General features: G+C 66.9%; 44 protein-coding genes and 3 tRNA genes. 20 read left to right on the top strand and 27 right to left on the bottom strand.

The window, feature by feature from the left end; translation table 11 throughout:
- Positions 1–208: 208 nt before the first annotated feature.
- From LT948_RS31755 to thpR, 3 genes are all read right to left on the bottom strand, one after another.
- Positions 209–1231 (bottom strand): lipase secretion chaperone, encoded by a 1023-nt coding sequence (locus LT948_RS31755; protein ID WP_033984793.1) that lies wholly within the window; start codon positions 1229–1231, stop codon positions 209–211.
- A gap of 49 nt (positions 1232–1280) precedes the next feature.
- The gene (gene lipA / locus LT948_RS31750) at positions 1281–2216 is read right to left on the bottom strand and encodes a triacylglycerol lipase (protein ID WP_023436548.1); all 936 of its coding nucleotides are present in this window, start codon (positions 2214–2216) and stop codon (positions 1281–1283) included.
- A gap of 195 nt (positions 2217–2411) precedes the next feature.
- Entirely contained in the window at positions 2412–2960 is a 549-nt protein-coding gene (gene thpR, locus LT948_RS31745; protein WP_023111601.1) for an RNA 2',3'-cyclic phosphodiesterase, read from the bottom strand.
- 176 nt (positions 2961–3136) lie between these two features.
- On the opposite strand from thpR, the gene LT948_RS31740 reads away from it, so the two are divergent.
- Positions 3137–3454, top strand: coding sequence for a hypothetical protein (locus LT948_RS31740; RefSeq protein WP_003090952.1), 318 nt, complete (start codon positions 3137–3139; stop codon positions 3452–3454).
- 12 nt (positions 3455–3466) lie between these two features.
- Here LT948_RS31740 and greB read toward each other — a convergent pair whose 3' ends face one another.
- Genes greB through LT948_RS31725 form a run of 3 tightly spaced genes read right to left on the bottom strand, consistent with a single transcriptional unit; the run spans position 3467 to position 7209 of the window.
- Positions 3467–3973, bottom strand: a complete 507-nt coding sequence (greB, locus tag LT948_RS31735; RefSeq protein ID WP_003090951.1) for a transcription elongation factor GreB — start codon at positions 3971–3973, stop codon at positions 3467–3469.
- 51 nt (positions 3974–4024) lie between these two features.
- Complete coding sequence (locus LT948_RS31730) at positions 4025–6517, bottom strand: ABC transporter permease (RefSeq protein ID WP_079381427.1); 2493 nt, start codon at positions 6515–6517, stop codon at positions 4025–4027.
- An 8-nt stretch (positions 6518–6525) separates the two neighbouring features.
- Positions 6526–7209: an ABC transporter ATP-binding protein gene (locus LT948_RS31725; protein WP_003090949.1), complete on the bottom strand. Its 684-nt coding sequence runs from the start codon at positions 7207–7209 to the stop codon at positions 6526–6528.
- Positions 7210–7219: 10 nt separating this feature from the next.
- Here LT948_RS31725 and tesA point away from each other — a divergent pair, with 10 nt between their 5' ends.
- From tesA to LT948_RS31710, 3 genes are all read left to right on the top strand, one after another.
- Positions 7220–7825 (top strand): esterase TesA, encoded by a 606-nt coding sequence (tesA, locus tag LT948_RS31720; protein ID WP_073657468.1) that lies wholly within the window; start codon positions 7220–7222, stop codon positions 7823–7825.
- 55 nt (positions 7826–7880) lie between these two features.
- Positions 7881–8159 (top strand): hypothetical protein, encoded by a 279-nt coding sequence (locus tag LT948_RS31715; RefSeq protein WP_003090947.1) that lies wholly within the window; start codon positions 7881–7883, stop codon positions 8157–8159.
- Between the two features lie 77 nt (positions 8160–8236).
- Complete coding sequence (locus tag LT948_RS31710) at positions 8237–9208, top strand: L,D-transpeptidase family protein (RefSeq protein WP_021264967.1); 972 nt, start codon at positions 8237–8239, stop codon at positions 9206–9208.
- A 123-nt stretch (positions 9209–9331) separates the two neighbouring features.
- Here LT948_RS31710 and oprI read toward each other — a convergent pair whose 3' ends face one another.
- On the bottom strand, positions 9332–9583 hold the full coding sequence (gene oprI, locus LT948_RS31705) for an outer membrane lipoprotei OprI (protein WP_003090944.1): 252 nt from the start codon (positions 9581–9583) through the stop codon (positions 9332–9334).
- A 416-nt stretch (positions 9584–9999) separates the two neighbouring features.
- Positions 10000–10089 (bottom strand) — tRNA-Ser (locus LT948_RS31700).
- Positions 10090–10244: 155 nt separating this feature from the next.
- Here LT948_RS31700 and earP point away from each other — a divergent pair.
- Positions 10245–11375: an elongation factor P maturation arginine rhamnosyltransferase EarP gene (earP, locus tag LT948_RS31695; protein WP_073657467.1), complete on the top strand. Its 1131-nt coding sequence runs from the start codon at positions 10245–10247 to the stop codon at positions 11373–11375.
- A 42-nt stretch (positions 11376–11417) separates the two neighbouring features.
- Positions 11418–11984 carry an elongation factor P gene (gene efp / locus LT948_RS31690; protein WP_003090942.1) on the top strand — a complete coding sequence of 189 codons (567 nt, stop codon included), beginning with the start codon at positions 11418–11420 and terminating at the stop codon, positions 11982–11984.
- A gap of 87 nt (positions 11985–12071) precedes the next feature.
- On the opposite strand, the gene ohrR (LT948_RS31685) is transcribed toward efp, so the two are convergent.
- The 3 genes from ohrR (LT948_RS31685) to LT948_RS31675 all read right to left on the bottom strand — a co-directional run bounded on the left by ohrR (LT948_RS31685) (position 12072) and on the right by LT948_RS31675 (position 14142).
- Complete coding sequence (gene ohrR / locus LT948_RS31685) at positions 12072–12500, bottom strand: organic hydroperoxide resistance protein OhrR (RefSeq protein ID WP_003090941.1); 429 nt, start codon at positions 12498–12500, stop codon at positions 12072–12074.
- 144 nt (positions 12501–12644) lie between these two features.
- A complete protein-coding gene (ohrR, locus tag LT948_RS31680; RefSeq protein ID WP_023875142.1) occupies positions 12645–13100 on the bottom strand; it encodes a hydroperoxide stress response transcriptional regulator OhrR in 456 nt (151 codons plus the stop codon).
- Between the two features lie 85 nt (positions 13101–13185).
- Positions 13186–14142 carry a LysR family transcriptional regulator gene (locus tag LT948_RS31675; RefSeq protein ID WP_016254232.1) on the bottom strand — a complete coding sequence of 319 codons (957 nt, stop codon included), beginning with the start codon at positions 14140–14142 and terminating at the stop codon, positions 13186–13188.
- Positions 14143–14242: 100 nt separating this feature from the next.
- On the opposite strand from LT948_RS31675, the gene LT948_RS31670 reads away from it, so the two are divergent.
- Positions 14243–14992 carry a sulfite exporter TauE/SafE family protein gene (locus LT948_RS31670; RefSeq protein ID WP_003114755.1) on the top strand — a complete coding sequence of 250 codons (750 nt, stop codon included), beginning with the start codon at positions 14243–14245 and terminating at the stop codon, positions 14990–14992.
- Between the two features lies 1 nt (position 14993).
- On the opposite strand, the gene LT948_RS31665 is transcribed toward LT948_RS31670, so the two are convergent.
- Positions 14994–15848: a LysR substrate-binding domain-containing protein gene (locus tag LT948_RS31665; RefSeq protein ID WP_003114756.1), complete on the bottom strand. Its 855-nt coding sequence runs from the start codon at positions 15846–15848 to the stop codon at positions 14994–14996.
- Between the two features lie 96 nt (positions 15849–15944).
- On the opposite strand from LT948_RS31665, the gene LT948_RS31660 reads away from it, so the two are divergent.
- Together LT948_RS31660 and LT948_RS31655 are read left to right on the top strand one after the other, a co-directional pair.
- Positions 15945–16178, top strand: coding sequence for a DUF1127 domain-containing protein (locus LT948_RS31660; protein ID WP_073657466.1), 234 nt, complete (start codon positions 15945–15947; stop codon positions 16176–16178).
- 82 nt (positions 16179–16260) lie between these two features.
- Positions 16261–17469: a winged helix-turn-helix domain-containing protein gene (locus LT948_RS31655; protein ID WP_073657465.1), complete on the top strand. Its 1209-nt coding sequence runs from the start codon at positions 16261–16263 to the stop codon at positions 17467–17469.
- 40 nt (positions 17470–17509) lie between these two features.
- Here LT948_RS31655 and LT948_RS31650 read toward each other — a convergent pair whose 3' ends face one another.
- On the bottom strand, positions 17510–18856 hold the full coding sequence (locus tag LT948_RS31650) for a class II 3-deoxy-7-phosphoheptulonate synthase (protein ID WP_003117352.1): 1347 nt from the start codon (positions 18854–18856) through the stop codon (positions 17510–17512).
- Between the two features lie 175 nt (positions 18857–19031).
- Between LT948_RS31650 and LT948_RS31645 the strand changes: the two genes are divergently transcribed.
- On the top strand, positions 19032–19781 hold the full coding sequence (locus tag LT948_RS31645) for a spermidine synthase (RefSeq protein WP_003119872.1): 750 nt from the start codon (positions 19032–19034) through the stop codon (positions 19779–19781).
- 26 nt (positions 19782–19807) lie between these two features.
- On the opposite strand, the gene LT948_RS31640 is transcribed toward LT948_RS31645, so the two are convergent.
- Complete coding sequence (locus tag LT948_RS31640; protein WP_003090929.1) at positions 19808–20599, bottom strand: crotonase/enoyl-CoA hydratase family protein; 792 nt, start codon at positions 20597–20599, stop codon at positions 19808–19810.
- Between the two features lie 310 nt (positions 20600–20909).
- Between LT948_RS31640 and LT948_RS31635 the strand changes: the two genes are divergently transcribed.
- Positions 20910–22613, top strand: a complete 1704-nt coding sequence (locus tag LT948_RS31635; RefSeq protein WP_003119873.1) for a DEAD/DEAH box helicase — start codon at positions 20910–20912, stop codon at positions 22611–22613.
- 366 nt (positions 22614–22979) lie between these two features.
- Here LT948_RS31635 and LT948_RS31630 read toward each other — a convergent pair whose 3' ends face one another.
- From LT948_RS31630 to LT948_RS31605, 6 genes are all read right to left on the bottom strand, one after another.
- A complete protein-coding gene (locus tag LT948_RS31630) occupies positions 22980–23750 on the bottom strand; it encodes a DODA-type extradiol aromatic ring-opening family dioxygenase (RefSeq protein WP_003109673.1) in 771 nt (256 codons plus the stop codon).
- Between the two features lie 90 nt (positions 23751–23840).
- A complete protein-coding gene (locus tag LT948_RS31625) occupies positions 23841–24812 on the bottom strand; it encodes a LysR family transcriptional regulator (protein WP_073657464.1) in 972 nt (323 codons plus the stop codon).
- 36 nt (positions 24813–24848) lie between these two features.
- Complete coding sequence (locus LT948_RS31620; protein WP_073657463.1) at positions 24849–26288, bottom strand: efflux transporter outer membrane subunit; 1440 nt, start codon at positions 26286–26288, stop codon at positions 24849–24851.
- Entirely contained in the window at positions 26285–27349 is a 1065-nt protein-coding gene (locus LT948_RS31615) for an HlyD family secretion protein (RefSeq protein WP_021264961.1), read from the bottom strand. Before LT948_RS31615 ends, LT948_RS31620 begins: the two co-directional genes overlap by 4 nt.
- A gap of 11 nt (positions 27350–27360) precedes the next feature.
- On the bottom strand, positions 27361–28962 hold the full coding sequence (locus LT948_RS31610) for an MFS transporter (RefSeq protein WP_073657462.1): 1602 nt from the start codon (positions 28960–28962) through the stop codon (positions 27361–27363).
- A gap of 137 nt (positions 28963–29099) precedes the next feature.
- Positions 29100–30032 carry a LysR family transcriptional regulator gene (locus tag LT948_RS31605; protein ID WP_003090919.1) on the bottom strand — a complete coding sequence of 311 codons (933 nt, stop codon included), beginning with the start codon at positions 30030–30032 and terminating at the stop codon, positions 29100–29102.
- Positions 30033–30188: 156 nt separating this feature from the next.
- On the opposite strand from LT948_RS31605, the gene LT948_RS31600 reads away from it, so the two are divergent.
- Together LT948_RS31600 and LT948_RS31595 are read left to right on the top strand one after the other, a co-directional pair.
- Complete coding sequence (locus LT948_RS31600) at positions 30189–30635, top strand: universal stress protein (RefSeq protein WP_031285712.1); 447 nt, start codon at positions 30189–30191, stop codon at positions 30633–30635.
- A gap of 55 nt (positions 30636–30690) precedes the next feature.
- The gene (locus LT948_RS31595; protein ID WP_003109680.1) at positions 30691–31347 is read left to right on the top strand and encodes a thiopurine S-methyltransferase; all 657 of its coding nucleotides are present in this window, start codon (positions 30691–30693) and stop codon (positions 31345–31347) included.
- Positions 31348–31378: 31 nt separating this feature from the next.
- Here LT948_RS31595 and LT948_RS31590 read toward each other — a convergent pair whose 3' ends face one another.
- From LT948_RS31590 to LT948_RS31575, 4 genes are all read right to left on the bottom strand, one after another.
- A complete protein-coding gene (locus tag LT948_RS31590; RefSeq protein WP_073657461.1) occupies positions 31379–32506 on the bottom strand; it encodes a M14 family metallopeptidase in 1128 nt (375 codons plus the stop codon).
- A gap of 140 nt (positions 32507–32646) precedes the next feature.
- Positions 32647–33522, bottom strand: coding sequence for a protease HtpX (gene htpX / locus LT948_RS31585; protein ID WP_003090915.1), 876 nt, complete (start codon positions 33520–33522; stop codon positions 32647–32649).
- Between the two features lie 133 nt (positions 33523–33655).
- Positions 33656–34108 (bottom strand): hypothetical protein, encoded by a 453-nt coding sequence (locus LT948_RS31580; RefSeq protein WP_003115276.1) that lies wholly within the window; start codon positions 34106–34108, stop codon positions 33656–33658.
- Between the two features lie 50 nt (positions 34109–34158).
- A complete protein-coding gene (locus tag LT948_RS31575) occupies positions 34159–35370 on the bottom strand; it encodes a pyridoxal phosphate-dependent aminotransferase (RefSeq protein ID WP_003090913.1) in 1212 nt (403 codons plus the stop codon).
- Positions 35371–35554: 184 nt separating this feature from the next.
- On the opposite strand from LT948_RS31575, the gene msrB reads away from it, so the two are divergent.
- The 3 genes from msrB (at position 35555) to ospR (ending at position 37038) form a co-directional block, all read left to right on the top strand.
- Positions 35555–35953, top strand: a complete 399-nt coding sequence (gene msrB, locus LT948_RS31570) for a peptide-methionine (R)-S-oxide reductase MsrB (protein WP_003090911.1) — start codon at positions 35555–35557, stop codon at positions 35951–35953.
- 111 nt (positions 35954–36064) lie between these two features.
- The gene (locus tag LT948_RS31565) at positions 36065–36550 is read left to right on the top strand and encodes a glutathione peroxidase (RefSeq protein WP_003090910.1); all 486 of its coding nucleotides are present in this window, start codon (positions 36065–36067) and stop codon (positions 36548–36550) included.
- Positions 36547–37038 carry a hydroperoxide stress response transcriptional regulator OspR gene (gene ospR / locus LT948_RS31560; RefSeq protein WP_003090908.1) on the top strand — a complete coding sequence of 164 codons (492 nt, stop codon included), beginning with the start codon at positions 36547–36549 and terminating at the stop codon, positions 37036–37038. Before LT948_RS31565 ends, ospR begins: the two co-directional genes overlap by 4 nt.
- An 18-nt stretch (positions 37039–37056) precedes the next feature.
- Here the strand turns inward: ospR and sagS are convergent, their stop codons facing one another.
- The gene (sagS, locus tag LT948_RS31555; RefSeq protein WP_003130830.1) at positions 37057–39417 is read right to left on the bottom strand and encodes a two-component system sensor histidine kinase/response regulator SagS; all 2361 of its coding nucleotides are present in this window, start codon (positions 39415–39417) and stop codon (positions 37057–37059) included.
- Between the two features lie 82 nt (positions 39418–39499).
- Here sagS and LT948_RS31550 point away from each other — a divergent pair, with 82 nt between their 5' ends.
- Together LT948_RS31550 and LT948_RS31545 are read left to right on the top strand one after the other, a co-directional pair.
- On the top strand, positions 39500–40390 hold the full coding sequence (locus tag LT948_RS31550) for an ATP-binding protein (RefSeq protein WP_003090906.1): 891 nt from the start codon (positions 39500–39502) through the stop codon (positions 40388–40390).
- Positions 40387–40869 carry a GAF domain-containing protein gene (locus tag LT948_RS31545; protein WP_021264209.1) on the top strand — a complete coding sequence of 161 codons (483 nt, stop codon included), beginning with the start codon at positions 40387–40389 and terminating at the stop codon, positions 40867–40869. The genes LT948_RS31550 and LT948_RS31545 overlap by 4 nt, the downstream gene beginning before the upstream one ends.
- Before the next feature lie 9 nt (positions 40870–40878).
- Here LT948_RS31545 and LT948_RS31540 read toward each other — a convergent pair whose 3' ends face one another.
- Together LT948_RS31540 and LT948_RS31535 are read right to left on the bottom strand one after the other, a co-directional pair.
- Positions 40879–41541 carry a glutathione S-transferase family protein gene (locus tag LT948_RS31540; protein WP_003098798.1) on the bottom strand — a complete coding sequence of 221 codons (663 nt, stop codon included), beginning with the start codon at positions 41539–41541 and terminating at the stop codon, positions 40879–40881.
- Between the two features lie 61 nt (positions 41542–41602).
- On the bottom strand, positions 41603–42376 hold the full coding sequence (locus LT948_RS31535) for a hypothetical protein (protein WP_012613931.1): 774 nt from the start codon (positions 42374–42376) through the stop codon (positions 41603–41605).
- A gap of 316 nt (positions 42377–42692) precedes the next feature.
- On the opposite strand from LT948_RS31535, the gene LT948_RS31530 reads away from it, so the two are divergent.
- A tRNA-Glu gene (locus LT948_RS31530) sits at positions 42693–42768 on the top strand.
- A gap of 2 nt (positions 42769–42770) precedes the next feature.
- Positions 42771–42846: transfer RNA gene (locus LT948_RS31525), tRNA-Gly, on the top strand.
- The last annotated feature ends 129 nt before the right edge of the window (positions 42847–42975 follow it).

The raw sequence follows: 42975 nt of genomic DNA, 5'->3' as shown, positions 1-42975 counted from the left end.
ACAATTTTCTCGCTTTACCCTTCTGGTTTATCTCACTCTCTCTCAGGCTGGCGACGAAAAAGGGCGGACACCTTCGGGTGGCCGCCCTTTTTCGTTGCGGCGCGGAGCACAAGGTTTCCGCCTCGCCGGCCACGCCAGGGCTGCACCCCTGAGGGTAGCGTTATCCGCCGAAGCGCCCTTCGCCGCGTTCTTGGCGTTTCCGTGTCGGTCAGCGCTGCTCGGCCTGGCGCATCTGTTCCAGCGCGCCCAGGCGCAAGCGTTCCTGTTCGCTGAAGCGCTCCTCGGCCAGGCGTTCGACCGCCGCGCGGCGGTCGGCTTCGCTCAGCCCGGCATTGCCTTCGATCCGGCTCTTCTCGGCGAAATAGTCGTCCAGCCGGCCCTTCCAGGCCGAGCGTTGCCGATCGAGTTGCTCCAGGCGGGTGGTGGCTTCGGCGCCCACCAGTTGCTGACGCATCTGGCGGATGGCTTCCGGGCCGGCGCCAGCGGCCTGGAGGGCGGCGGTCTGCTGCTGCAGTTCGCTTTGTAGTTGCGGCAGCACGCTTTCCTGCTGGTCTTCCGGCAGGCTGGCACGCAGGCGGTCGATGGCGGCGGCCTTTTCCTCGGCGCTGAGCTTGCCGTCCTGGCGGATCGCCAGGCGCTCCAGGGTGAACTGGTTGTAGGTTTCCTCGTCGGCGAAGAACGCCACGTGCGCTTCGTTGCTGAAGATCCGCGCGCGCAGGGCTTTCACCGCGGCTTCCCGCTGGCGCAGGGCGTCGAGGTCGGCCAGGCGCGGCAGGTCGCGTTCGAGCAGCACCAGTTCCTTCTTGTAGTCGATGTATTGCTGCATCAGCGCCAACGCCTGGCCGCGCGCCGGCTCCTGGAGTTCGGCGGCGATATAGGCGCGCAGGCGGTCCAGGCTTTGCTGCAGGGGCTCTTCGCCGACGGCGCTGAGGAAGTAGTCGAACAGGTTGCGGATGTCGCGGGTGATCAGCAGGTTGCCGCTGGCGTCGACACTGAAACTGCCATCGACGCTGGTGCCCCTGAAGGAGGTTGGCAGCGGCGCGACCTTGGCCGGCATGACCTGGGGGGCCGGCACCGCTTCTCCCGCGGAGGCTGCTGGCGGGGCGCGGTCTGCGCCCGCCTGCGCGCTGGCCGGGGGCGCCATCTCGGGGGCGGGGGAAGGTTCCAGCCAGACGAACCAGGCCAGGCTGGCGGCGAACGCCAGTGGAATCAGCAGGAGGATTTTCTTCACGCGAGGGGGCTTCCGGGAAAGGGCCGGGGCCGAGGCCCCGGCCGGGGTCCTACAGGCTGGCGTTCTTCAGGCGGTTGGCGTGCTGGCGGTAGACGCTGACCGGGCTGGTCTCGAACAGGCTGGTGAGGCCGAAGACCTGGTTCACCTCGTCCAGGTGGTTCATCCGGTAGTTGTCGCGGATCACCATGCCCAGGTGCGAACTGCAGGTGCCGACCAGGCCGTCGTTGGCGGTGCCGTTCTTGAAGGTCAGCGACGAGGCGCCGAGGAAGGCGTCGCTCGGATCGAGGAAGTTGGTCAGCGGCGAGGAACCGCTCCAGGAGTAATAGCTCACGCCGTTGACCTTGTAGGTGCCTTCGCCGCAGGCCGAGGTGGGGATGCCCTGCGGGTACTTGGCGTTGAAGCGCGCGGCCCCCTCGCTGTTCAGCGACTCCAGCGAGCCCAGTGAATTCTGCGTACCGGTGCTGCCGCTGGAAAGGAAGCTGATCAGCGCGCCGAGGCTGTTGACCAGCCCGGAGAGGACTGCCTCGCCGGCCGAACCCGGTGGGATCTGGCGCAGGAAGTCGGCGGTGTCCGAACCCTTGTGCGGGGCGCCGACGCTGGTGGCGGAAGCGATCAGGTCGGGACGTACGGCGGCGACGTAGCGGATGGTCGGCCCGCCGTGGCTGTGGCCGATCAGGTTGACCTTGGGCTGGCCGCTGAGGGCGACGATTTCCTCCACCTGTTGCAGCAACTGCTCGCCGCGGACTTCCGAGGTGTCCAACTGGCTGACTTCGGTGACGTAGACCTGGGCACCGTCACGGCGCAAGGCGCTGGGAATGCCGAACCAGTAGTCGACCCCGAGGATATTGTCGAAGCCGAGCATGCCGTGGGCCAGCACGATGGGGTATTTGGTCTGGGTGTAGGTGCTGGCCTGGATCAGGGGGCTGGCAGCGAGAGAGGCGAGGCCGATGGCCAGGCCGAGGGGGAGCAGAGACTTCTTCTTCATGTTGTTCTCATCTCAGGTTGATGGGGCCGAGGGGCGCGTCCTGCCAGCCATCGCCCGAATCCTTCCGGGAGAACCGCTTCGCTGTCCCTTGCGCAGGAACCGTGCCAGCTTCGGCTTTTTTCCTCCAGGCCAGGAAATCCGCGGCTTCCTGGCGGCCGGTCATAACCTGCGTGGCAGAGCGGAAGAGGCGGGTTGTTACGGCGCGAAACGCTCGTTTGAATCTTCCCCGCACAACGCCCAGCGACCGAGTGTGCGGTAGCGCACGCCCGCGGCGTCGTTTTGCGAGCAAAACAGGCTGAAATGGTCGACCTGCCATACGAAGGTTGGGGGTGGCGGGACGTCCTCCAGCGGCGCGGCATCGCGAGCCAGGGTCAGATGGGCGCTGAATGGGCGGGTTTCCACGGGCAGCTCCAGTTCGGCAAGGCCGGAGCGCAGGGCGCGGCGCAGGCGCAGGAGGGCGCCGGGCGGTTGGCTGGGGGCCAGCAGCAGGATGCCGTTCCTCCAGCGCAGCAGGCGGTCGAGACACAGGTCGAAGGGCGCGGCCTCGATGGCCGCGGCCATGTCCAGCAGGGCCTCGAGCCGAGCGGACGGGACCTGCCCGAGGAAGGCCAGGGTCAGGTGCAGGTTCGCCGTCGCCACCTGGCGTCCGGGCAGTGGCCGGTCATCGCGCCACCGGCCGATCCGCTCGGCGAGGGGAGGTGGACAGGGCAGGGCGAAGAACAGGCGAAGAGAGCGATCGGGCATGGGCGCCTCCGCGTGTTTCTTGACAGTCTCCATGCGGCTTTTCTAGGATGCGCGTGCGCCGATTTAAACAGCAACTTGCGGGGCGCCCGGCAGCAGCCGAAATACCGCTAAAGCGCTGGCTCGGTGTTGCCTCTCACCGCTGTCCAGCGGGACCGAAGAGGCGGAGACATGACGTCATGACCTGTCCCAGCACGCAATTGCGCCTGGCACCCATCACTACCGGCCTGGTCCGGCGGAACCCGAGGATTCTCCTCAGCGGGCCGCACCAGCCGACCCTCGTCCGTTACCTCGAAGGCTGGCCGAAGCGCTGGAACGGTTCGCGTACCTTCCTTATCCAGTTCGCCCAGGACGGCAAGGACCTGGCGCGCTTCCCCAGCGACGCGTTCGACTTCGCCGTGGTCCAGGCCCCCGGGGCGGAAGACCTGGACCTGGTGGTCCGGCAACTGATCCGGGTCGCCCGCCAGGGCCTGATCACCCGCCGTATCCTGCGCTGAGCGCGTGGCCCCTCAGGGCGCCGGTGGATACTCGATCTCGACGACGAACCAGAGCTTTTCCCCGGCCGGGGTGCGCACCAGCACCTCGGCGTCCAGCTCCTTGCCGACCAGTGCGCGGGCGAGCGGCGAGTCGATGCTGATCTGGTTGTTGCGCAGGTCCAGTTCGTCGGGGCCGACGATGCGATAGCGGGCCTGCTCGCCGTCTTCGTCTTCCAGGGTCACCCAGGCGCCGAAGTACACCCGGTTCGGATCCGCCGGCCGCTCGCCGACCACTTTCAGGTTTTCCAGGCGCTTGCGCAGGAAGCGCACGCGACTGTCGATCTCGCGGAGCATCTTCTTGCCGTAGATGTATTCGGCGTTTTCCGAGCGATCGCCGAGGGCGGCGGCTTCGCTGACCGCCTGGGTCACCTGGGGACGGCGCACGTGCCAGAGTTCATGCAGCTCTGCACGTAACCGCGCGGCGCCCTCCGGAGTGATCAGCGGGGTGCCGGCGGTGCGCGGTGGACGATAGCGACTCATGGTTCGGGTGGTTCCACAAATGAACGGATGAAAGCCTGCCAGTGTATCCGATCAGCCCTCGCGCAGGACCCGCAGCGGGCTGCTGTTGAGGGCGCGACGGGTACCCAGCAGGCCAGCGCCGCCTACCAGCACGGCGCCTACCAGAGGCAGCGCGAGCAACCAGGGGTGCGCTTGCCACGGCAGGTCGAAGACCAGTCGGTAGAGCAGCAGGCTGACCGCCTCGCAGCCGAGCGCCGCGAGCAGGCCGCTGACTGCGCCGAGCAGGGCGAACTCGACCCGCCGGGTACGTTGCAGCAACTCGCGCTCGGCACCCAGCGCGCGCAGCAGGGCACCCTGGCGCACGCGCTCGTCGAGGGTCGCCTGGAGGCCGGCGAAGAGCACCACGAAGCCCGCCGCGAGAACGAACACCAGCACGTACTCCACGGCCAGGGTGACCTGGTCGAGGATGCTCCGCAGCTGGCTCAGCAGGGCGTCTACCGGCAGCAGGGTGACGGTGGGGAAGGCGCGGGCCAGTGCGATCAGGTCGCGTTCCTGGCTGGCCGGCAGGTAGAAGCTGGTCAGGTAGGTCACCGGCAGGTCGGTCAGGGTGCCGGGCTGGAAGACCATGAAGAAGTTCGGCTGGAAATTGTCCCACTTCACCTTGCGCAGGCTCTGGACCTGGACCTCGCGATTCTGCCCGGCGACGCTGAAGGTGAGCCGGTCGCCGACCTGGATACGCAGGTTGGCGGCCAGCTTCTCTTCCACCGACACGCCCGGCAGGGCCCCCGGCTGCGGCGCGCTCCACCAGCGTCCGGCGGTGAGCTGGTTGCCGGAGGGCAGTCGCTCTGACCAGGTCAGGCCGAGGTCGCGCTGCAGGGCACGCTCGCTGCGCACGTCTTCGTCGAGCGCCTGGACCGGCTTGCCGTTCACCGCTACCAGGCGCCCGGGAACCATGGGGAACAGCGGCTCGGCGCCGGGGGAGAGCTTTTGCACGCGACGTTCGAAGGCGTCCTTTTCCGTCGGCAGGATGTTCAGGGCGAAATGGTTGGGGGCGTCCGGCGGCAACTGGGCCTGCCAGGTATCCAGCAGTTCGCCGCGAAGCAGGGCGATCAGGGCCATGGCCAGCAGGATCAGGCCGAAGGCCAGGCTCTGTCCGGCGGCGGCCAGCGGGTGCCGCAACAACTGGCCGAGTCCCAGCCGCCATGGCAGGCTGGCACGCGCCAGTGCCCGGCGCAGGCCGTTCAGGCCGAGCAGCAGGAGGGCGCCGAGCACCAGCGTGGCGACCAGGCCGCCGCCGAGCAGGGCGAGGGTCAGCTTCAGGTCGAGACTCAACCGCCACATGATCAGGCCCAGGGCGAGCAGGGCGCAGGCGTAGGCCATCCAGGTGCGCATCGGCACCGGCAGCAGGTCGCTGCGCAGGACCCGCAACGGCGGTACCCGGCCCAGGGCTGCCAGCGGCGGCAGGGCGAAGCCGGCCAGCGCTACCAGGCCGGTGGCGATCCCGGCGAAGGCGGGGAACAGGCCGCCGGCTGGTACGTCCGGCGGCAGCAGCGTGGCGAGCAGGCGGAACAGGCCGAGCTGCGCCAACCAGCCGAGCAGGGCGCCGATGGCGCTGGCGAGCAGGCCCAGCAGCAACAGTTGCAGCGCGTAGAGGAGCAGGGTTTCGCTGCGCGACAGACCGAGGCAGCGCAGCAGCGCGCTGGCGTCGTAGCGCCGTGCAGCGAAACGGGCGGCGGACAGCGCCACGGCGACGCCGGCGAGCAGCACCGCGGCCAGGCTGGCCAGGTTCAGGTAGCGCTCGGCGCGGCCGAGGGCATCGCCCACCTGGCGGTTGCCGTCGCGGGCATCCTGCAGGCGCTGGTTGGCGGCGAGGCTGCCCTTGACCTGCTGGCGATAGGCCTGGAGGGCTTCCGGCGGGCCTTCCCACAGATCGCGGTAGCGCACCCGGCTGCCCGGCTGGACCACCCCGGTGGCATCGAGGTCGGCCAGGCTCATCATGGCGCGGGGCGTCAGGCTGTAGAAGTCGCCGGCGCGGTCCGGCTCGTAGGTAAGGATGCGCGCGATGCGCAGCGGCTTGCGGCCGATCTCGATGCTGTCGCCGACCTTCAGGTCGAGGCTGACCAGCAGGCGCGATTCGACCCATACCTCGCCCGCCTGCGGACGACCGCCGGCCTGCTCGGCGGCGAACGGCGCGGCAGCGCTCTTGAGCTGGCCGCGCAAGGGGTAGCGGTCGCCGACCGCCTTGATGCTGCTGAGCTGGATGCCCTGGTCGGTGGCGATCACGCTGGAAAACTCGACGCTGTCGGCGTGGCGCAGGCCCAGACGGGTGCCGCGTTCGATCTGTTCGGCGCTTGCCGGCTGGGTACCGTTGAGCACCAGGTCGGCGCCGAGGAACTCGGCGGCGCGGGCGAGCATGGCGCCGTTCAGGCGGGCGCTGAAATAGCCGATGGCGGTGCTCGAGGCGACCGCGATCAGCAGGGCGAAGAACAGCACGCGCAGCTCGCCGCTGCGCGACTCGCGGAACAATTGGCGACCGGCGAGGCTCAGTAGGCGGGAGAGGGGCACCGGCTTCATCAGGGTTCGACCCGGTCGATCAGGCGTCCGCTTTCCAGACGGATCAGGCGCCGGCAGCGATGCGCCAGACGCTCGTCGTGGGTAACCAGGACCAGGGTGGTACCGCGTTCGCGGTTGAGTTCGAAGAGCAGGTCGCTGATCCGCTCGCCGGTGGCGCTGTCGAGGTTGCCGGTGGGTTCGTCGGCGAACAGCACGTCCGGCTCCGCCGCGAAGGCGCGGGCAATGGCGACCCGCTGCTGCTCGCCGCCGGAGAGCTGGCGCGGATAGTGGCCCAGGCGTTGGCCGAGGCCGACTCGCTCGAGCAGTTCTCTGGCGCGCTGGCGAGCGTCGGCGCGGCCTTCCAGCTCCAGGGGCAGCATCACGTTCTCCAGCGCATCGAGGCTGTCGAGCAACTGGAACGACTGGAACACGAAGCCTACATGGGCCGCGCGGACGCGCGCCCGCTGGTCCTCGTCGAGGTCGCCGAGGGCGTGCCCGGCGAGACGGACCTCGCCGCCGCTGGGCTGGTCGAGCCCGGCGAGCAGGCCGAGCAGGGTCGACTTGCCGGAGCCGGAGCTGCCGACGATCGCCAGGCTGTCGCCGCGGGCGAGGTCGAGGGAGAGGTCGTGGAGGATGGTCAACTTGCCTTCCGCGCTACCGACAACCTTGCTAAGGTTCTGCGCGTTGAGAATGCTGGCGCTCATGGAGGTTCCGATGCGTGCATTGCTGTTGAGCGGCTGCCTGGCCCTGGTCCTGCTGACCCAGCAGGCCGCGGCGCAGACGCTGTTGGTCGTGGGCGATAGTATCAGCGCCGCTTTGGGACTGGATACCAGCCAGGGCTGGGTCGCCCTGCTGCAGAAGCGCCTCGCCGACGAAGGTTACGACTACCGGGTGGTGAACGCCTCGATCAGCGGCGACACCTCCGCGGGCGGCCTGGCGCGCCTGCCGGCGCTGCTTGCCGAGGAGAAGCCGGCGCTGGTGGTGATCGAGCTGGGAGGCAACGACGGGCTGCGCGGAATGGCGCCGGCGCAATTGCAACAGAATCTTGCCAGCATGGCGCAAAAGGCCCGGGCGGAAGGGGCGAGGGTGCTGCTGCTGGGTATCCAGTTGCCGCCGAACTACGGCCCGCGCTACATCGAGGCCTTTTCCAAGGTCTACGGCGCGGTCGCGGCGCAGGAAAAGACCGCCCTGGTGCCGTTTTTCCTCGAAGGGGTCGGCGGGGTCCAGGGGATGATGCAGGCGGATGGCATCCATCCGGCGCTCGCCGCCCAGCCGAGGCTCCTGGAAAATGTCTGGCCGACGCTGAAACCGCTGCTTTGAGACTTCCCCGGGAAACCGCTTTCGGCTAAGGTTGCGCACCCCTCAGGAGCCCCCCATGCCGCGTCCCGCCTGGACCCTCTACGCCTATCAACTGATCGAGCCCGACGATCAGCTGGACCTGTTCGCCTGTCGCGAGGTCCGGGTGCATGTGGTGGCGCGTCAGCTGGAGCTGGATACCCCGGCGGACCGCACGCTTTGCGGCAAGCTGCTGCCGGCCCAGCCGCGCTGGCAGCCGCTGGAACGGGCGCGTCTGCGCGACCGGCTGCTGTGTCCCGATTGCCGGAAACAACTGGAGGCGGAAAAGCGCGGGGAGCGCCTGTCCTGGTTGGTCTGAGCCCTCCCGGTGAAACCTGGCGGGGTGTTACACTGTCTTTCCTACTCCTTCATCGCACTCGCCAAGGATTCTCCGGAATGTTGTCGCGCGTACCCGTTGTCTCACTGTCTTTCGCCGCGCTGCTTTCGGCCGGCTCCGCATCGGCCCTGGAACTGCAGCTCCCGCCTCCGGGCGAGGACGTCGTCGGCCAGGTCCAGGTGATCAAGGCCAAGTACGAGGACACTTTCGCCGACCTCGGCGAGCAGTACAACCTGGGCTACAGCGAAATGGTCGCCGCCAACCCCGGCGTCGATCCCTGGTTGCCGGGCGTCGGCACCGAGGTGATCATCCCGACCCGCTTCGTGCTGCCGCCTGGCCCGCGCGAAGGCGTGGTGATCAACCTGGCCGAGTACCGCCTGTACTACTACCCGAAAGGGCAGAGCGTGGTGCACACCTATCCGCTGGGCATCGGCCGCGAGGGCTGGGGTTCGCCGATCGCGAACACCCGCATCACCGCCAAGACCAAGGACCCGGCCTGGTATCCGCCGGCCTCGATCCGCGCCGAGCACGCCGCCGATGGCGATCCGCTGCCGACCGTGGTGCCGCCGGGCCCGGACAATCCGCTGGGACCGTACAAGCTGACCCTGGGTGTGCCGGGCTACCTGATCCATGGTTCGAACAAGAAGTTCGGCATCGGCACCCGCACCAGCCATGGCTGCTTCCGCATGTACAACGCCGACGTGACCCACCTGTTCTCGATGATCAGCGTCGGCACCAGCGTGCGTATCATCAACGAGCCCTACAAGTTCGGCGTGAGCAACGGCAAGGTCTACCTGGAGGCGCATACGCCGCTGAACGACCATGGCGACCCGTCGGTGGTGGATAAGCACACCGCGGTGATCAATACCCTGCTCAAGCGCGACGACCTGGCCAAGCGTATCCAGTTGAACTGGGACGTGGTCCGCGAAGTGGTGGCCTCGGAGGATGGCGTGCCGGTGGAAATCGCCCAGGAATCGGCGCCGGCGATGACCGCGACGGTGGATAGCGATCCTACCCAGCTTACGCCCTGACGGAGAGCGTCGAGGCAGAGGCCCGCGTACCCGCAAGGGACGCGGGTTTTTTCATGCCCGGCGAAACGCAGGCATAAAAAAACCGGCCCCGAGGGACCGGTTTTCAACAGGTCGTGAGACCTATTACTTGCGGCTGGCTTTTTCCAGCATGCGCAGGGCACGCTCGTTAGCCTCGTCAGCGGTCTGCTGAGCTTTCTGAGCAGCGCCCAGAGCTTCGTCAGCCTTGCGATAGGCTTCGTCAGCGCGAGCCTGAGCACGAGCAGCTGCGTCTTCGGTAGCGGTCAGACGAGCTTCGGTTTCTTTGGAGTGGCTGCTGCAACCGGTGGCCAGAACAGCAGCCAGAGCCAGAGCAGAGAATTTCAGAACGTTGTTCATCGTGTTCCCCTTAAGGTGGACATTTCCATAACAGCAATCTCCCCAGCCGGGGAAATTAGCCGGCTACATACTACCCATTACTTGTAGTAAGTAAACTGACCAAGCGCAAGCCGAGCAACTTTTTTTTTAGTCCCCCCGACTTTAGCAGTAGTTGGAGTGTCGTTTGTTCAAAAAATATCCAGCGTGCGGCGCAAGTAAGCAATTTCCCGGACCTTGGGTAGAGTTGCTGCAAGAGGCGGGGGATGAGGGCTGCCGGGTTGTCGAGAATGTTCCGCCGGAGTGGCTGGCGCTTATCGACTTGGCGGGGAGTGGCAAGTAACAACTAAGTTGCCAGCATGTTGCCGGAAATGCCGTAAGTATTGGTGCGGAAATGAAAAAGGCCCGGCTAACTTGATTAGCCGGGCCTTCTTGCGATCTGGCGGTGAGGGAGGGATTCGAACCCTCGATACGGTTTCCCGTATACACACTTTCCAGGCGTGCTCCTTCAACCACTCGGACACCTCACCAGGTTCTCGACAGCGCCGTGTCTGTCGAGGCGCGCAATTTACTCGAACATTTCCCGCTTGGCAAATATTTTTTTAACTTTTTCATCGGCTTAGGTCGTCGGAGGAAAGTCCGCGGGGTGCCTTGGTAGACTGCCGGGCACGAAGAGGAGAGGCGGATGGCGAGCTGGGACATTTTCTGTAGCGTGGTCGACAACTATGGCGACATCGGCGTCACCTGGCGCCTGGCTCGCCAACTGGCCGCCGAGTACGGTCAGGCCGTGCGCCTGTGGGTGGACGAGCCGCAGGCCTTCGCCCGGATCTGTCCGCGGGCGGACCCGGCGGCGCACGTGCAGTGCCTGGATGGGGTCGAAGTGCGTGCCTGGGGCCGGCCGTGGGCATCGGTGGTGGCGGCCGACGTGGTGATCGAGGCCTTCGCCTGCGAACTGCCGGAGGCGCACCGGCAGGCCATGCGCGAGCGCGAGCGGCCGTCCCTGTGGCTGAACCTGGAGTACCTGAGTGCCGAGGAATGGATCGGCAGTTGCCACGCATTGCCGTCGCTGCAGGCGTGCGGGCTTTCCAAGTACTTCTTCTTTCCCGGGTTCCGCGAGCCCAGTGGCGGCCTGTTGCGCGAGGCCGGCCTGCTGGAACGTCGGCGCCGTTTCCAGGCCTCTGCCTCGGCGCAGGATGAGTTTCTCGCCTCCCTCGGCGTGCGGCGGAAGGTTGGCGAGCGACTGATTTCGCTGTTTGCCTACGAAAACCCGGCGCTGCCTGGCTGGCTGGAACAACTGCGCGACGCCCGCCAGCCGAGCCTGCTGCTGGTGCCGGAGGGGCGGGTGCTGGCGGATGTCGCCGATTGGCTGCGGGTGGCTACCCTGGCCGTCGGGGACGTCCATGTGCGCGACGCGTTGCGGGTCCAGGTGCTGCCGTTCATGGCGCAGGACGACTACGATCGCCTGTTGTGGTGCTGCGACCTGAACGCGGTGCGCGGCGAGGACTCCTTCGTTCGCGCGCAGTGGGCGGGACGGCCGCTGCTCTGGCACATCTATAGACAGGAAGAGGAGGCGCACCTGGCGAAGCTCGAGGCATTCCTCGAACTCTATTGCGCCGGCCTGCCCGTCGACCTGGCGGAAAACCTGCGCACCTTCTGGCTGGCGTGGAACGCCGGCGGTGGACTTGCCGGGGCCTGGGAGGGGCTGGAGAGGCAACTGCCCGAGTGGCGTAGGGAAGCGCAGCGCTGGGCCGACGAACAGGGCATGCGTCCGGATCTTGCGGCAAGGCTGGTGCAATTTTACGCAGATTGGCTATGATACGCGGCCTGATTTTTTGTCTTTCATCCATCGGATATTCGTATGAAAACCGCTCAAGAGTTCCGCGCCGGCCAGGTTGCCAACATCAATGGCGCTCCCTGGGTCATCCAGAAGGCCGAGTTCAACAAGTCCGGCCGTAACGCTGCCGTCGTCAAGATGAAGCTGAAGAACCTGCTGACCGGCGCCGGTACCGAGACCGTGTTCAAGGCCGACGACAAGCTGGAGCCGATCATCCTCGATCGCAAGGAAGTGACCTACTCCTACTTCGCCGACCCGCTGTACGTCTTCATGGACAGCGAGTTCAACCAGTACGAGATCGAGAAAGACGATCTGGAAGGCGTGCTGACCTTCATCGAAGACGGCATGACCGACATCTGCGAAGCCGTGTTCTACAACGACAAGGTGATCTCGGTAGAGCTGCCGACTACCATCGTTCGCCAGATCGCCTACACCGAGCCGGCCGTCCGCGGCGACACCTCGGGCAAGGTGATGAAGACCGCGCGCCTGAACAACGGCGCCGAGCTGCAGGTTTCCGCGTTCTGCGAAATCGGCGACTCGATCGAGATCGATACCCGCACCGGCGAGTACAAGTCCCGCGTCAAGGCCTGATCCTTTCGCGCGACGAGAAAAAGCCCGGCATTCGCCGGGCTTTTTCGTTTCCGCTGTCCGCCGCCGCGGCGCGGAGAGTCGGAAGCTTCAGACCGACACGTTCAGGCGTACGTCGATATTGCCGCGGGTAGCGTTGGAGTAGGGGCAGACCTGGTGGGCGGCGGCTACCAGCGCTTCGGCGGCTTCGCGCTCCAGGCCAGGCAGGCTGATGTGCAGTTCGACCTCCAGGCCGAAGCCGCCGGGAATCTGGCCGATGCCGACCTTGCCGGTTATCGAGGCGTCGGCGGGAAGGGTCTGCTTGCGCTGGCCGGCAACGAACTTCAGGGCCCCGATGAAGCAGGCCGAGTAGCCGGCGGCGAACAGTTGTTCCGGGTTGGTGGCCGCGCCGCCCTGGCCGCCCAGTTCGCGCGGAGTGCTGAGTTTCACGTCGAGCACGCCGTCCGAGGATACCGCACGGCCGTCACGGCCTCCGGTGGCGGTTGCGCTTGCGGTGTAGAGAGCCTTGATGGTTTGCATGAGGGTCACCTGTCTAGATTGTGCGTTAATTTCTTGCGCGCTAAGTAAGTGCGTGAAATGAAATTTATCGTCACGCTATTTTGTGCGCAAGATAAATCGTTGGAAGATTTGGCGATAAAAACCAGACAGGTAGGTATAAGCCCCTCAGTCCGGTGCTTGCAGGTTGCCGCGCAGGGCCAGCAGCTCATCCTTGAGGGCGACCAGCTGTGGCAAGTCGAGGCCGGTACTCTCCAGGATGCAGGCGGGAATGCTCTCGGCCTGTCGCTGCAGGGCGCGGCCCTTGTCGGTCAGGCGCAGCAGGACTACGCGTTCGTCTTCGCTGCTGCGAGTGCGGGTAATCAGACCTTCGCCCTCCAGGCGCTTGAGCAGAGGCGTGAGCGATCCCGGGTCGGTAAGCATGCGTGCGCTGATTTCGCCCACGGTCAGGCCGTCGCGTTCCCATAGCACCAGCATGGCGATGTACTGCGGATAGGTGAGGCCGAGCGCTTGCAGCAGGGGCTTGTAGACCTTGGTCATCTGCAGCGAGGTGGAATACAGGGCGAAGCACAGCTGGTTGTCCAGCTTGAGCTGCTCGCAAGGGGGGGTGGGCAGTCGGGACATGGCTGTCTTCCAAGTAAGTAGGGCGCTGTGCATGAATTTAGCGTAGTGGCTATTGGCTTTCCAGGTTTCCCGCCGGGTGGTGTCTTCAGCGCTCGCCGAGACGCTGCTGCAGGGCCTGGTCCCAGGGTGGCGGAAAACCGAAGCGCTCGCGGAGGAAAGCCAGCAGCAGGCGGGTTCGCGAACTGGCTTCGCGTTCCAGGCGCAGAGCATAGATGCAGGTGGGCTCGGCGGCGGGCAAGCCCTCGTCGCAGAACAGCGCCTGCAGTTCGCCGCGCAGCAGGTACTCGCTGCATAGCCAGGTCGGCAGGTGGGCGATGCCGAGGCCGGCCAGCGCCGCGTCGACCATCGCTTCGGCGTTATTGGTGGCCAGCCGCGCCCGTTTCGGCCGCAGGTGCTGGAGCTTGCCGTCGTGCTGGAAGCGCCAGGCATAGGGTGGCGACAGGTTGTCCCAATCGATGCCGGCATGCTCCGGCAGTTCGCCGGGGGATGCGGGAACGCCGTGTTCGCGCAGGTACTCCGGGCTGGCGCAGACCACCCGCACCATCGGCGCCAGCGAAGTGGCCACCAGGCGGCTGTCGGGCAGCGGGCCGGCGCGCAACACCAGGTCGACCTCGCCGAGATGTTCGCCCTGCAGGTCGATGAAACTCCCGATCAGGCGCAATTGCACGTCCAGCCCGGGGTTGGCCTTGAGGAAGTCGGCGATCGCCGGGGCCAGGTGGCGGCGGCCGAAGGGCACCGGCGCATCGATACGGATCAGGCCCTGCGGCGCGGTGCTCAGGGACACCGCTTCGGCGCGGGCCAGGCGCAGTTCGGTGACGATCCGCCGGGCGCGGTCGGCGAAGGCCAGGCCGGCCGGCGTGGCGCGTACCGCATGGGTGGTGCGCACCAGCAGGGTGCTGCCGACGGCGCGCTCCAGGGCGTCCATCCGGCGCGCTACGGCGGACGGGGTGAGCGGGTGCTTGCGGGCAGCGGCGGAGAAGCTGCCGCCATCGAGGACATCGAGGTAGAGAACGAACTGTTCGCTGAGGGTATCGGGCAACATGCTCATGCCTTTGCGTGATTGGCATAGCCATTGTGCTTTCTTGTGCGTTTCCCATCCAGCCACGCTTGCCTAGCATGGAGGCGTCGAAAGAGGGGCTGACATGCTGGATGTATTTCTCGATTTCCTGCTGGGGATGGTGCTCGGTTGCCTGGGCGGTCTGTTCGGGATAGGCGGCGGCCTGCTGGCGATCCCGGCGCTGGGGGTGATCTTCGGCCTCGACCAGCAATTGGCGCAGGGTACCGCGCTGGTGATGGTGGTACCGAACGTGGTGCTGGCGTTGTGGCGCTACCACCAGCGCAACCGCATCGATCCGCGCCAGGCCGGAGTCCTTGCCCTGACCGGCCTGCTTTGCGCGTTCCTGGCGTCCAGCGTGGCCGCGCGGATCGATGCGGCGCGGATGCGCGAAGCGTTCGTGATCTTCCTCCTGGCGCTGGCCGGCTACATGTTCTGGCGCCTGTTCCGGCGCCCGCCGCAGGGCGGCGCGACGCCGCGCTACGGTTTGCCCTGGATGGGCGTGCTGGGCCTTGGCGCAGGTTCGCTCGGCGGGCTTTTCGGGGTGGGCGGCGGGGTGCTGGCGACACCGGTGCTGACTTCGGTGTTCGGCCTCGCCCAGGTCGTCGCACAGGGCCTCGCGCTGGCCCTGGCCGCACCGAGCACGGCGGTGGCGCTGGGGACCTACGCCATGCACGGTCATGTCGACTGGCGGATGGGGATCCCCCTGGCGCTGGGCGGCCTGCTGAGCATTTCCTGGGGCGTGAGGCTGGCCCACGCCTTGCCCGAGCGCAGCCTGCGCATGGCCTTCTGTGCCTTCCTCGCGTTGTGCGCGGTGCTCCTGCTGGTGCGCGGTTGAGTCAGAGACGGAAGCCCTCGCCGATGTATTCGGCGAGCTTCTCGGTGACCGGCGACTGGCTGTGCGGGTTGCGCATCAGCATGATGCTGGCCGAGGGCAGGGCGGGCAGGCCCTCGCTCTCGTCGAGGATGCGCAGGTTGCCGGTGAGCAGGCTACGCAGTTGCACGGTCACGGCGAGGCCGGCGCTGACCACCGCGAACAGCGCCGACAGGCTGGGGCTGCTGTAGGCGATGCGGTAGTCCAGTTCCGCCGCCTCCAGGGCGTTGCAGGCCCAGGCCCGGCAAAAGCAGGTGGTGTTGAACATGGCCAGCGGGATCGGCCGCTGGTCGTGGGGGCAGAAGCCCTCGGCGGCCATCCAGACGAAGGGCTCCTGGCGCAGCAACTGGCCGATCTCGGTGCCCGGCTCACGGGTGACGATGGACAGGTCGAGGTCGTTGCGCGCCAGCAGGTTGAGCGAGGTGTCGCAATGCACCTCGACCTGCACCAGCGGATAGGCTTCGGCGAAGCGCGACAGGATCGCCGGGAGGAAGCGCATCACGTAGTCGTCCGGGGTGCCGATGCGCACCGAGCCGACCATGTGCGGGCGGCGCAGGGTGTTGAACACCTCGCCGTGCAGCTTGAGGATCCGCCGGGCATAGCCGAGCAGCACCTGGCCTTCGGCGGTGAGGCGGGTCTGCCTTCCGTCGCGCTCGAACAGCGAGCGCTGCAGGACGTCCTCCTCTAGCCGCTTCATCTGCATGCTGACCGCCGACTGGGTGCGATTCAGCGCCTCCGCGGCGCGGGTGAAACCACCGTGCTCGGCGATGGCGACGAAGGTGCGGAGCAATTCCGTATCGATGCCGGGCTGGTAGCTCATTCATCAATCTCCAAGATGCATTGCATAAGAATGATTCGTTGGATTGATCCTATGCCTGGCGGGAGACTGTGCCTATCCCGAACGGAGGGCAAGACGATGAAAGGTCAACAGGATTATTTCGGCAGTCACTGCTACGCTGCATCCCATCCCGCCTCGACCGCTGCGCCGTCGTTGTGGCGTCGCTGGCGGCGCTGGTTGCAGTTGGCCCGCGAGCGCCGGGAACTGCTGAGGATGAGCGACGAAGCGCTGAAGGACCTCGGCCTGAGTCGGGCGGATATCTTCCAAGAGGGCGAGCGGCATTTCTGGGACGACCCGCTGCGTCGGCATTGAGCGAACCGCAGCGGCGCGCCGGGCTGGCGCGGCGGCGGGGGCACGATAGACTCGCAGTCTCCTTCATCGACTGGGGCGCTCCATGAGTCTTTCGCTTTCCCTCGCCGAAGCCCGCCGCCTGGCCCTGGCCGCGCAGGGCTTCGACGGCCGGCGGACGTGCCGCAGCGTGCAGCGGCGGCATCTGCGCGAAATGCTCGCGCGCCTCGGCCTGTTACAGATCGATTCGGTGAATGCGCTGGTGCGCTCGCACTACCTGCCGCTGTTTTCCCGCCTCGGTCCCTACTCCATGACGCTGCTCGACGAGGCAGCCTGGAGTGTCGGCCGTCACCGCCAGTTGTTCGAATACTGGGGGCACGAGGCCTCGCTACTGCCGCTGGAACACTACCCGCTGATGCGCTGGCGGATGCGCCAGGCCGCCGACGGCCAGGGCATCTACCAGCAACTGGCACGTTTCGGCCGGGAACAGCAGCCACTGATCCGCCAGGTGTTGCAGGCGGTGCGCGAGCAAGGCGCGCTGGGTGCCGGCAGCCTGAGCACGCGGCAGGAGCGGGCCGGTCCCTGGTGGGACTGGAGCGCGGAAAAGCATGCGCTGGAATGGCTGTTCGCCGCCGGTGAGCTGACGGTGGCCGGACGGCGCGGTTTCGAGCGGCTCTATGATCTGCCGGAGCGAGTGTTTCCCGCGGAATTGCTGGCGCGTCCCGAGCTTTCGGAGGCACAGGCCCAGCGCGAGCTGTTGCGGATGGCGGCGAGCGCCCTGGGCGTGGCCACCGAAAAGGACCTGCGCGACTACTATCGGCTGAGCCCGGCGCAGAGCCGCGCGCGCCTCGCCGAACTGGTGGAGGCTGGCGAGCTGCTGCCGGTCCGGGTCGAGGGCTGGAGCCAGCCGGCCTACTGCCCCGGCGAACCGCAGGTGCCGAGGCGGCTAGGCGCCAGTGCCTTGCTCTCGCCCTTCGACTCGTTGGTCTGGGAGCGGGCGCGGGCCGAGCGCCTGTTCGATTTCCGCTATCGTCTGGAGATCTACACGCCGAAGGAAAAACGCGTGTACGGCTACTACGTGCTGCCATTCCTGTACAACGGCCGTCTGGTCGGCCGCGTCGACCTCCGCGCCGAGCGGGCGCGGGAGCGCCTGGCGGTGCATGCGCTGCATGCCGAGGCGAACGGCATGGACGATGCCGCCCTGCACGATCTGGCCGAGCAGTTGCGCAGCATGGCCGCCTGGCTGGGCCTGGCGACGGTGGCGATCGAGGGGCGCGGGGAGTTAGCGGTGCGCTTGCGCGGGGTGCTGCTCTAGCGAACGCTCCCGCCGGGCGGCGGGAGCGTTCGCGGCGCGCTCAGCGGCGTACCTGCTTCAGGGTTTCGGCGATCAGGAAGGCCAGCTCCAGCGACTGGTCGGCGTTCAGCCGCGGGTCGCAGTGGGTGTGGTAGCGGTCGCTGAGGCCGTCTTCGGTGATCGGTCGCGAACCGCCGATGCATTCGGTGACGTTCTGCCCGGTCATCTCGATGTGGATGCCGCCGGCGTAGCTGCCTTCGGCCTGGTGCACCTCGAAGAACTGGCGGACTTCGGCGAGCACGCGGGCGAAGTCGCGGGTCTTGTAGCCGCTGGAGGCCTTGATGGTATTGCCGTGCATCGGGTCGGAACTCCACAGCACCTGGCGGCCCTCGCGCTGGATGGCCTGGATCAGGCGCGGCAGGTGGTCGCCGACCTTGTCGGCACCCATCCGCACGATCAGGTTGAGGCGGCCCGGATCGTTGTCCGGGTTGAGAATATCGATCAGGCGGATCAGCTCCTCGCTGTCCATGCTCGGTCCGACCTTGACCCCGATCGGATTGCCTACGCCGCGCAGCATCTCGACATGAGCGCCGTCGAGCTGGCGGGTGCGGTCGCCGATCCAGAGCATGTGCGCCGAGCAGTCGTACCACTCGCCGGTCAGGCTGTCGCGGCGGGTCAGGGCTTCCTCGTAGTTCAGCAGGAGCGCTTCGTGGGCGGTGAAGAAGCTGGTTTCGCGGAGCTGCGGCGCGCTGTCCAGGCCGCAGGCGCGCATGAAGGCGAGGGTCTCGTCGATGCGGTCGGCGAGTTGCTGGTAGCGCTCGGCCAGCGCCGAGTTGGCGATGAAGTCGAGGTTCCAGCGGTGCACCTGGTGCAGGTCGGCGAAGCCGCCCTGGGCGAAGGCGCGCAACAGGTTGAGGCTGGCGGTGGACTGGTGGTAGGCCTGCAACAGGCGCTCCGGGTCCGGCACGCGGCTCTTCTCGTCGAAGCCGATGCCGTTGACTATGTCGCCGCGATAGGCAGGCAGGGTCACGCCGTTCTGCGTTTCGTCGCCGGAGGAGCGCGGCTTGGCGAACTGGCCGGCCATGCGCCCGACCTTCACTACCGGGCAGCCGGCGGCGAAGGTCATTACCACCGCCATCTGCAACAGTACCTTGAAGGTATCGCGGATCTTCGCCGCGGAAAATTCGGCGAAGCTTTCCGCGCAATCCCCGCCCTGGAGCAAGAAGGCGCGTCCGGCGGTGACTTCGGCGAACTGCCGGCGCAGCTCGCGAGCCTCGCCGGCGAAGACCAGCGGCGGGTATCCGGCGAGGGTCTGCTCGACCCTGGCCAGGTGCGCGGCATCGGGGTACTCGGGTTGTTGCTGGATCGGCTTGGCCCTCCAGCTCTCGGGGCTCCAGGACTGGCTCATCTACGACTCTTGGCAATGCTCGGGAAAGCGGATTGCGGCATGGTAGAGCAGCTCGCCGCAGCGCCGCCAGCGATCGTTGCAATAGCGGAAATCCATCGTCGGGCCGGCTTTGCTATGCTGCGGTGCTTTTGCCGGAGCGCCTGGCGATAGCCGGCGAAGCGGCGGGGGGAGGTGAGTGGTGAGCGAAGAACGTCTGCTGGTCGAGGAGCGCGACGAATACGGGGTCATCCGGGTCATCGAGTCCGGCGACTATCGCTTCCTCGAGTTCGGCGACGGTGTCGAGCAGAGCTGCGTGTTCATGCCCGATCCGGCCTGGCTGGAATACGACTACACCCGCGCCATGCTGCTCGGCGGGCTCTGCCATTCGCAACCGCGTCGCGCGTTGTTCCTCGGTTTCGGCGCCGGTAGCCTGACCCAGGCCTGCCTGCGTCACCTGCCGCTGGAGGAGGCCGAGGCCATCGAGCTGCGCCCGGCGATTCCGCGCCTGGCCCGTGAGCATCTGGGGCTGCGCGACGACCCGCGCCTGCGATTGCGCATCGGCGACGCACTGGAGAGCCTGGGCGAATGCGCGGAGGCCGACCTGATCTTCCTCGACCTCTATACCGATACCGGCCCGTCGGCCGCGCACCTGGCCTGGAATTTCCTCGGCGCCTGCCAGGAGCGCCTCGCCGAGGATGGCTGGCTGGTGATCAACCAGTGGAGCGGCACCGATGGCAAGCCGCTGGGCGCGCCGCTGCTGCGCGGGCGCTATCACCATCATTACTGGGAGTGTCCGGTGGCCGAGGGCAACGTGGTGATGCTGGTGCCGGCGAACCTGGCCCTCGAACTCGACCAGGAAGCCCTGCGGACGCGTGCCGCGGCGCTGGAGCCGCAACTCGGCTATTCGTTGCAGGGCTATATCGACAGCCTGCGCCCGGCCCAGTAGCCAGGGCGCGCGGACAAGGGCCCGGCCTAGCGTCCTTCGAAGCGTCCCGGGCGGCGTTCCTGGAGCGCGCGCAGGCCTTCCTTGGCGTCCTCGCTGTCGAGCAGGCGCCTGGCGGCTTCCGGCAACGCAGCGGCGGCGACCGCTTCGCCTTCCAGCAGGGCCTGGCGCGCCGAGCCGAGGGTGGCGCGCACGCCGAGCGGCGCCTGGGCCGCGACCCGTTCGGCGAGAGCGACGGCGTGGTCGAGGAGGTCTTCCGGGGCGGTGACTTCCTGCACCAGGCCGAGACGATAGGCTTCGTGGGCGTCGAATTCGTCGCCGGTGAGCAGCCAGCGCATGGCGTTGCCCCAGCCGGCGACCTGGTGCATGCGCAGTGTCGCGCCACCGAACGGGAGGATTCCGCGCTGCACTTCGAGCTGGGCGAAGCGCGCGTTGCTGGCGCAGAGGTTGATGTCGGCCGCCAGCATCAGTTCGATGCCGATGGTGTAGCAGTAGCCTTGCACGGCCACCACCAGCGGCTTGCTTGGACGCCGGCCGCCGAAGGTGCCCCAGGGATCGACGGCGCCTTCGGGGAGTTTCCAGCCCTGGCGGAAGGTCTCGCCGACATTGGCCAGGTCCAGCCCGGCGGTGAAATGCTCGCCGTGGGCGAAGAGCAGGGCACAGCGCAACTTGTCGTCGGCCTCGTATTCGCCGAGCGCGGCGACCAGGTCGTCGAGCATCGGCAGGTCGAAGGCGTTGCGCTTGGCCACGCGGTCGAGGCCGAGCAGCAGCAGGTGGCCGCGCCGTTCGCGGCTGATGCGTCCTGGGAGGGTGTCGTTCATGCGGCGGTTTCCTGGCGGGGGGCGGGCAACGTCGGTATAGACGTCTGGAATCGGGATGTCCATTGTCAGTCTCTCCGATGACGCATGTCGGAAAAAACGCACACAAACGTCAAAATTCCGGTATGATGCGCGCCGGTCAAAACTGACCCCGTTCAGGACCTGCATTTTTCGGAGCGCTGTGCTCTGGCTGTGTATCCGCTCTGCGGATTTCCTTTACGTAATCTTCTAATTCAAAAGCAATCTCGCAAATCCCCGCCCCAGCTGCCTGGGTGGCCGTTTCGGCCGTACAGGGCATGAGCAGCCATGGGTCATGGGTCTTTGCGGATGTATACGAGGCAAACCCATGACTCAGGAAACCGTCGGCTTCGCCGCGCTCGGTATTCACCCCAATGTGCTCGCGGCAATCGTCGCCGTAGGCTACGAAGAGCCTTCGCCTATCCAGGCTCAATCGATTCCGCTGATCCTCGAAGGCCACGACATGATCGGCCAGGCGCAGACCGGTACCGGCAAGACCGCCGCGTTCGCCCTGCCGCTGCTGTCGCGCATCGACCCGAGCCGTCGCGAGCCGCAGATGCTGGTGCTGGTGCCGACCCGCGAGCTGGCCCTGCAGGTCGCCACCGCCTGCGAAACCTATTCCAAGCAATTGCCGGGCGTCGGCGTGGTCGCCGTCTACGGCGGCGCGCCCATGGGGCCGCAACTGAAGGCCCTGCGCCAGGGCGCACAGATCCTCGTCGCTACCCCCGGCCGCCTGTGCGACCACCTGCGCCGCGACGAGAAGCTGCTGGCCACCGTCCAGCGCCTGGTGCTCGACGAAGCCGACGAGATGCTCAAGCTCGGCTTCATGGACGACCTGGAAGTGATCTTCGAGGCGCTTCCCGAATCGCGCCAGACCGTGCTCTTCTCGGCGACCCTGCCGGCGTCCATCCGTGGCATCGCCGAGCGCCACCTGAAGCAGCCCAAGCACGTCAAGATCGCCGCCAAGACCCAGACCGTGGCGCGCATCGAGCAGGTCCACCTGATGGTCCATGCCGACCAGAAGGCCGGTTCGATCCAGCGCCTGCTGGAAGTCGAGCAGTTCGACGCGCTGATCGCCTTCGTCCGCACCAAGCAGGCCACCCTCGACTACGCCGAATTGCTCGAGCGCCAGGGCTACCGCGCCGCCGCGCTCAACGGCGACATGCCGCAGGCCCAGCGCGAGCGGGTCATCGAGTCGCTGAAGGACGGTTCGCTGGACATCGTCATCGCCACCGACGTTGCTGCCCGGGGCCTGGACGTACCGCGCATCACCCACGTGCTGAACATCGATATGCCCTACGACCCCGAGTCCTACGTGCACCGCATCGGCCGTACCGGCCGTGCCGGTCGGGAAGGGCGCGCGCTGTTGCTGGTGACTCCGCGCGAGCGGCGCATGCTGCAGGTGATCGAGCGGGTCACCGGGCAGAAGGTCGGCGAAGTCCGCCTGCCGGATGCCGAGACCGTACTGGAGGCCCGCCTGGCGCGCCTGGCCGCGAGCCTGACGCCCTTGCTCGACAGCGCCGTCGAGCAGCGCGGCGCGGTGCGCGACGAGCTGTGCCGTCGCCTCGGCTGCGATGCCGAGACCCTGGCCGCCGCACTGCTGGCGCGCCTGACCGCCGGCAAGGCGCTGGACCTGGAGTCGGTGCGCCGCGAACAGCCGCTGACCCCATCGGCACCGCGCGAGCGTGCCGACCGTGGCGAACGCGGCGAGCGTCCGGAGCGCAGCGGCGAGCGTCGTCCGATGGCGCCGCCGAGCGAAGGCCGTGCCCGCTGCCGCACCGCCCTCGGCGCGCGCGACGGGGTCGCGGCGAAGAACCTGCTGGGCGCGATCCTCAACGAGGGCGGCCTGTCCCGCGAGGACATCGGCCGCATCCAGATTCGCGATACCTTCAGCCTGATCGAACTGCCCGAGGCCAACCTCGAGCGCCTGCTGACCAAGCTCAAGGACACCCGCGTCGCCGGCAAGGCCCTGCGCCTGCGCCGCTATCGCGAGGACTGAGGTCCAGCGCGATGAACAAAAGCCCCGCTTCGGCGGGGCTTTTTCATGGGCTTGATGTTTGCTGGCCGGGCTGTTTTTCGCGCCTGCCCCGGCTTCTCGTTTCGTCACCCCGGGCGAGCCCCTCTGGCAAGCGTCTAAAGGAAACAAAAGACTCGCCCAGCCGCCAGGGCAGGCACCACGTCGTGCATGCCAGACCTGCACATACCGAAGCCCTGATCCGCCGCCTATCCATGACATCGCGGATAACGCCTATGGCGTTATTCGCGCTACAGGACTATATCGCTCGCGATTTCCTGGCTGCCAGCCGAGTCCACCCAGCTTGCGGCGGGAAGCCAATGCTCTCCGCCAGTCCCACGAGAAGTTCTGTCAATCGAAGCGATAGATATCCATCCCCAACGAGCCCAGGGTAAAGCCGCTGTGCTCGACGCGCATCCCGCCGCCGCCCGCGCCGCGGGCGAAGAACAGCGGCAGCAGGTGCTCGTCGCTGGGGTGGTTGCGCGCCGCCCAGGGCGCCTGCCGGCGGTAGTCGTGAAGCGCGGCCTCGTCGTCGGCCTGGAGCTTTTCCACCATCCAGTCACGGAACTCCCGCGCCCAGGGCGCGATGGCTTCCGGTCCGGCGTGCCAGTCCAGTTCGCCCAGGTTGTGGGTGATGCTGCCGGAACCGATCAGCAGCACGCCTTCCCCGCGCAGTTGGCGCAGGGCCTGGCCGACGCGGCTCTGCAGGGCCGGACCGAGGCGGCTCGGCAGGGACAGCTGGAGCACCGGGATGTCCGCCTGCGGGTACATCAGGCTCAGCGGCACCCAGGTGCCGTGGTCGAATGGTCGCTGTGGGTCGGCCTGGGCCGGCAGGCCGGCGGCCTGGAGCAGTTCGATCGTCCGCTGCGCCAGCGCCGGCGCGCCCTTGGCCGGGTAGCGCACGGCGTAGAGGGGCGGCGGAAAGCCGTAGAAGTCGTGCCAGATATCCGGCGCCGCGGCGCCGGTTACTCGCAGGTCGTCGCTTTCCCAGTGCGCGGAAACCACCAGGATCGCCTTCGGCCGCGGCAGCTCTGTAGCCAGGCGGCGCAGTTGTACGCCGCTGGCGCCCGGTTCGAGGGCGAGCATCGGTGAGCCGTGGGAAATATAGAGAGTCGGTAGCATGATTCACCTCATGACTCGGATGAGCCATGTTCCTCCCTCGATCAATCGAAAACCAGTATATGTTTTTGAGGATACCTATCGATCCAGACGTTAGGTCGCGGTCTCGCGCGCTACGCCGGTTGGGCTTTCCGCCCAGTAGCGCCGATCGTCGAGGATCGCCCGGTCACGCTCGAACGCCAGGGGCAGGCGTTCCCTGAGGAAGTCCACCCAGGTGCGGATCTTGGCGTCCAGGTAGCGCCGCGAGGAGTACAGCACGAACACCTCGCGGACATGCAGTCGATGGCCCGGCAGTAGCCGCAACAGGCTGCCTTCCTGCAGCGCGCGGGCGGCGACGAAGCCGGGCAGCAGGCAGACGCCGAGCCCGGCCGCGGCGGCGGCGCAGGCGGCCTCGGGGAGGTTGACCTTGAGCGCCTCGTCGAGATCGAGCAGCGTTTCGCCGCGTTCGCCGACGAAGGCCCAGCCCTGCGGGCAGGACGGCGCGGCCACGTTCAGGCAGCGATGCCGCAGCAGGTCCTCCGGCGTGCGCGGCACGCCATGCCGTGCCAGGTATTCCGGCGCGGCACAGACCACGCTGAACACCTGGCCGAGATCGCGGGCGACCAGGGTCGAGTCCGGCAAGGTTCGGCCGAGGGTGATCAGCACGTCCAGGCCTTCCTTGAGCAGGGCCGGGGTGCCCTGGGCCAGCGTGAGGTCGACGGAGACGTCCGGGTGGCCGTCCAGGTAGTCCACCAGTAGCGGCATCAGGTGCTCGAGGCCCAGTTCGGTCACCGCGTGGAGGCGCAGGCGACCACTGGCGTGGGACTGGCTGTCTTCGACGTCCGCCGCGGCGGCGGCGACCGTACGCAGGATCTGCTTGCAATGCTCGTAGTAGCGCAGACCGCTTTCCGTCACCACGACGCTGCGCGTATTGCGTTGCAGCAGGCGCGCCGAGAGCGCCTGTTCGAGCCCGGCGACCTGGCGCGAAACGGTCGCCGGAGAGGTGCCCAGCGCCTGGGCGGCCTGGGTGAAGCTGCCGTGCTCCACCACGCGGACGAAGGTCCGGATACCGTGCAGCAGGTCCATTTCCAACTCCTTCGCCGGTCCGCGCCCGGCGTCGTCTCAGCCCGACGCCGGGTCGGACGTTGGGCTCCAGCCGCCGCCCAGCGCCTTGTAGAGGTTGACCAGGGTCAGCGACACCGCTTCGTCGCTGGCGACCTGCTGTTCCTGGTTCTCCAGCAGTTGCCGCTGGCTGTCGAGCACGCTGAGGAAGTCCACCGCGCCGGCGCGGTATTGCTCGCGGGCGCTCTGCAGGGCGTGGCGGTTCTGCGCCACGGCTTCGCCGAGGCGCTCCTGGCGGCGCTGGTTGGCGGCGTAGTCGTGCATCGCGTCGTCGACTTCCTGCCAGGCACGCAGCACGGTGCGCTGGTAGTCGATGGCGGCTTCCTGCTGCTGTGCCTCGCGTAGCTCCAGGCGTCCGCGCAGGCGTCCGCCTTCGAAGATCGGCAGGCTGAACGCCGGGCCGATGGCGAACTGGCGATGGTCCCAGTCGCCCAGGCTGGACAGTTGCAGGGATTCGAAACCGAAGTTGCCGTTGAGCGTGATGCGCGGATAGAAGTCCGCCTTGGCCACGCCGATGCTGGCGGTAGTGGCGTGCAGGCGCGCTTCGGCACGACGGATGTCGGGGCGGCGCTGGACCAGTTCGGACGGCAGGCCGACCGGCACGCTGCCCGGCGGACGCGGAATCGCCCGCGCCGGGCCGAGTTCGGCGAGCAGGCTGCCGGGGCTGGCACCGACCAGGTAGCCAAGGGCGTTGACCAGGTGCGCCTGGTTCTTTTCCACCTCGGGCAGGCGTGCCTCCATGCTGGCCACCTGGGCCAGCGCCTGGGCTACCTCGAGGTCGGTGGCGACGCCGTTGGCCAGGCGCGTGCGGGTGAGTTCCAGGCTGCGCCGTGCGGTCTCGAGGTTGTCACGGATGATCGCCGCACGGCTCTGTTCGCCGCGCAACTGGATATAGTCGCGCGCGGCTTCCGCCAGCACCGAGACCTGCACGTCGCGCAGTTCGTTCTCGCTGGCTTCCACCGTCGCGTCGGCGGCTTCCAGCTCGCGTCGCACGCGGCCCCAGAAGTCCAGCTCCCAGGAGGCGTCGAAGCCGGCCAGGGCGTGGTTGTAGTTGCCTTTGCCGGCCTTGCCGGAAGGATCGAACAGGCCGGCGCTGGTGGTCCGCTGGCGCTGGTAGTTGCCGCTGGCGTCCACCGAGGGCAGGGCGTCACCGCCGAGGCTGCGACGGATCGCGCGGCTCTGCTGCAGGCGCGCCGCGGCGCTGCGCAGGTCGAAGTTGGCACGCTGGACCCGTTGCAGCAGGGCGTTCAATTGCGCGTCGTCGAACAGCGTCCACCATTGTGCTGCGAGTGGCGCGGCGGCGAGGTGGCTGGGGTTGCCGGCAGCGGCCTGGAGCGACCAGTCGCCGGGCGCAGGGCGGTCCGGGCGGCTGAAGTCGGGACCGAGGCTGCAGGCGCCGAGCGCAAGGCTGGCAATAAGCAGGAGCGGAGTGCCTTTCATTGCTGGGCGACCTCGGCGGAGTGGGTGCCGGTCGCGGTGTCGATCCGTGCTTCCACCGACATGCCCACACGCAACTTGCCCGCCATGGCCTGGCGCGGTTCGAGAACGATCTTCACCGGGATCCGCTGGACCACCTTGGTGAAGTTGCCGGTGGCGTTGTCCGGGGCGATCGGCGCGAAGCTCAGGCCGGTGGCCGGTGCGATGCTGTCGACATGGCCGCGCAGAACCTCGCCGGGGAAGGTATCGACGCGGATCTCCACGGCCTGTCCGGGAGAGACGTGGGTCAGTTGGGTTTCCTGGAAATTGCCGACCACGTAGGCCTGCTGCAGGGGCACCACTGCCAGCAGCGCGCTGCCCGGCGTGACATAGGCGCCGACGCGCAGTTGGCGGCGGCCGACCTGGCCGTCGAAGGGCGCGCGGAGTTCGCAGTAGGAGAGGTCCAGGCGGGCCTGGTCGCGTCGCGCCTGCATGCGTTGCAGGTCGCCACGGGCCTGGCCGACGCGGGCTTCGAGGACGCTCACCTGCTTGCGCGTGGCATCCACCGCGGCCTGGCCCTCGGCCAGCCGGGCGCTGGCGGTATCGATCCGCGATTGCGCCTGCTGGGCGTTCTGCAGGCTGCCGGCGCCCTTGCTGGCGAGGGTCTGGTAGCGGCTTTGCTCGTGACGGGCGAAGACCAGCTCGGCCTGCTCGGCGCGGACCTTGGCCCGCGCCTGTTCGATCAGCGCCTGCTGGCGTTGCAGGTTGGCCTCGGCATTGGCCAGGTTGGCCTCGGCACCGAGCACGTCGGCCTCGGCGGCGGCCAGGGCGGTGCGGAAGTCGCGGTCGTCGAGGCGGGCGAGCAACTGGCCGGCCTTGACCGGCTGGTTGTCCTCGACCAGGACGTCCTGGACGAAGCCGGCGACTTTCGGCGCGACCAGGGTGAAATCGGCGTGCACATAGGCGTCGTCGGTGCTCTGCACGACCCGTGGGGCGAGCAGGTGGAACAGCAGGTAGACCAGTAGGATCAGGACCAGCAGGGCGGCGAGCAGCAGGCTGCCCTTGCGCGAAGTGATGAACGACATACAGCGACCTTTCAGTGTGTGGGAGCGACCGGGCGGGGCGGGTAGGCCCGTTGCGGCAGGATCGGAATCAGGATCAGCAGGGCGCAGGCCAGGCCGGTCATCGCCAGCAGCACGTCGGCGTTGCCCAGCACCTGGGCCTGTTGGCGGGCCTGTTCGGCCAGGTTCTGCCAGTGCGCGCCGGAGTCGGCGCCCGGTTGCAGGCCGGCGATCTGTTGCAGGCGCAGTTCGACGGCCTGGGACGCATTGCCCAGGTGATCCACCAGGCGGTTGGAGTGGTAGTGCTCGCGGGCGGTGCCGAGGGCGCCGATCACCGCGGTGGCGACTACCCCGGAGAAGCCGCGGACGGTGTTGAACCAGGCTGAGGCGAAGGGCCCCTCGATGGGCGCGATGACGCTGGTGGAGAGCATCAGCAGCGGAATCACCGCCATCGGCTGGCCGACCACCAGTAACAGCATCGGCAGGTAGAAGTCCTCGCGCACCCAGTCCGCCGTCAGTTGGCTGAAGCTCAGGCAGGCACCGGCGCACAGGCACAGGCCGCAGGCCAGCACCCAGCGGCAGTCGACCCGCGGGATGTTGCAGAGGGCCGCCACCAGCGGCAGCGCGACGAGCTGCGGAAGGGCCACCAGCAACACCATGGGTACGCTCTGCAGGGGGCGGTAGCCGCGGATCTCGGCGAGGAATTCGGTCGGCACGCCCATGCTCGCGCCGAGCACCACCAGCACGCCGGCCAGGGTGATCAGGGCGAAGGTCAGGTTGCGCCGCTTCAGCAACTGCAGGCGGAAGAACGGCAGTGGGTGGCTCCATTCGTTGACCAGGAACAGCCCCAGCAGGAGGCTGCCGCTGCCCAGCAGCAGGCAGATCAGCGGCGACTCGAACCAGTCCAGGCGTTCGCCTTGCAGCAGACCGATCACCAGGGCGCAGATCGCCGGGAAACCGGTGAGCAGGCCGATGCCGTCGAACTGGCGGAAGCGTTCCAGGCGCACCGGGTCCTGGGGGATGCCATGGGACACCGCGGCCATCGCCACCAGGCACAGTGGAATGACCTGCCAGAACACCCACTGCCAGCCGACGTATTCGAACCAGAACGCCGCCAGTGGCAGGCCCAGGTTGGGCCCGAAGGTCGCGGTGAGGGCATAGGCGCCCAGGCCATAGAGCTTTATCCCGGGTGGCAGGAAGCGTAGCGCCACGGTCATCAGCATTGGCGGCAGGCAGCCGGCCATCAGCCCTTGCAGGGTGCGCAGGACCAGCAGGCTCTCGAGGTTCGGCGCGAACGGACAGAGCAGGGCCAGCAGGGCGAAGCCGCCGATGGCGAAGAGCGTGAAGCGGCGCAGGGAAAAGGTCACCGAACACCAGGGCGCGAATGCCATGGCGGCGACCTGGGTGGCTTCGTAGAGCACGGTCAGCCAGGTGCCTTCGTCATGGCCAATGGCGAGTGCGCCGCGCACATCGGTCATGGCGATCTCGGTGACATGACCATTGAGACCGGCGGTGAGCGAGGCGAGCAGCACGCCGAGCAGGCCGACCACGATGCGCGCGCCGAAAGGCTGGGCGGCGGGGGCGGCGGGGGCTGCGGTTGGCGTCGGCTGGCCGAGCGGGGTGGCGAGCGAAGTCATCGCGACCTCGCTACGGCGAGGGTGGGGAAACAAGGCATGGGCGGAAACTCTTCTGATTTCCGCCGCAGTCTAGGAGTGTCCCGGTAGTGTGAAAATTGAAATGATCGAAATGAATCAGTGCATTTTGTGCATCTGTTTCAGTTGGAGCCCAGCAGCGGATGGGGATCGTTCTGCACTTCCTCGCAAAGCCGCTTGACCGTTTGCCGGAACCAGCGGTGCGCGGGATCGTTGTCGAAGCGTGGATGCCAGGCCTGGACCACCATCACGGTCTTCAATGGCACCGGGATGTCGAACTGGCGCAGGCCCAGGCCCAGTCGGTTGGCCCGCCACAGGGAGTGCTCGGCGATCGGCAGCAGCAGGTCGGAACCGGGCAGGGCGAAGATCGCCGAGTGGAAGGTTGCGCAGACCAGCTTGACCTGGCGGGTCACCCCCAGCTCTCCCAGGGCTTGGTCCAGCGGGCCGTGGTGGAGTCCGCGGCGCGAGACGCTGATGTGGGGGAAGGCGGCGAAGCGCTGCGGGGTGATGTCGCCGTCGAAGATCGGATGCCCCTGGCGGGCCAGGCCGACGAAGCGGGTGGTGAGCAGTTGCTGGGTCTTGACCTCGGGCTCCATCCAGGACGAGGCGCCGATGTAGAGGTCGATGCGGTTCTGCCGCAGGGCTTCGTCGTCTATGTCCGATTCCGGGGCGAAGCGCAGGGTACAGCGTGGCGCTTCCTTGCTGAAGATTTCCAGTATGCGGGTGGCCAGACCGCCGACCAGGGTGTTGTTGGAACGCAGGGTGAAGCAGCGCTCCAGCTTGTCCAGTTGGATGGTCTCGCGGGTGTTGAACAGGTCGCGGGCCTGGTCCACCAGTTGCCGGACCTGCTCCTGCAGTTCCAGGGCGCGGGGCGTGGGCACCAGCTTGCGGCCGGCGCGGACCATGATCGGATCGCCTACCGCCTCGCGGATCCGCGACAGGGTACGGCTCATCGCCGGTGGGCTGAGGTGCATGCGGCGCGCGGCTCCGACCACGCTGCCCTCTTCGAGAAGAACGTTGAGGGCGACCAGGAGATTCATATCGGGAAGATGCATGGAGTGGAAGTATAAGCACCCTTGAGTGCGCAAGGTGCAGTCTTTCGTTCTCCCAGGCGTGCGTTCGCTGCATTGCTGGATTGCGTCCGCGATGCCTTTACGCGCGCCGGTGGCTACCGAAGAATGCCGGTGTACGCCCTGTCCGAGGATTTGCCGATGTTCCATACACTCCTGGTCGCCATCGACGGCGGCCCGCAGACCCGTCGCATTGCCGAGCTGGCGCGGCAGGCCGCCGCGCCGGGCGCGCGGGTCCACCTGCTGTGCGCGGTGGACGCCGGCTATGCGTTGCCGGGCCGGCCGACGCTGCTCGACTATCCGCCCGCCGCGCACGAGTGCGAAGAGGCCCGGCAGGTGCTCGACGAGGCCCGTGCGCTGCTAGCCGGGTGCGAGCTGGAGGTACAGGCCGAGCTACGCGCCGGCGACCCGGTGCAGGTGATCCTGGGCGAGGCGCGGCGCCTGGGCTGCGAGCTGATCGTCATCGGCCATCGGCACTTGGGACGGCTGGAGCGCCTGCTCGATCCTTCGGTCGGCGACCGGGTGATCCGCGAGGCGCCGTGTCCGGTGCTGGTGGAAGTGCGCGAGGAAGATGGGCAGGGGAGTTGACCTGCCGGCCGATTGTCGCCACCTTGCGGGTTTTTCCACGAATGCGGAGGGCAGGATGCAGGCGGATTTTTGGCACGCCCGCTGGGCGAACAACCAGATCGGCTTCCATCTGGACGAGATCAATCCCTACCTGATGCGCCACCTGTCGCGGCTGCGATTGCAAGCGGGCGAACGGATCCTGGTGCCGTTGTGCGGCAAGACCCTGGACCTGGCCTGGCTGGCCGCCCAGGGGCTGGAGGTGCTGGGGGTGGAGCTTTCGGAAAAGGCCGTGAGCGACTTCTTCGAGGAGCACGACCTGCGCCCTGAGATCGATCAACTGGGTGGTTTCCGCCGCTACCGGGTCGCCGGCATCACCCTGCTGCAGGGTGATTTCTTCGCCTTGCAGGCAGAGCACCTGGCGCAGTGCAGGGCGTTCTACGACCGCGCCGCGCTGATCGCCCTGCCGCCGGAGATGCGCGAGCGCTATGCCGGGCATCTCCAGGCGGTCCTGCCGACGCGCAGCCTCGGCTTGCTGGTCACCATCGACTACCCGCAGGCGGAGATGGCCGGTCCGCCGTTCGCCGTGCCCGACGAGGAGGTGCGTGGCTACTACGCTGGCGGTTGGCGGATCGAGGAACTGGAGCGTGGCGACGTGCTCGGCGTCAACTGGAAATTCCTCGAGCGCGGGGTGTCCTGGCTGAACGAGGCCGTCTACCTGCTGGAGAGAGGCTGAAACGGGGCGCCGCGCGGCGCCCCGTCCATTTTCAGCGGAGTTCGTCGACCAGCACCGCAAGGGTGCTCAGGACGTCCTGGCCGAGCCGCTTGGAGCGGGCGCCGGACCAGCCGGTCCCGGGCTCCGGGTTGTCGTCGTGGTCCTTGAACGGCATCTCGATGGTGAACGCCAGGCAGTCGTAGGTCTGCCCGACGAAGTTGCAGGCCAGCGCCAGGTTGGCCTGGCCCGGCGCACTGCGTGGGTAGCCATGGCGGATCTGGAATTCGCCGCGCGCCATCAGTTCCTCGCGGAAGCGTTGCTCGAGTCGTTCCAGGCGGGGCGTATAGCCCGGGTTGCCCTCGCAGCCGGCGGCGAATACGTGGGGGATTTCCTCGTCGCCGTGGATGTCGAGGAACAGGTCGACGCCATGGCGCTTCATCTCCTGCTGGACGAACCAGACTTCCGGGCTGCGCTCGGCGCTCGGCTCCAGCCAGGCCCGGTTGAGATCCTGGCCGGCGGCGTTGGTGCGCAGGTTGCCGTGGAACGCGCCGTCCGGGTTCATGTTCGGCACCAGGTACAGGTCGGCCTTTTCCAGCAGGCGCTGCATTTCCGTGTCGTCCGGCCGCTGCAGGCGCTCGATCAGGCCTTCCATGAACCATTCGGCCATGTGTTCGCCGGGATGCTGCTGGGCGATGACCCACAGCTTCAGGTGGCTGTCGGGATGGCGCCTGACCCGCAGCAATTCGATGTCGCGGCCTTGCACACTGGTGCCGACGGTGAGCCGTTCGACGCCCTCGATGCCGAGCGCACGTTCGACCAGGCGGGCATGCCGTTCGCGGCTGTAGGGCTCGAAGTAGGCGAAGCGGACTTCGCTTTCCTCCGGTTCCAGCTGGAAATGCAGGCCGTCGGCGTCGTATTGCGACGGTACGCGGAACCAGCGTTCGCCATCGTACGAGGCGACTGCCTGGTAGCCGCTCCAGGCATGGCTGTAGGCCGACTGGCCGGCGTTGACCAGGGTGAAGTGGTGCTCGGTGGCGGCAGCCATGCCCTCGACCTTGAAGTGGAACCACTGGAAATGCTGGCTGGCCAGGTCGGGACGGATCGCCAGGCGGATCCGGCGGGGATCGCTGGCATCGATGACCTGGATGTTGCCGCTGTCGAAATCGGCGCGGATCTGCATGGGAACCTCATCGGGCGAAATCACGGACCCGCATGTTCCGGGGCTGGCTCGCGGCTGTCAAAGCGACCATGGATAGGTGGCTTTCCCGGGCATAAAAAAAGGGCGACCGATGGTCGCCCTGTCCCAAGTGTGAAAGCGGATCAGCGTGCGCTGGCGCGCAGCGCTTCGATACGATCTTCCAGCGGCGGGTGGCTCATCAGCAGGCCGGCCAGGCCGTGCTTGAGGCCGCCATTGATGCCGAAGGCGTTCAGGGTGTCGGGCATCTGCACCGGCACGCCCTGTTCCGAACGCAGGCGTTGCAGCGCGGCGATCATCGCGCCGGTGCCGGCCAGGTGGGCGCCGGCGGCGTCGGCGCGGAACTCGCGGCGGCGCGAGAACCACATGACGATGATGCTGGCGAGGATGCCGAGCACCAGTTCGGCGAAGATGGTCGCGACGAAGTAGCCGATGCCCGGGCCGTCCTCGTTCTTCAGGATGGCCTTGTCGACGAAGTTGCCGAAGATTCGCGCGAAGAACATCACGAAGGTGTTCACCACGCCCTGGATCAACGCCAGGGTGACCATGTCGCCGTTGGCGACGTGGCCGATCTCGTGGGCGAGGACGGCTTTCACCTCATCGGGCGAGAAACGTTCGAGCAGGCCCTGGCTGACCGCGACCAGCGCGTCGTTCTTGTTCCAGCCGGTGGCGAAGGCGTTGGCCTCGTAGGCGGGGAAGATGCCGACCTCCGGCATCTTGATGCCGGCTTCGCGGGACAGCTCTTCGACGGTCTGCAGCAGCCACTGTTCGTGACGGGTGCGCGGCTGGCTGATGACTTCGGTACCGGTGCTCATCTTCGCCATCCACTTGGAGATGAACAGCGAGACCAGCGAACCGGCGAAACCGAACACGGCGCAGAAGACCAGCAGGCTGCCGTAATTCTGGCCGGTGAAGCGGTCCACCCCGAGCAGTTTCAGGGTGATGCTGGCAATCACCAGGACTGCCAGGTTGGTGGCCAGGAACAACAGGATGCGCATCATGGTGTAAAGCTTCTCCTCACGGCTGAAGGCACGGAGCGCGGTTCGCAGGCCGCCGGGGCGGGCGAACGGGCTCCTGATAATCATGCGGGGTTATATAAGGGGCGGTCCATGGCGATTCAATCGAGGGACTATTTCAAACTGTGTCGCCTTGCGCGCCCAGGTTGCCCTCGAACAGCAGGCGGGTCAGCCCGGCCAGGCGTTCGCCGTCGCCCTGCGCCAGCGCCTGGCGCAACTGGTTGGCCAGGCTGGCCTGTTCGCGGCGCACGCTGGCCGGCGCCTCGGCCAGCGCCGCCGCGGCCCGGGGGACGATACGGGTAAGTCTTAGGAAGGCCTTTTCGCTGAGCACCGCCTGGTCGAGAGCCTCGTAATGAATGGTGTTGGCGAAGCGCAGGTAGCCTTCCTCGGCGAGCCAGAGCAGCGCGCCCAGACAACTTTGGTGACGTTTGCTCGGCAGGCCGAACTCGTCCGGCGCCTCGCGGCCGATCAGGTCTTCGACGTAGAGCGCGGTCTTGCGCGGAAACGCCTGGTAGAGAAGCAGGAGGCCGCCAGCGGCGTCCTTGTGGAAGTCGTCGATCTGCAGGTCCATGGATGGGTCGCCGGGCAGGGCGGCGCCAGCGGCGCCGCGGGAGCGGGGGGTTACTGCTGGTAGCCCTTGAGGAAGCTGCCGATGCGCAGGATCGCCTGCTCCAGGTCATCGACGCGGGGCAGGGTGACCACCCGGAAGTGGTCGGGCCACGGCCAGTTGAAGGCGGTGCCCTGGACGATCAGCAGTTTTTCCGAGAGCAGCAGGTCGAGGACGAACTTTTCGTCGTTGTGGATCGGGCAGACCTTCGGGTCGATCCGCGGGAAGGCGTACAGCGCGCCCATCGGCTTCACGCAGCTGACGCCGGGGATGTCGTTGAGCAGTTCCCAGGCGCGGTTGCGCTGCTCCAGCAGGCGCCCCGGCGGCAGGACCAGATCGTTGATGCTCTGGTAGCCGCCCAGGGCGGTCTGGATCGCGTGCTGCGCCGGGACGTTGGCGCACAGGCGCATGTTGGCGAGGATGTCGAGACCTTCGATATAGCTCTGTGCCCGCTGCTTGGGTCCGGAGATCGCCACCCAGCCGGAGCGGAAGCCGGCCACCCGGTAGGATTTGGACAGGCCGTTGAAGGTCAGGCAGAGCACGTCCGGCGCCAGCGAGGCGGTGGAGACGTGGACGGCGCCGTCGTAGAGGATCTTGTCGTAGATCTCGTCGGAGAACAGCACCAGGTTGTGCTGGCGGGCCAGTTCGACCATGCCTTCCAGCACTTCCCTGGAATACACCGCACCGGTGGGGTTGTTCGGGTTGATGATCACCATCGCCCTGGTGTTCGGCGTGATCTTCGCCTTGATGTCTTCGAGGTCCGGCCACCAGTTGGCCTGCTCGTCGCACAGGTAGTGCACCGGCTTGCCGCCGGCGAGGCTGACCGCGGCGGTCCACAGCGGGTAGTCGGGAGCGGGGATCAGCACCTCGTCGCCGTTGTTCAGCAGCGCCTGCATGGACATCACGATCAGTTCCGACACGCCGTTGCCGAGGTAGATGTCCTCGATGCCGACGCCCTCCACCTGCTTCTGCTGGTAATACTGCATCACTGCCTTGCGCGCGCTGAACAGACCCTTGGAGTCGCTGTAGCCCTGGGCGGTCGGCAGGTTGCGGATGACGTCCTGGAGGATTTCCTCGGGAGCTTCGAAACCGAACGGCGCCGGGTTGCCGATATTCAGCTTGAGGATGCGGTGACCCTCTTCCTCTAGGCGTTTGGCGTGCTTGAGCACCGGCCCGCGAATGTCATAGCAGACGTTGGCGAGCTTGTTCGATTTGCTGACCTGCATGATGTGTCGAGTCCCGAAGTGAGCGAACACCGTGGAACAGGCTGCGAAAAGCCCGCTGGATCGCGGCTTGGCAGGCTGTAACGCGGATGACAGACTGGCGTCTATAAGGAGCACGCATGATACGTGCGGCCCGTCCCCCGGAAAAGGGAGCGCCGGGCATTTTTCAGATCGCGAGGTAGAGCCGATGAGCAAGATCGACAAACCCCTGGACTCCTGGCGCGAGGAGTTGACCGAAGAGCAGTTCCACATCTGTCGCCTGGGCGGTACCGAACGCGCCTTCAGTGGCGAATACCACGCCACCAAGACCCCCGGGATCTATCATTGCACCTGCTGCGGCACGGCGTTGTTCGACTCCGACGCCAAGTACGACTCCGGCAGCGGTTGGCCGAGCTATTTCCAGCCGGTGGACGCCGAGGCGGTCCGCGAACTGGACGACTTCAGCCACGGCATGCACCGCATCGAAGTCCGCTGCGGCCGCTGCGATGCCCACCTGGGGCACGTCTTCCCGGATGGCCCCCGGCCCACCGGGTTGCGTTACTGCATCAACTCGGCCTCGCTGAAGCTGGTGCCGCGGGAGAGCTAGAGAGCGACGACCCGTCTTTGGTTCGGGTCGTTTTTCATTCAATCAAGTTGTGTGCAATTGAATTGCGAGCTACTTTGTTTCGAGACCCACCCTCAACAAGGAAGACAAGCCATGAGCGATTCGCTGCTGAGCATTCCCTGCACCACCATCAAGGGCGAACAGAAGACCCTGGCCGATTTCGGCGGCAAGGCGTTGCTGGTGGTGAACACCGCCAGCAAATGTGGCTTCACCCCGCAGTACCAGGGGCTGGAGGCCTTGTGGGAAAAATACCGTGAGCGCGGACTGGTGGTGCTCGGCTTCCCCTGCAACCAGTTCGGCAAGCAGGAACCGGGCGACGAGGGCGAGATTTCGCAGTTCTGCGAACTGAACTACGGGGTGAGCTTCCCGCTGTTCAGGAAGATCGAGGTCAACGGCGCCGGCGCCCACCCGTTGTTCGTCAGCCTGAAGAAGCGCGCGCCGGGCCTGCTCGGCAGCCAGGGCATCAAGTGGAACTTCACCAAGTTCCTGATCGGCCGCGATGGCCAGGTGGTGAAGCGCTACGCGCCGACCACCAAGCCGGAGGAGCTGAGCTCGGCGATCGAGGCGCTGCTTGAATGAGCACCCGGGGAAAAGTCGCCAGGCCGGATGGCGTCGAAGAATCGCTGCTGCTCGACAACCAGCTGTGTTTCAAGCTGTACGCCGCCTCGCGCGCAGTGATTCGCGGCTATCGGCCGCTGCTCGAACAGATCGGCCTGACCTATCCGCAGTACCTGGTCATGCTGGTGCTCTGGGAGTGGCATGCGAGCCCGCCGGAGCAGCCGACGGTGAAGGCCCTGGGCGACCGCCTGCTGCTCGACTCGGGAACCCTGACGCCCTTGCTCAAGCGCCTCGAACAGCTCGGCCTAGTGGATCGCCGTCGCGCCAGCCACGATGAGCGGGAGGTGCACCTGGCGCTGACGGTGCCAGGGATCACCTTGCGCGAACGGGTCATTCCGCTGCGCCAGCAACTGATCTGCAGCACCGGTTTCGACCTCAACGAGATGTTCGACCTGCACCAGCGCCTGGGCGGGTTGCTGTCGCGTTTTCGCCTGGTGGTGGGAGGCTAGCCGTCGTCGCGAGACCGGCTAGTCGCCCGCGGTGAGCGGGCACCAGCGGTCGAGGATGGCCTTCAGTTCGTCGCGGTGGAAGGGCTTGGCCAGGTAGTCGTCCATGCCGGCGGCACGACAACGTTCGCGCTCGTCCGGCAGGGCGTTGGCGGTCAGCGCGATGATCGGCAGGCCGCCCCAGCGTCCGCTGTCGCGGATCTGCCGGGTCGCTTCGTAGCCGTCCATCACCGGCATGTTGCAGTCCATCAGGACCAGGTCGATGGGATGCTCCTCCAGCATCTTCAGGGCATTCAGCCCGTGTTCGGCGATCCATACCTGGCAGCCGAGCTTGTGCAGCAGGCCCTTGGCGACCAACTGGTTGACCGGGTTGTCCTCCACCAGCAGGACCCGGGTGTTGCGCTGTTCTCCCGCGGTGTCCGAGGCGCTCGACGGGGCTATGGCGGTGTGTTCGAGCACGTGTTTCAGGGCCTGGTACAACTGGTTGCGACTCAGCGGCCTGGCCAGTTGGCGCAACGGCGACAGGCGGCGGGCCAGCTCCGGTTCGAGGAAACTGCCGTAGGCGGTGACCAGCAGGATCGGCGTACCGATGCTCGGACGCAGTCCCATCAGGCAGTCCGGGCAATCCGATATCAGTACGTCGAGCGAGTGGCCGAGCAGGCTGTCGTCGGTCTCCAGGCGCTTGTACTCCAGGCCCCAGCGCGGCAGCCAGGTTTGCAGCAGCTGCGCCAGCCCGCTGTTGGCCGAGCATTGCGCGATCACCCGGCCGCGCAGCGGCAGCGCCTGTAGCGGAGGGCTGACCGGTGCCAGCGGCAGGCCGACGCTGAACAGGCTGCCCAGGCCGACCGTCGACTCCACCGTCAGTTCGCCCTGCATGGCCTCGCACAGCTTGCGCGTGAGGGCCAGGCCGAGGCCGGTGCCGCCGTATTGGCGGGTGATACCCGCGTCGGCCTGGGTGAACGGTTGGAAGATGCGATCCAGCGCCTCCTGGGCGATACCGATGCCGGTGTCGCGCACACTGATGCGCACACCCTCGGCGGTGGCTTCCACGCGAACGTCGACCCGCCCCAGGCGGGTGAACTTCAGCGCGTTGGACAGCAGGTTGCTGACGACCTGGCGAATCCGCGTCGGGTCGCCGGAAACCTGGGCGGGCAGGGCGGGGTCGACCAGGCAGGTCAACTCCACGCCGGCCGCGGCGTTCTGCGAGAGGAGGCTGGCGGTGTCTTCCACCAGGACGCCCAGGTCGAACGGGATCTGTTCCAGGACCAGTTGCCCGGCCTCGAACTTGGAGAGGTCGAGCACGTCGTTGAGCAATTCCACCAGTACCTTGCCGGAGTCGTGGGCGATCGACAGCTGTTGGCGCTGTTCCGGGGTGAGCGGGCCGTCGAGGCTCAGCGAGAGCATGCCGAGCAGGCCGTTCAGCGGCGTGCGGATCTCGTGGCTCATGTTGGCCAGGAAGCTGGCGCGGGCCTGGGCCATATCGAGAGCGGTCTGGCGGGCTTCTTCGAGTTCCTGGTTGGATAGCGTCAGGCGCGCGTTGGCGGCCTTCAGCTCGGCGGTACGGGCGGCGACGATGCTTTCCAGCTCCTCCAGGTACTGGGTCAGGCGGTTCTCCGCCTCCCGGCGCTGTTCGATCTCTACCGAGATGCGCCCGAGCTGGCGGTTGATGACTTCCACCAGCACGCCGATCTCGTCGCGTTCGTGGCCCTTGGGGCAGGGCAGGCGCATGCGTGCCGGCGAGCGTGGATCGTGTCCGCTGAGGGCCTGGATCAGGCTGACCAGGGGCTTGGTCAGCAGGGTATAGAAGAGCACCAGCAGGATCAGCGACAGCAGCAGGCTGCGCACGAAGCCGGAGAGCAGGGTGATGCCGGCGCGACGGAGGAAGTCGTTGCCGAACACGAAGGTGTCGATTTCCAGCTGCAGTACGCCGAGGGCCTCGCCCGGCGCATGGTCGACATGCAACGGGTCCTCGTAGACCCGCTTGTGGCCGAAGAGGAAGTCGCTGAGCGGCCGCAGGCGGCTTTCGGCGGGTTCGCGCGAGGCGCTGGCCAGCGGCAGGCCGGAGGTGTCGATGATTTCCGCGCGGACCACGGCGGGCGAACGCAGCAGGCCGAGGACCAGCTCCTGGGCCAGCTCCGCATCGATGTTGTAGGCGATTCGCGCGGCGGGGTTGTGGCTGACGTCCAGCAGCGCGCGCACTTCGCGATTGATGGATGCGTCCTGGCTGGCATAATCGACGCCAACCTGAATCAGGCTGAGCAGGGTTCCCAGGATAAAGGCCACCAGCACGGTGAGGCTGGCCTGTTTGAACGACAGGCGATGGGTCAGCGCTATATCCATGGGGGCGGGGATCAGCCTTGGCGAGGTTCTGCCGCCTAGCATAGCCCATCCCGACCGTCTGTCGGGGTTCCTGGGCGCAACCGATGATCGATCCGTGACGTCAGTCCGATCCGAGGAGAACAGAGTGGATTCCCGATTGAGCGATTTTCTTGCCCGCGCCGAAAGCGTGCTCGCGCGCCTGGAGCCGCTGCTGCCGGCCGTACGCGAAGCCGTCGACTGGGAGCGCAGCCTGGCGGCGCGCTGGCACCGCGACGGCCGCAGCGGCTACCTGCAGCCGCTGGAGGTCAGCCTCGACCTGCGCCTGGCCGACCTGCTGGGCGTAGAGCGGCAGCGCGAGCAACTGGAACGCAACACCCGCCAGTTCGTCGCCGGCCAGCCGGCCAACCACGCGTTGCTCTGGGGGGCCCGCGGGACCGGCAAGTCCTCTCTGGTTCGTGCGCTGCTGGCTGAGCTGGCCGGCGCCGGGCTGCGCCTGATCGAGATCGAGCGCGACCACCTGGCCGACCTGCCGCGCGTGGTCGAGCAACTGCAAGGCCTGCCGCAGCGCTTCGTGCTGTTCTGCGACGACCTCTCGTTCGATGCCGGGGAAGGCGACTACCGGGTACTCAAGAGCGTGCTCGACGGCTCGCTGGAACAGGCGCCGGACAATGTGCTGCTCTACGCCACCTCCAACCGCCGGCACCTGGTTTCGGAGAAGCAGAGCGACAACGAGAACTGGAAGATGGTGGACGGCGAGCTGCATCCCAACGAAGCGGTGGAGGACAAGATCGCCTTGTCCGACCGTTTCGGCCTGTGGCTGTCGTTCTATCCCTTCACCCAGGAGCATTTCCTCAGCGTGGTTCGCCACTGGGTGGACGTGCTCGCGGAGAAGGCCGGGCTGGCCTGGAGCTGGAGCGAGGAGCTGGAGAAGGAAGCGATCCGCTGGGCGCTTGGCCGCGGCAACCGCAACGGCCGTTGCGCCTATCAGTTCTCCCGCTACTGGGTGGGCAAGCAACTGCTGGAGCGCCAGGCATGATCGATCTGCAGCAATCTGGCGCCGGGCTGGCCGGCTACGCCCTGCTGGCGGCGCAGGCCGAGGCGCTGTTCGCCGACGAGCGCGATTTCATCGCCAACGCCGCGCAGTTCTCCGCCTTTCTCTTCCATGAGCTGGACGACCTGAACTGGGCCGGCTTCTATCTGAACCGCAACGAGGAACTGGTCCTGGGACCGTTCCAGGGCAAGGTCGCCTGCGTCCGCATTCCCTTCTCCAAGGGCGTCTGCGGCGCCGCGGCGCGTACCCGGCTGACCCAGCGGGTCGACGACGTCCACGCGTTTCCCGGCCACATCGCCTGCGACAGCGCTTCCAGCAGCGAACTGGTGGTGCCTCTGCTCAAGGACGGCCGCCTGGTCGCTGTGCTCGATCTGGACAGCCCGAGCGTGGGACGCTTCAGCGCCGAGGACCAGGCCGGGATCGAAGGCCTGGTGGAGATATTCCTGCGCCTGACGGACTGCTGAGCGACGCGTTCAGGCTTTCGCTGCGAGCTTGTCGAGGGTCCGTCGTTCCCCCGGCAGCAGCGCTTGCATCGCCGGGCGTTCGAGCATCCGCGCGAAATGCGCGGCGAGGGCCGGCCAGCGTTGCTCGTCCAGGTTTTCGCCGGCGTGACGCAGGTTGACCAACTGGCTGGCGATCGCCAGGTCGGCGAGGGTCAGTCGCTCGCCGACGAAGAAGGCCCGGCCGTCGAGATGGTTTTCCAGGTAATCGAAGTGCGCTGGCAGCTTTTCCTCCAGCGCGCGACGCACGTCGTTCTCCTCGCAGGCCTGGCCCATCGCCGGCTTGAGTATCCGGTTGCGGAAGATCGTCAGCGTGGCCAGGGGAGCGATCTCGTAGTCGGCGTATTTTTCCAGCCAGCGCACCGCTGCGCGGCCGGCGGGGGCGTCGCCCTGGAGATTCGGCGGTTCGGGATAGCGTTCTTCCAGGTACTGGCAGATCACGCTGGAGTCGGCGAGGGCCAGGTCGCCGTCGCGCAACGCCGGGATGCGGCCCAGCGGGCTGATCTCGCGATACCAGGCCGGCTGGCCGAACGGGGCGATCGCTTCCAACTGGTAGTCGAGGCCCTTTTCGGCCAGGAGCAGGCGGACCTTGCGGACGAACGGAGACAGCGGGGCTCCGTAGAGTGTCAGGCTCATAACGATTTCCTCGGTCGATATGAGCCTGGGTTATAGCACGGCTGCCGTGGGCAGGCCGGAATCAGTCGTAGACGTTCTTCTTCTTCCACAGGTCGTCTGCATCGAGGGCCTTCAATCCCTCGTTGAGTTCGCTGGGCTCCTCGCTCGCCGGCTGGCTGTTGTTCAGCACCATCGCGTTGGCGCGGGCCAGCTGCGTTTCCATCTGCTGCAGCTCCGCCTGGTAGCGCGCCAGCTCGGGCTGCTTGCGCAGGTACTGGGCGCCGCGTTCGAAGGCCAGGCGCGCCTGGCGCGGTTCGTTCTGCTGCAGGGCCTGCTGGCCGAGATTGCCGAAGAACTCGATATGCAGGCGCACCAGGAGGTGGCGAATCTCCTTGACCCAGATCTGCGCCTCGCTGCGCGGCAGGTGGCCGTCCTGGGTGAAACGGGTGAGCTGGGCATGCAGGGCTTCGAAGAGGAAGCGGACTTCCTTGGCCTTGTCCTCGGTCAGGATCGCCTGGGGCGGATTGCGCACCGGGATCGACTCGCCCTTGGCGACCAGCGCGCGCAACTCTTCTATGCGAGCCTTGAGCCCGGCATCGGCTTTCTTCTCCAGCGCCAGTTGCTGCTCGCTGAGGCTGAGCTCGATCTGGCTCATCAACAGCTTCAGCGACGGGCTGACGAACTGGCCGGGAAGGCTCTCGGAAATCTGCGCGCAGCGCCGGACCCGGTCGTTGAGTTCGGCTTTCAGGCGCGCTTTCTCCAGCTTGCTGTTTTCCACCACGTGGTTGATATAGCCAATGGCGATTAGGAGGGCGATCCCGCCGATGATGAGGGCGGTAATGAGGAGTGGCGACACCTTGGGACTCCGCTGTAAGAATTTTCTCAGTCTAATGTCTTGGTGCTACCACTGATAGCAGCAGCTCATTATTTGCACAGAAGTCTTTGATTTAAAAAAATTTTCTCAGAAGGGTTGACGCCTCCCCGGACGCTCCATAAAATGCGCGCCACTTCCAGCGTGAAGCCAAACGCGAAACACTGGAAGCCGGAAAGATCTGTTGTAAGTTCCGGGCCGNCGCCTCCCCGGACGCTCCATAAAATGCGCGCCACTTCCAGCGTGAAGCCAAACGCGAAACACTGGAAGCCGGAAAGATCTGTTGTAAGTTCCGGGCCGCGTCCCCTTCGTCTAGTGGCCTAGGACACCGCCCTTTCACGGCGGTAACAGGGGTTCGAGTCCCCTAGGGGACGCCATTGCGGGAATAGCTCAGTTGGTAGAGCACGACCTTGCCAAGGTCGGGGTCGCGAGTTCGAGTCTCGTTTCCCGCTCCAAATTCTACAGCCTGGCTTCGGCGGGGTTGGTGAAAGTTAGGCGTCAAAGGTTCGGTTTCGGCCGAACGGGCAACAAGTTGTAACGCGGGAATAGCTCAGTTGGTAGAGCACGACCTTGCCAAGGTCGGG

The organism is Pseudomonas sp. CP-1 (assembly GCF_021213715.1).
Classification (GTDB): domain Bacteria; phylum Pseudomonadota; class Gammaproteobacteria; order Pseudomonadales; family Pseudomonadaceae; genus Pseudomonas; species Pseudomonas aeruginosa.
The sequence above is the reverse complement of the archived record's forward strand: the minus strand, read 5'-3'. Positions and strand labels throughout refer to the sequence as shown.

Bases quoted from the DNA above. Each gene is read 5' to 3' on its own strand.
- LT948_RS31635 (WP_003119873.1), top strand. From the start codon at position 20,910: ATGGGTCTTTGCGGATGTATACGAGGCAAACCCATGACTCAGGAAACC.
- LT948_RS31620 (WP_073657463.1), bottom strand. From the start codon at position 26,288: ATGAAAGGCACTCCGCTCCTGCTTATTGCCAGCCTTGCGCTCGGCGCC.
- LT948_RS31615 (WP_021264961.1), bottom strand. From the start codon at position 27,349: ATGTCGTTCATCACTTCGCGCAAGGGCAGCCTGCTGCTCGCCGCCCTG.
- LT948_RS31625 (WP_073657464.1), bottom strand. From the start codon at position 24,812: ATGGACCTGCTGCACGGTATCCGGACCTTCGTCCGCGTGGTGGAGCAC.
- LT948_RS31545 (WP_021264209.1), top strand. From the start codon at position 40,387: ATGATCGATCTGCAGCAATCTGGCGCCGGGCTGGCCGGCTACGCCCTG.
- ohrR (WP_023875142.1), bottom strand. From the start codon at position 13,100: ATGTCCCGACTGCCCACCCCCCCTTGCGAGCAGCTCAAGCTGGACAAC.
- greB (WP_003090951.1), bottom strand. From the start codon at position 3,973: ATGAGTCGCTATCGTCCACCGCGCACCGCCGGCACCCCGCTGATCACT.
- LT948_RS31675 (WP_016254232.1), bottom strand. From the start codon at position 14,142: ATGTTGCCCGATACCCTCAGCGAACAGTTCGTTCTCTACCTCGATGTC.
- LT948_RS31575 (WP_003090913.1), bottom strand. From the start codon at position 35,370: ATGCAGGTCAGCAAATCGAACAAGCTCGCCAACGTCTGCTATGACATT.
- thpR (WP_023111601.1), bottom strand. From the start codon at position 2,960: ATGCCCGATCGCTCTCTTCGCCTGTTCTTCGCCCTGCCCTGTCCACCT.
- LT948_RS31650 (WP_003117352.1), bottom strand. From the start codon at position 18,856: ATGAGCCAGTCCTGGAGCCCCGAGAGCTGGAGGGCCAAGCCGATCCAG.
- LT948_RS31640 (WP_003090929.1), bottom strand. From the start codon at position 20,599: ATGAACGACACCCTCCCAGGACGCATCAGCCGCGAACGGCGCGGCCAC.
- oprI (WP_003090944.1), bottom strand. From the start codon at position 9,583: ATGAACAACGTTCTGAAATTCTCTGCTCTGGCTCTGGCTGCTGTTCTG.
- LT948_RS31655 (WP_073657465.1), top strand. From the start codon at position 16,261: ATGAGTCTTTCGCTTTCCCTCGCCGAAGCCCGCCGCCTGGCCCTGGCC.
- ospR (WP_003090908.1), top strand. From the start codon at position 36,547: ATGAGCACCCGGGGAAAAGTCGCCAGGCCGGATGGCGTCGAAGAATCG.
- LT948_RS31630 (WP_003109673.1), bottom strand. From the start codon at position 23,750: ATGCTACCGACTCTCTATATTTCCCACGGCTCACCGATGCTCGCCCTC.
- efp (WP_003090942.1), top strand. From the start codon at position 11,418: ATGAAAACCGCTCAAGAGTTCCGCGCCGGCCAGGTTGCCAACATCAAT.
- LT948_RS31660 (WP_073657466.1), top strand. From the start codon at position 15,945: ATGAAAGGTCAACAGGATTATTTCGGCAGTCACTGCTACGCTGCATCC.
- LT948_RS31665 (WP_003114756.1), bottom strand. From the start codon at position 15,848: ATGAGCTACCAGCCCGGCATCGATACGGAATTGCTCCGCACCTTCGTC.
- sagS (WP_003130830.1), bottom strand. From the start codon at position 39,417: ATGCTAGGCGGCAGAACCTCGCCAAGGCTGATCCCCGCCCCCATGGAT.
- LT948_RS31590 (WP_073657461.1), bottom strand. From the start codon at position 32,506: ATGCAGATCCGCGCCGATTTCGACAGCGGCAACATCCAGGTCATCGAT.
- LT948_RS31610 (WP_073657462.1), bottom strand. From the start codon at position 28,962: ATGACTTCGCTCGCCACCCCGCTCGGCCAGCCGACGCCAACCGCAGCC.
- LT948_RS31605 (WP_003090919.1), bottom strand. From the start codon at position 30,032: ATGCATCTTCCCGATATGAATCTCCTGGTCGCCCTCAACGTTCTTCTC.
- LT948_RS31710 (WP_021264967.1), top strand. From the start codon at position 8,237: ATGTTGTCGCGCGTACCCGTTGTCTCACTGTCTTTCGCCGCGCTGCTT.
- LT948_RS31540 (WP_003098798.1), bottom strand. From the start codon at position 41,541: ATGAGCCTGACACTCTACGGAGCCCCGCTGTCTCCGTTCGTCCGCAAG.
- msrB (WP_003090911.1), top strand. From the start codon at position 35,555: ATGAGCAAGATCGACAAACCCCTGGACTCCTGGCGCGAGGAGTTGACC.
- htpX (WP_003090915.1), bottom strand. From the start codon at position 33,522: ATGATGCGCATCCTGTTGTTCCTGGCCACCAACCTGGCAGTCCTGGTG.
- LT948_RS31715 (WP_003090947.1), top strand. From the start codon at position 7,881: ATGCCGCGTCCCGCCTGGACCCTCTACGCCTATCAACTGATCGAGCCC.
- LT948_RS31670 (WP_003114755.1), top strand. From the start codon at position 14,243: ATGCTGGATGTATTTCTCGATTTCCTGCTGGGGATGGTGCTCGGTTGC.
- LT948_RS31740 (WP_003090952.1), top strand. From the start codon at position 3,137: ATGACCTGTCCCAGCACGCAATTGCGCCTGGCACCCATCACTACCGGC.
- tesA (WP_073657468.1), top strand. From the start codon at position 7,220: ATGCGTGCATTGCTGTTGAGCGGCTGCCTGGCCCTGGTCCTGCTGACC.
- earP (WP_073657467.1), top strand. From the start codon at position 10,245: ATGGCGAGCTGGGACATTTTCTGTAGCGTGGTCGACAACTATGGCGAC.
- LT948_RS31565 (WP_003090910.1), top strand. From the start codon at position 36,065: ATGAGCGATTCGCTGCTGAGCATTCCCTGCACCACCATCAAGGGCGAA.
- LT948_RS31600 (WP_031285712.1), top strand. From the start codon at position 30,189: ATGTTCCATACACTCCTGGTCGCCATCGACGGCGGCCCGCAGACCCGT.
- ohrR (WP_003090941.1), bottom strand. From the start codon at position 12,500: ATGCAAACCATCAAGGCTCTCTACACCGCAAGCGCAACCGCCACCGGA.
- LT948_RS31580 (WP_003115276.1), bottom strand. From the start codon at position 34,108: ATGGACCTGCAGATCGACGACTTCCACAAGGACGCCGCTGGCGGCCTC.
- LT948_RS31595 (WP_003109680.1), top strand. From the start codon at position 30,691: ATGCAGGCGGATTTTTGGCACGCCCGCTGGGCGAACAACCAGATCGGC.
- LT948_RS31725 (WP_003090949.1), bottom strand. From the start codon at position 7,209: ATGAGCGCCAGCATTCTCAACGCGCAGAACCTTAGCAAGGTTGTCGGT.
- lipA (WP_023436548.1), bottom strand. From the start codon at position 2,216: ATGAAGAAGAAGTCTCTGCTCCCCCTCGGCCTGGCCATCGGCCTCGCC.